Origin of the sequence: Desulfosoma sp. (assembly GCA_037481875.1) — a bacterium.
Taxonomy (GTDB): domain Bacteria; phylum Desulfobacterota; class Syntrophobacteria; order Syntrophobacterales; family DSM-9756; genus Desulfosoma.
The window spans coordinates 594,806-652,476 of sequence record JBBFKY010000001.1 but is presented as its reverse complement, the minus strand read 5'-3'; the positions used below and the strand labels follow the sequence as shown (position 1 = coordinate 652,476).

Sequence of the window (57,671 nt, the reverse complement as noted above, 5' to 3'; positions counted from 1 at the left end):
AAGCATGTGGCTCGTCGCAAGGCGCAGTATTTGAGATTCGCTGATGAGAAGGAGGCGGTGCGGATTGCGAGATTGCTGGTGGAGGCTAAGCTGAGAAATGCGGCGCGTTTTCTATCGCGACGGGCGGGAGAATACGGTTCCGAAAGGCTCAGGGATACGGCCGCGCAGATTCAAGGTTTGGCCCGCATGGCGGCCATGGAGGAGGATATGGACATGGTGCGGGGGCTGGAAGGCCGTGGCGCCAATTTGTATTTCGGGGTTTTTGGGGAGCTGATCCGTGTGCCGGGCTTTTCCTTTTCGGGGCGGACCAAAAGACCTCCGCTCGACCCCATCAACGCCTTACTCTCTTTTACGTACACTCTGCTCACCAACGAGGTGCTCACGGCTGTGAAGATAGTCGGACTGGATCCATATTTAGGGACGCTGCACACGGAAGAATATGGGCGACCGTCCTTGGCATGTGATCTTGTGGAAGAATGGCGCGTGCATTTGGGGGATCGTTTGGTTTTGGCCCTGACTAACCGTCGCGTCATTGGGCCTGATGATTTTGTGCAAAAAGAGGTGTCTTCGACCGATGGTGTTGATGAAGAGGATCTTCGTGATCATCGGCCTGTAGAGATGAAGCCTCGTATGGCGCGTGCTTTTGTCGACGCTTATGAACGATGGATGAACACGCCGATACGGTGTCCTTTTGAGGGGACCATGACCACGTATCGGGGTGTGGTGCGGGATCAAGCACGTCGTTTCCTGCGTTTTCTTATGGGGGAAACGCTGGTCTATGAACCTTTTCCGTGGACCCGATTTTAAGGGATAGAAGCTTTTTTGACGGGGCTTTGGACTCTGACTCAAACCAGGGAAGCCTGCCATGTCCATGTTCTACGTGGTGTGTTTTGACGTTTCGGATGATCGCACAAGGTATCGGGTTGTTAAGGTGTTAAAGGGCTATGGGTACCGGGTGCAGAAATCCGTCTTTGAGTGCCCGGCGCTTACGGAAAAAAAGCTGCTGACGCTCATGGATCGTTTGAGTCGTCTCATCGACCACACGACAGACACGGTGAGGTTTTATCGACAGTGCGAACGGTGTCTTGGATCTTTTGAGCATGTGGGAACAGGCATGGCACCGGAGAGGGTAAGTCACGGCATTATCTAACCGTAGCAGACGCACTTCCATCGGCCTACTGTTGTACTCCTCGATTTTGGGTTGTTGACGAACCATCTACGGGGCACATTCCGGAGCGGGGTTGAAAGGTTTAACACATCAAGTTTCCATGAAAAACTGAGATTTTTGCAAGAGATGCGGAGGATGTTAGGGCATATTGGGCATTGGTGACTAAGGTATTGAATTTTCGAGAGGGGTGCCTGGGAGGTGCTCCGCAAAAGTATAACAGTGTAGAGTCAAACGCTTACGAGGTTTTAAACGAAAGTGAAGGCTCGTTTTTGCGTTAAGCTGGGGAACCTTGGCGCGGGATGCTCCGAAACAGGCTTGGAAAGCTTGACAGTAAGCGCCCAGACAAGCTAAGAGTCCGAAGGCAGGCCCCGATTTGAGGGGATTGAGACTCGGTGAGACCGGTTGCAACGTGCACCGGCACCTCTGTCCGAAGGCAGGCCCCGATTTGAGGGGATTGAGACGTCTGGCCTCCTTACTCGGTGACTTCGGTGGTGTGTCCGAAGGCAGGCCCCGATTTGAGGGGATTGAGACGTCTGGCCTCCTTACTCGGTGACTTCGGTGGTGTGTCCGAAGGCAGGCCCCGATTTGAGGGGATTGAGACCTGGGTAAGCCTCGGCCCACTTGGCGATCACCTCATCGTCCGAAGGCAGGCCCCGATTTGAGGGGATTGAGACCAAGCCTCTGCCCTAGAGATCTCCTGATTGACATCAAGTCCGAAGGCAGGCCCCGATTTGAGGGGATTGAGACCTACCCACTGGCTTCCCGGAAGCAGGGTTAAAATGTCCGAAGGCAGGCCCCGATTTGAGGGGATTGAGACAAAACCCCGTGGGGGTTGCCCACGGGGCTGGCGTTCAGGTCCGAAGGCAGGCCCCGATTTGAGGGGATTGAGACGCTTTGTTGGCGGGACCCACTAGCGGTTTGTTGATCGTCCGAAGGCAGGCCCCGATTTGAGGGGATTGAGACAGTTCGCGCTGGGATACCCCGCGCCATTGAAGCGTGGGTCCGAAGGCAGGCCCCGATTTGAGGGGATTGAGACCATTATCGGTGCTAACCAGAGCTGCGGGACCCATGAGTCCGAAGGCAGGCCCCGATTTGAGGGGATTGAGACCCCTTCGATGGAGGGAACGGCCTCGGCCCATGAAGTGTCCGAAGGCAGGCCCCGATTTGAGGGGATTGAGACATACGGTCGAAGACTGACCCTAGGCCAAAGGCCTCAAGTCCGAAGGCAGGCCCCGATTTGAGGGGATTGAGACTAGCATGGTGCTTAGCAGAGCGGCCGCATCGCGTGTGTCCGAAGGCAGGCCCCGATTTGAGGGGATTGAGACAGGGACTTGTCCCCTGTGGCCTTGAGTAGTGCGTTAGTCCGAAGGCAGGCCCCGATTTGAGGGGATTGAGACAGGGCCTCTTTGCGAATCGATATGACCCATTTGCTGGGTCCGAAGGCAGGCCCCGATTTGAGGGGATTGAGACAGTGCGGCCCCACGCCCCGATAGCGCCACACAGTAAGTCCGAAGGCAGGCCCCGATTTGAGGGGATTGAGACCGTGCGGTTCCTGAGAGTGACCCTCACGAGGCCATTGTCCGAAGGCAGGCCCCGATTTGAGGGGATTGAGACAGCTTATCAAGGTGCTGTTTTGTTTCGCAAAGCGAATGTCCGAAGGCAGGCCCCGATTTGAGGGGATTGAGACACTAGGGGGCCAGTAAGGGGAAGGGGAACACCATGAGTCCGAAGGCAGGCCCCGATTTGAGGGGATTGAGACTTCCACTCTGGATGAAAATCCGCACTCGTCCAAGAGTCCGAAGGCAGGCCCCGATTTGAGGGGATTGAGACCAGGAGGTCAGCGAGCCCGTGAAGCCCGAGGGCTGCAGTCCGAAGGCAGGCCCCGATTTGAGGGGATTGAGACCGTTGGGGTACCATATCAGATTAGCCACACTCATGTGTCCGAAGGCAGGCCCCGATTTGAGGGGATTGAGACGATTGTTGTTTCACTCTTTGTATCCACTCAGCCAACGTCCGAAGGCAGGCCCCGATTTGAGGGGATTGAGACATGCATTGCCGCCATTTCGTAATCCCTTGCTTCCAGAGTCCGAAGGCAGGCCCCGATTTGAGGGGATTGAGACTTTTCCCGTATGATCCACTCCAACCGCGGGGCGTAGTGTCCGAAGGCAGGCCCCGATTTGAGGGGATTGAGACTTCCGCCATGAAACCAGTTCCCCGTTGACAACGGGTCCGAAGGCAGGCCCCGATTTGAGGGGATTGAGACTGGGTAGAGAGAGTTCTCTGGTCTTCGGTAAATTGCGTCCGAAGGCAGGCCCCGATTTGAGGGGATTGAGACTTGTTTTGGTGCACTAGCACATAGACGCTCGTATGAGTCCGAAGGCAGGCCCCGATTTGAGGGGATTGAGACGTGCGGGGGCTGTGCTCCCCGCCAAGGCCTTCCTGAGTCCGAAGGCAGGCCCCGATTTGAGGGGATTGAGACTTGGCCTTGGCCACTTTCCCTTGGGGCGGCGGCTTTGGTCCGAAGGCAGGCCCCGATTTGAGGGGATTGAGACCTCCATGCCCGCCCGTGGCCTTGGCCGATTCCCTTGGTCCGAAGGCAGGCCCCGATTTGAGGGGATTGAGACTTGAGTGGCCTTGGCCACGGGGCAGGCTTTTTGGTTTGTCCGAAGGCAGGCCCCGATTTGAGGGGATTGAGACAGGCGGCTGTTCGATTAACCTGAAAATTTCCTTGTGAGTCCGAAGGCAGGCCCCGATTTGAGGGGATTGAGACAGGGAACCTTTGACCCATATTACGCGCTGTTCATCCGGTCCGAAGGCAGGCCCCGATTTGAGGGGATTGAGACATGGCCGTAGGCGTTCGTTCTTAGCACACGTTCAAGGTCCGAAGGCAGGCCCCGATTTGAGGGGATTGAGACGTTGTGGCCTTGGCCACGGGGCAGGCTTTTTGGTTTGTCCGAAGGCAGGCCCCGATTTGAGGGGATTGAGACTAGTGCCAAGCGGAGCTTGGCACGGGCACCGATAGCGTCCGAAGGCAGGCCCCGATTTGAGGGGATTGAGACCGGTCCGGTCCAGCTTCTCATTGCCGTACGCATATGGGTCCGAAGGCAGGCCCCGATTTGAGGGGATTGAGACTGAGGCTGCCTCACGGCTCAGTCAACGAGCTTGTCAAGTCCGAAGGCAGGCCCCGATTTGAGGGGATTGAGACAAGGAAGACCTCAGGCCATTCCCGGCCAGGAATGGGTCCGAAGGCAGGCCCCGATTTGAGGGGATTGAGACCACACGCCCTCAATAAGGCCATTAATTAGGAAGATTGGTCCGAAGGCAGGCCCCGATTTGAGGGGATTGAGACTTGGTAGCGGTCCCCTCGGAAGAGGACGACGCGCAGGTCCGAAGGCAGGCCCCGATTTGAGGGGATTGAGACCTTGGCCACGGGGCAGGCTTTTTGGTTTCCTTCATGGTCCGAAGGCAGGCCCCGATTTGAGGGGATTGAGACACCTCTGAAAGATGCATTCTTGTTCGACCATGGTTCGTCCGAAGGCAGGCCCCGATTTGAGGGGATTGAGACGGTCGGGTGGCCGATAAGATCAGCCGCCCGCCGTCAGAGTCCGAAGGCAGGCCCCGATTTGAGGGGATTGAGACCGATAAATTCTTCGTCGCCCTCAGTCCTTGCCCTAATGTCCGAAGGCAGGCCCCGATTTGAGGGGATTGAGACTGACACGAGCGTATTGCAATTCTTTTCATGGTCTAGTCCGAAGGCAGGCCCCGATTTGAGGGGATTGAGACCAGCCCTCGCTCTGGTCGGCGCGGCTGGAGAAAGTGTCCGAAGGCAGGCCCCGATTTGAGGGGATTGAGACTTGGCCGTGTTGCCCTCTTGGGGGCGGCGGCTTTGTGTCCGAAGGCAGGCCCCGATTTGAGGGGATTGAGACAATGTGTTCTTCGTCCTTTTCCGTCTTTGCACGTGCGTCCGAAGGCAGGCCCCGATTTGAGGGGATTGAGACAACAAAAAGGCCAAGGCGTTGCACCTTGGCCTTGTGTGTCCGAAGGCAGGCCCCGATTTGAGGGGATTGAGACGCATTGGCCTGAGACGAGCCCAGAAGAAATCATGGGGTCCGAAGGCAGGCCCCGATTTGAGGGGATTGAGACCATCTTTTCACTTGCCCACCCTTTGGCCTCATGAAGTCCGAAGGCAGGCCCCGATTTGAGGGGATTGAGACAAGCCGGATTTCCTTGCGGATCCGGCCTTCGGCATGTCCGAAGGCAGGCCCCGATTTGAGGGGATTGAGACAGCCTGCATAGTCGGTCATCAAGCCTACCGACTTGTCCGAAGGCAGGCCCCGATTTGAGGGGATTGAGACGGGCCTCCTGCCCCTCTTGGGCCTCCTCGGGCTGGGTCCGAAGGCAGGCCCCGATTTGAGGGGATTGAGACTCTCGCTCAGAAATGCTTCGATGAGGTTCTTCATGGTCCGAAGGCAGGCCCCGATTTGAGGGGATTGAGACACAACCGATGTCTGGTAGTTGATTCGCAGGTCTTTGGGTCCGAAGGCAGGCCCCGATTTGAGGGGATTGAGACTTGGCTGTCATGCCTTCATCCCGCACCTTTTCGAGTCCGAAGGCAGGCCCCGATTTGAGGGGATTGAGACATGGATCTCTCCTCTTTGTTTATGTAACCGTACTATGTCCGAAGGCAGGCCCCGATTTGAGGGGATTGAGACGGCCGTGTTGCCCTCTTGGGGGCGGCGGCTTTGAGTGGTCCGAAGGCAGGCCCCGATTTGAGGGGATTGAGACGTCTCGCGCTTCATAGTTCTTTCTCCTATTACTTGGGTCCGAAGGCAGGCCCCGATTTGAGGGGATTGAGACACATCTCTTTACTAGAACGTCTTCCTTCATATGTTCGTCCGAAGGCAGGCCCCGATTTGAGGGGATTGAGACACATCTCTTTACTAGAACGTCTTCCTTCATATGTTCGTCCGAAGGCAGGCCCCGATTTGAGGGGATTGAGACACGCCTTCTCTCTTGCGCAAAAACAACGCCACGTCGTCCGAAGGCAGGCCCCGATTTGAGGGGATTGAGACGCATCGAGGCCTACGCCCCCGTCAAGGCGCACGTAAGTCCGAAGGCAGGCCCCGATTTGAGGGGATTGAGACCAACCGCCCGACAGCCGTGCCGGCCTTGTCGTATCCCGTCCGAAGGCAGGCCCCGATTTGAGGGGATTGAGACTCCTGGTTGTCCTTTACTTCAATTCTCGTCCGATAGTCCGAAGGCAGGCCCCGATTTGAGGGGATTGAGACCGTGGCCCACAAGGCCGTGAAGCCATCGGTGCTTAGGTCCGAAGGCAGGCCCCGATTTGAGGGGATTGAGACACGGCTTGCTAAGCCATTCGCGCACGGTATCTTCTGAGTCCGAAGGCAGGCCCCGATTTGAGGGGATTGAGACCCATGATTCCCTGCGGAGGAATTTCGCTAGGCATATTGGTCCGAAGGCAGGCCCCGATTTGAGGGGATTGAGACCCCGCATAAACACGTCTCAGCACTCCTACCATGATGTCCGAAGGCAGGCCCCGATTTGAGGGGATTGAGACTCGTCTCGGGCTTGGCTTCCTCTTCATAGTAGAAGAAGTCCGAAGGCAGGCCCCGATTTGAGGGGATTGAGACAACACATACGTCCTTGTCTGAATCACTGCCACAACGGTCCGAAGGCAGGCCCCGATTTGAGGGGATTGAGACCGCTTCGGCTCCATCGAAGCACTAGCGTGTCAATGAGTCCGAAGGCAGGCCCCGATTTGAGGGGATTGAGACCAACCCAAACTTTGCCTGTCCATGTGTAATGCCATGGTCCGAAGGCAGGCCCCGATTTGAGGGGATTGAGACATGCCCAGCGTGGATCTCCTCGCGCCATTCAAATGGGTCCGAAGGCAGGCCCCGATTTGAGGGGATTGAGACGCGGGCTTGCTGTGGCCGTAGCGGTCACAGTGTGAGTCCGAAGGCAGGCCCCGATTTGAGGGGATTGAGACTCGTGCCGTCATCGCTGTAAACATGGTAGGGAATGAGTCCGAAGGCAGGCCCCGATTTGAGGGGATTGAGACTTGCGGGCTTGCTGTGGCCGTAGCGGTCACACTGTGTCCGAAGGCAGGCCCCGATTTGAGGGGATTGAGACCGCGCGATTAGCTTTGCAACCTGCTTTGGAGAGAGGTCCGAAGGCAGGCCCCGATTTGAGGGGATTGAGACAAAACAGGTAGTCCGAGAAACTATAGCCACGGCGCGTCCGAAGGCAGGCCCCGATTTGAGGGGATTGAGACGCGCAATGTCAGCGCCTCACGTGCGGTCGTGGATGGGTCCGAAGGCAGGCCCCGATTTGAGGGGATTGAGACAACTTGAGCGTTTTATGCTCCTTGAGGATGTCATAGGTCCGAAGGCAGGCCCCGATTTGAGGGGATTGAGACTTGGGGTCGTGGAGGTCCCGAACCTCCACCCTCGTGTCCGAAGGCAGGCCCCGATTTGAGGGGATTGAGACCAGGATGTTTTTTGGCCGTTTATGAGCGGGACAATCTGTCCGAAGGCAGGCCCCGATTTGAGGGGATTGAGACCTTGGCCTTGGGCGGGCTTTTTGTGTTCCCTGTATGTCCGAAGGCAGGCCCCGATTTGAGGGGATTGAGACTCATGGACATTCGGCACAATTGTTGTGGTTCCTTTTGTCCGAAGGCAGGCCCCGATTTGAGGGGATTGAGACGCAATAGAACATATCATGGACATTCGGCACAATTGTGTCCGAAGGCAGGCCCCGATTTGAGGGGATTGAGACGCGGCGTGTAGTCCAGCGGCGGAGGAGCCGGCGAGGTCCGAAGGCAGGCCCCGATTTGAGGGGATTGAGACCCTGAGGCCGTGGTTGCCCTCGAGACGGCGGCTTGAGTCCGAAGGCAGGCCCCGATTTGAGGGGATTGAGACGTTATGATCGTTCTTAGTTTTCTCGTGTCGTTTAGTCCGAAGGCAGGCCCCGATTTGAGGGGATTGAGACTCGGATCTTTTCGTCAGAGTGATAACCATGGTTCCGTCCGAAGGCAGGCCCCGATTTGAGGGGATTGAGACGACTCGCCGAATTCGATGAGCTTTCCTGGATTCATGTCCGAAGGCAGGCCCCGATTTGAGGGGATTGAGACTTTCGCACGTCTTAATAAGAGTGTCTTCCTTCATGTCCGAAGGCAGGCCCCGATTTGAGGGGATTGAGACTTGACGCCAAGAATCTTTTCGCACGTCTTAATAAGGTCCGAAGGCAGGCCCCGATTTGAGGGGATTGAGACTCTTTGTGGTTTGGACACGTCAGAATTGGCGGTATGGTCCGAAGGCAGGCCCCGATTTGAGGGGATTGAGACCGTGAGGCTCGTCACATTGCTCGGCAAACTAAAAGTCCGAAGGCAGGCCCCGATTTGAGGGGATTGAGACCCCCGTCGCCACAGCTTCCAAGGGAGCTGCCCGTGTCCGAAGGCAGGCCCCGATTTGAGGGGATTGAGACTCCGTTTGCAAGGGACTAAAAGAGAAGGCCCCGAGTCCGAAGGCAGGCCCCGATTTGAGGGGATTGAGACCCATGCCTTCACGGCATAGCAGTCACGCGCACAATGTCCGAAGGCAGGCCCCGATTTGAGGGGATTGAGACACGTCTGATCGTAGGTCACGTTGTGGCCCACCATCTGTCCGAAGGCAGGCCCCGATTTGAGGGGATTGAGACTCCACTCTTGTGGCCCATAGGGCCGAAATGCCGTGTCCGAAGGCAGGCCCCGATTTGAGGGGATTGAGACCAGTTGGGTTTTCGGCCTCGAGCGGGATTTCGAGTCCGAAGGCAGGCCCCGATTTGAGGGGATTGAGACCTTCGGACACGAAGGGAGGCCCCACGCCCCGATAGCGGTCCGAAGGCAGGCCCCGATTTGAGGGGATTGAGACGGGCTTGAGCCGCCCGCCCGCCCGTGGTCCGGGTTTGTCCGAAGGCAGGCCCCGATTTGAGGGGATTGAGACTTGAAAGATGCATTCTTGTTCTACCATGGTTCCTCGTCCGAAGGCAGGCCCCGATTTGAGGGGATTGAGACCTGCGGGTCCTCAAGGACCCAAAGGGCTGCTGTGGCGTCCGAAGGCAGGCCCCGATTTGAGGGGATTGAGACCTCGCTACCGCTCCACCGCCACAGCAAAGGCACATGTCCGAAGGCAGGCCCCGATTTGAGGGGATTGAGACGGATTCTTTGTGTTTCTGCACTAGACGCAACAACAGTCCGAAGGCAGGCCCCGATTTGAGGGGATTGAGACTCGTCCCCATGAGGAATCAGGGCAGGCAAGAGGTGTCCGAAGGCAGGCCCCGATTTGAGGGGATTGAGACGTGAGCAACTCTGGCCTCATTCCACGGCCTCGCTACGTCCGAAGGCAGGCCCCGATTTGAGGGGATTGAGACTGTACAAAACCCAACGGGACTCGATCCACTCAAAGTCCGAAGGCAGGCCCCGATTTGAGGGGATTGAGACCTGAAGGCCTTGGGCGGGCTTTTGTGTTCCCTCGATGTCCGAAGGCAGGCCCCGATTTGAGGGGATTGAGACCTCGAGGCGGCGGCTTTGAGAGGCCTGAAGGCCTTGGTCCGAAGGCAGGCCCCGATTTGAGGGGATTGAGACGTGGAGGTCCCGAACCTCCACCCTCGAGGCAAAGTGTCCGAAGGCAGGCCCCGATTTGAGGGGATTGAGACCTAGCCACACGCTGTAATATGGCCATTCAACCGTCAGTCCGAAGGCAGGCCCCGATTTGAGGGGATTGAGACCCCGTTGTAGCGCCAGCATGCCAGGTTGTAGGGGGTCCGAAGGCAGGCCCCGATTTGAGGGGATTGAGACAAGGCCTCCGACAAGAACCTGGCGGCCTCTTTGGGTCCGAAGGCAGGCCCCGATTTGAGGGGATTGAGACTCCACAAGAGGGACACTTCAATTCGCTCATAGATGGTCCGAAGGCAGGCCCCGATTTGAGGGGATTGAGACAACACGCCCCAACAAGTGCGCATAGGACGCACAAAAGTCCGAAGGCAGGCCCCGATTTGAGGGGATTGAGACGAGAACAAAGGCCCGAAGGGCATCCAGCGAGTAGTAGGTCCGAAGGCAGGCCCCGATTTGAGGGGATTGAGACTCAGAGTGGTTTGGACACGTCAGAATTGGTGGTATGTCCGAAGGCAGGCCCCGATTTGAGGGGATTGAGACACTTGTCTTGGCTTAGAAGTTTGTTTTGATGAATGTCCGAAGGCAGGCCCCGATTTGAGGGGATTGAGACAAACTCTTCGTCTTTCCATCGGCGCACATCGAATAAGGTCCGAAGGCAGGCCCCGATTTGAGGGGATTGAGACCATGCTTCGTCTGCCTCAATCCGCCGATGCTCAATGTCCGAAGGCAGGCCCCGATTTGAGGGGATTGAGACTTTCCGTGTGAAATATTGTATGCTCGAATCCGCTTGTCCGAAGGCAGGCCCCGATTTGAGGGGATTGAGACGTAACAGCAACCTCGTTAAAGTCTGACTTTGCATAGTCCGAAGGCAGGCCCCGATTTGAGGGGATTGAGACGGCTTGATCCAGGCAGACATTCCAAACCAAATCCTGTCCGAAGGCAGGCCCCGATTTGAGGGGATTGAGACCGGGCTTCCTCTGCCGGGAGTGTCTTCCATCCTTTGTCCGAAGGCAGGCCCCGATTTGAGGGGATTGAGACTGCTTGACCCGTTGCGCAACACGCCCCAACAAGTGCGTCCGAAGGCAGGCCCCGATTTGAGGGGATTGAGACCGCCCGTGATCGCCATGCCTTTACGGCATAGCAATGTCCGAAGGCAGGCCCCGATTTGAGGGGATTGAGACGGTAGGTTCCAGGGTCACCTGGATACCACGCGATGAGTCCGAAGGCAGGCCCCGATTTGAGGGGATTGAGACATATTGCCGGTCTGAGGCCTTCTTCCCGCACGCATATGTCCGAAGGCAGGCCCCGATTTGAGGGGATTGAGACCCAGCAAAGCTTGCAGACGGCACCACAAGCGCCGTGTCCGAAGGCAGGCCCCGATTTGAGGGGATTGAGACATAATTCTTCTCCTTTGCAAAGTTGTCACCTAGTGCTGGGTCCGAAGGCAGGCCCCGATTTGAGGGGATTGAGACTTGGAAATTCTACCGCTAGCATAGTCTCGTCAACGTCCGAAGGCAGGCCCCGATTTGAGGGGATTGAGACGGAGCTTCTTTTTTGGAAATTCTACCGCTAGCATAGGTCCGAAGGCAGGCCCCGATTTGAGGGGATTGAGACGATCCCGTGAACGCTTGGGACGAACTCGGTTCGTGTCCGAAGGCAGGCCCCGATTTGAGGGGATTGAGACAGTTTTCGCTTGATTTTTGGATCATTAGCTTCATAGTCCGAAGGCAGGCCCCGATTTGAGGGGATTGAGACATTCGGACCGTGTCCAGTTGTCTATATCGAGCATGTGTCCGAAGGCAGGCCCCGATTTGAGGGGATTGAGACTCAAAGCAAGCTCGGGGCGGCAGTCGGTAAAGTGCGTCCGAAGGCAGGCCCCGATTTGAGGGGATTGAGACTTGGCCTTGGCTACGTCGACACATGGTCCGTTGTCGTCCGAAGGCAGGCCCCGATTTGAGGGGATTGAGACGTTCGTGGTTCAGGATTCCTTTGCTGGTTATTTGAAGTCCGAAGGCAGGCCCCGATTTGAGGGGATTGAGACGTGCGCAAGATGCGCACCAAGCCATACCGCGGATGGTCCGAAGGCAGGCCCCGATTTGAGGGGATTGAGACATCCTCATAGTGCCATTTCCTTAGCTTGAACATTGTGTCCGAAGGCAGGCCCCGATTTGAGGGGATTGAGACTGTTGCGCCATTGGAGCCAGCGGTCCACGGCCTCGAGTCCGAAGGCAGGCCCCGATTTGAGGGGATTGAGACCAGCGGACTCTTCTCCTGACTGTTCACAAATCTTCCGTCCGAAGGCAGGCCCCGATTTGAGGGGATTGAGACTGGAACCAGACAACCTTACCACGGAACCACAATCTGTCCGAAGGCAGGCCCCGATTTGAGGGGATTGAGACTGCGGGACCCCAAGGCGGTTAGTCTACAGGCTTGTGTCCGAAGGCAGGCCCCGATTTGAGGGGATTGAGACTGATCCAGAACCAGTCTTTTTCTTTTCTTTCCATAGGTCCGAAGGCAGGCCCCGATTTGAGGGGATTGAGACGTTGGCGCAAGCCAACATCAGAGCTGAACGGTTGAGTCCGAAGGCAGGCCCCGATTTGAGGGGATTGAGACTGCGGGACCCCAAGGCGGTTAGTCTACAGGCTTGTGTCCGAAGGCAGGCCCCGATTTGAGGGGATTGAGACTGATCCAGAACCAGTCTTTTTCTTTTCTTTCCATAGGTCCGAAGGCAGGCCCCGATTTGAGGGGATTGAGACGTTGGCGCAAGCCAACATCAGAGCTGAACGGTTGAGTCCGAAGGCAGGCCCCGATTTGAGGGGATTGAGACTTAGCCGGATCTCGATATCGCCGTGATTAACAAAGTCCGAAGGCAGGCCCCGATTTGAGGGGATTGAGACTGTTGCACCACAGCCTTCTAGCAACTTACTTTGTTGGTCCGAAGGCAGGCCCCGATTTGAGGGGATTGAGACGAACCTGGCGGCCTCTTTAGTCGTGAGAAGCTGGTGTCCGAAGGCAGGCCCCGATTTGAGGGGATTGAGACAAATTCCCCAAGCACCCGCACCCTGAAAACATGTCTCAAGTCCGAAGGCAGGCCCCGATTTGAGGGGATTGAGACATTGGATGGACAAGGCGCCTTATGGCTGCCTTGAGTCCGAAGGCAGGCCCCGATTTGAGGGGATTGAGACCCGCAGGCCACTTGAGCCTGTCAGGCACCTCTATCGTCCGAAGGCAGGCCCCGATTTGAGGGGATTGAGACTTGGCTTGCGCCAACACTAGGGCTGATCTTTGGAAGTCCGAAGGCAGGCCCCGATTTGAGGGGATTGAGACCCGACAGGCCGGAATAGAGGCCGGGAGGCCTGCAAGTCCGAAGGCAGGCCCCGATTTGAGGGGATTGAGACAGGCGCACCAAAAGAAAAGCCCCTGGGAGACATAGTGTCCGAAGGCAGGCCCCGATTTGAGGGGATTGAGACGTAGGCATTCTTGCCCTATTGTGTTGGCATAGACTGTCCGAAGGCAGGCCCCGATTTGAGGGGATTGAGACTCCTCGACGGTTTCGGGATAGAGCAAGGCAGCCATAGTCCGAAGGCAGGCCCCGATTTGAGGGGATTGAGACTCATCGGGAGCTCTTGCCTGTCGGCAAGAGCTCTGAGCTCGTCGGTCCGAAGGCAGGCCCCGATTTGAGGGGATTGAGACATGGTTAACTCCTCTCTAATGTGGTGTTAGGTGTGTCCGAAGGCAGGCCCCGATTTGAGGGGATTGAGACAGTGCGCGTTATCCGCACGAGTCCGTAAGCTGCATGGTCCGAAGGCAGGCCCCGATTTGAGGGGATTGAGACAGAACTAACGTGTCGATAATTTCGCCTCTCATGGTGTCCGAAGGCAGGCCCCGATTTGAGGGGATTGAGACGGTGAGTATCCTGTGGTCTTGGTGACGATAGATGCGTCCGAAGGCAGGCCCCGATTTGAGGGGATTGAGACCGTTCCTTCTTTCTCTTAGGCTCCGAGGTCGCCCTGTCCGAAGGCAGGCCCCGATTTGAGGGGATTGAGACCTCCAGCTTCGGGCACAGGTGGGCCACGATCCGCTGTCCGAAGGCAGGCCCCGATTTGAGGGGATTGAGACCAAATCTTCGTCGAACTCGATAGACTTGTAGGTGAAGTCCGAAGGCAGGCCCCGATTTGAGGGGATTGAGACCTTGGTCAGGATTACGTTACCTGATAGATCCGAGTGTCCGAAGGCAGGCCCCGATTTGAGGGGATTGAGACGCGAGTTTGCCAGGCAAGCTGATCTGGCCCGAGATGTCCGAAGGCAGGCCCCGATTTGAGGGGATTGAGACGATCCCCTGCGGAGGAATTTCAGTCGGCACGTGGTCGTCCGAAGGCAGGCCCCGATTTGAGGGGATTGAGACCGAGCGGCCATCCGAAGCTTCGCTTGCGCCTTGTTGGGTCCGAAGGCAGGCCCCGATTTGAGGGGATTGAGACCTTGGGCAGGTTAGTTGCTTGGCGTGCAGTACGCGTTGTCCGAAGGCAGGCCCCGATTTGAGGGGATTGAGACCTGACAAGCACCGCGGGACCCGCAGGGTCCTCAAGGGGTCCGAAGGCAGGCCCCGATTTGAGGGGATTGAGACGGATCCCTGAATGATGAGCTTCTTTTTTGGATATTCTAGTCCGAAGGCAGGCCCCGATTTGAGGGGATTGAGACCCTCGGAGCAGGTCGGGAGGTTGGGAAGGAGCCTCGGGTCCGAAGGCAGGCCCCGATTTGAGGGGATTGAGACAAGCGGCTTTTGAAGCCACTCGCGCACGGTATTTTCGTCCGAAGGCAGGCCCCGATTTGAGGGGATTGAGACGTCCGATACGGACCGAAAAGTCTGTCGTCTTTCATGGTCCGAAGGCAGGCCCCGATTTGAGGGGATTGAGACATGCACAAGGTGGCTTCAGGCCACTTTGTGGCTAGGTCCGAAGGCAGGCCCCGATTTGAGGGGATTGAGACCTGTGCGGTGTTGGCGCTGGTCTTTTTCTTCATAGTCCGAAGGCAGGCCCCGATTTGAGGGGATTGAGACTACAGTGAAACATCCCTCCTGTCCGCCCACGAAAAGTCCGAAGGCAGGCCCCGATTTGAGGGGATTGAGACAAAGGCCAAGGCGCTAAGGCCTTGGCCTTGAGATATTAGGTCCGAAGGCAGGCCCCGATTTGAGGGGATTGAGACAACCACCATTCCTCTTGAAAGACAGAACATAACATGTCCGAAGGCAGGCCCCGATTTGAGGGGATTGAGACTCCTTGAACTTTGCCCAGCCGAGGTCCTGGACGTGGGGTCCGAAGGCAGGCCCCGATTTGAGGGGATTGAGACTCCCCTGGTAAGTACCAGGGACGTTGCCGGTCAGTTCGGGTCCGAAGGCAGGCCCCGATTTGAGGGGATTGAGACCTTTACGAGGGACTAAAAGAGGAAAGCCCCAAGGGGTCCGAAGGCAGGCCCCGATTTGAGGGGATTGAGACCAATGTCAAGCATAGTGCCCTCCTTTCCTGATTTGTCCGAAGGCAGGCCCCGATTTGAGGGGATTGAGACTTTTCTGCCTTGGTGCCGATTGCCCAAATTACGTGTGTCCGAAGGCAGGCCCCGATTTGAGGGGATTGAGACTCGTAGGTGTCGTGGAAGCGGGCATTTGCCGCTTTGCGTCCGAAGGCAGGCCCCGATTTGAGGGGATTGAGACTTCAGCAACCGTTTTCATACTCCAAGGTCCCTTTGTGTCCGAAGGCAGGCCCCGATTTGAGGGGATTGAGACTTCTCGGGCCGGAACATGTCCCCGTCGCCGCAATGTCCGAAGGCAGGCCCCGATTTGAGGGGATTGAGACAGGCCGACCCCTCCGTCAAGGCGCACGTAGGCGTGCGTCCGAAGGCAGGCCCCGATTTGAGGGGATTGAGACAGCGGCGCCAACCCTCTCCACGGCGCCAATGTTGTGGTCCGAAGGCAGGCCCCGATTTGAGGGGATTGAGACCCTGCTGAGTAGAGAACCTCTTCTGCATCGTCCTTGGTCCGAAGGCAGGCCCCGATTTGAGGGGATTGAGACGTACTTGTTTCCCGCTCCCTGCTTGGGCTTTTTGTGGGTCCGAAGGCAGGCCCCGATTTGAGGGGATTGAGACTGTGCAACGCCGCCGTGGGTTAGGGTTAATATTTCAGTCCGAAGGCAGGCCCCGATTTGAGGGGATTGAGACGCAGGGTATTAGAGGCGAGGTGGTCGCAAAGCGACGTCCGAAGGCAGGCCCCGATTTGAGGGGATTGAGACAAAGATCAAAGCCCCTGGGGTTACCCGGGGGCTTGTGTCCGAAGGCAGGCCCCGATTTGAGGGGATTGAGACGGTGGTCGCAAAGCGCCCAGAGGGCGCCAGGAAGGGTCCGAAGGCAGGCCCCGATTTGAGGGGATTGAGACCTTCGCGGGTGGCCCACAAGGCCGTGATCCCATCAGGTCCGAAGGCAGGCCCCGATTTGAGGGGATTGAGACCTTCGCGGGTGGCCCACAAGGCCGTGATCCCATCAGGTCCGAAGGCAGGCCCCGATTTGAGGGGATTGAGACACCAGCGCCTTCCTGGTTTCTTGGGCCTTCCTTTCGTCCGAAGGCAGGCCCCGATTTGAGGGGATTGAGACGGCGGCGGCTTGGAGTGGCCTCGGGCGGGCTTTGTTGTCCGAAGGCAGGCCCCGATTTGAGGGGATTGAGACGCCGGAAGTTCTGAGCTTTGTGCCTGTACGCGGGTGGGTCCGAAGGCAGGCCCCGATTTGAGGGGATTGAGACTTATTAATTGGCTTGCTTGTTGTGGAGAGACGTAGCGTCCGAAGGCAGGCCCCGATTTGAGGGGATTGAGACTTGCTATTCTCTGCATAGTCGGAACCTCCATTCTTGGTCCGAAGGCAGGCCCCGATTTGAGGGGATTGAGACAGTCCGGAAGATCCGGACCACGCCGTGTTGAGGATGAGTCCGAAGGCAGGCCCCGATTTGAGGGGATTGAGACCCTTGGCCTGGGGTTGACTTTACGGCAGCGGAAATTTCGTCCGAAGGCAGGCCCCGATTTGAGGGGATTGAGACCCTCTAATCTTGGTGAGTTTTGCTATTCTCTGCATAGTCCGAAGGCAGGCCCCGATTTGAGGGGATTGAGACGCCTAGGTGGAGTTTCAAGTTTCTTTCGCATGAAGAGTCCGAAGGCAGGCCCCGATTTGAGGGGATTGAGACTTTTCCACTCCAGGCGAGGGGGTCCCTCGCCTAGGTGGTCCGAAGGCAGGCCCCGATTTGAGGGGATTGAGACTCGTAGGTGTCGTGGAAGCGGGCATTTGCCGCTTTGCGTCCGAAGGCAGGCCCCGATTTGAGGGGATTGAGACTTGGCCTCGGGGCGGGCTTGTGGTTGGGTTCCCTTGGTCCGAAGGCAGGCCCCGATTTGAGGGGATTGAGACCAGGTCAATGGCCAAGCGCTGCTTGTGCAGGCTTTGTCCGAAGGCAGGCCCCGATTTGAGGGGATTGAGACATGGTTTCGCATATCTGAAGTAATTTGCTTTCTTTGTCCGAAGGCAGGCCCCGATTTGAGGGGATTGAGACTCGCGGAGGGTAAGTTTTACGTCGGGCCACTCATTAGGTCCGAAGGCAGGCCCCGATTTGAGGGGATTGAGACCGGACCAAATCCGCACCTCCCGGGCAAGCTTTTCGTGTCCGAAGGCAGGCCCCGATTTGAGGGGATTGAGACTGAGAAAGCCCAAGAACTCTTTCACAAAACTTGACGTCCGAAGGCAGGCCCCGATTTGAGGGGATTGAGACCCATTCGCGCACGGTATTTTCTGAAACTTGGTCTCGTCCGAAGGCAGGCCCCGATTTGAGGGGATTGAGACCATAACCAGTCTCCATATGTAGCTGGTACGTCTTTTGGTCCGAAGGCAGGCCCCGATTTGAGGGGATTGAGACTCATAAGATCGATTAGGAGGGTCTTTACAACGTTGGTCCGAAGGCAGGCCCCGATTTGAGGGGATTGAGACAAGCACTATGTGCTTGTGCCATTGTGCATTTAGAAGGTCCGAAGGCAGGCCCCGATTTGAGGGGATTGAGACTTGCAGGCAACTTGACAAAGCCATTGTCAAGTCTTGTCCGAAGGTAGGCCCCGATTTGAGGGGATTGAGACTTGTGGTGGCCTCGGGCGGGCTGTTGGGTTCCCTCGTCCGAAGGCAGGCCCCGATTTGAGGGGATTGAGACTTCCCCAGCGGCGTTAGTGCGGAAGACTCTAACCAGGTCCGAAGGCAGGCCCCGATTTGAGGGGATTGAGACCAGATGACGCAGCCCGAGCGCACAAAGGCGCAATAGGTCCGAAGGCAGGCCCCGATTTGAGGGGATTGAGACTTGGTATGGCTCGGAACTCCCCCATTTTTTCAATACGTCCGAAGGCAGGCCCCGATTTGAGGGGATTGAGACCTTCATGCCAAAGCCCCGAGCCCGAGCATTTGATAGGTCCGAAGGCAGGCCCCGATTTGAGGGGATTGAGACACCCTTGCCTTCTTTTTACGAATGTGATCTTCATAGGTCCGAAGGCAGGCCCCGATTTGAGGGGATTGAGACTTGTGGTGGCCTCGGGCGGGCTGTTGGGTTCCCTCGTCCGAAGGCAGGCCCCGATTTGAGGGGATTGAGACTCATCGGCCCTGGGGGACCTGCTCGGATATGTCCCTGTCCGAAGGCAGGCCCCGATTTGAGGGGATTGAGACAGACGTTGTCGCCGAACGCTACAGAGATGTTTGTGTCCGAAGGCAGGCCCCGATTTGAGGGGATTGAGACCAAAGCCCCCGGGGGTTGCCCGGGGGCTTTGTGGTGTCCGAAGGCAGGCCCCGATTTGAGGGGATTGAGACCCGCGGCGGCGGTAGTGCATAAGGCCCCCGTGGGTAGTCCGAAGGCAGGCCCCGATTTGAGGGGATTGAGACCTGCTGCTTGGCCGAATTCATGGTCTAGAAGTCTTGGTCCGAAGGCAGGCCCCGATTTGAGGGGATTGAGACTTGCGAGCTTGTAACAGGCTCGACGATGAGCCTGTTGTCCGAAGGCAGGCCCCGATTTGAGGGGATTGAGACTCAACCCCAGCTTTTTTCATGGCTTGAGCATATTTAGTCCGAAGGCAGGCCCCGATTTGAGGGGATTGAGACGCAAGTGTCTTTGACCTCAGCTTGGACCGAGTGGTAAGTCCGAAAGCTGGCCCCGATTTGAGGGGATTAAGACATAGACTGTTCGGACATGGACCCGCAAGAGCCGAGCTACGTCCGAAAGCTGGCCCCGATTTGAGGGGATTGAGACCGTTCGATGGCGGGTCTAGGGAGCGGGTCCGCTCGATTCGGGCTCTAAGATAAACCCAACAGCGGGGCCGCCCCGTGCGGCCCCAACAAAGGAACAAAGGAGGGAAACCATGAAGCGCTTTACAGGCCTAATCCTCGGACTGATGCTTTCATTCGTTGTTGTTTTCGACGAGCGAGGGAACCCGCACTTTTTCTACGTGCCCCAAGGCCAAAGGAACCCGTTCATCATGCATGACCTTGAGCGAGGGAACACCTACTTTGGATATCGAGGCTCAAAGAACAACTTGGTGATCATGCCTCTTTTCGAGGACGACAATAAAGGTCTCAAGGACAGGAGGAAGTGGAATGCCTGGTAACAGTGCCTCGCTTCGAGTCCATCAGAGCATCTTTGCCCGAATGGTGGCCAGCCTCATTGACAAGGCCATAGAGCTTGGCTACGAAGTCACTCTGGGCGACGCCTAAAGAGATCCCAGGTGCCCTTATGGGTACCCCCAAGCCTGCACAGGCACCGCCTGGCCATCGATCTAAACCTGTTGCGAGGTGGCCAATACCTGACCCGCACCGAGGACTACAAGCCGTTAGGGTCCGAAGGCAGGCCCCGATTTGAGGGGATTGAGACTTAACCGTTATTTCGGCCGGCTCCGCAAACCAACAATCCCCGTCCAACGTTATCGAGAAAGCATGGCAGACCGTGTCGCTGGAGGAATCGTTCAAAACATCACGCGATACTAAAAGGCTCTCGCCACATGTGACAACCTTGCCGCCTCATCCCTTGGGCATGGACGGCTTTTCTAGTATCTGGTATGAACAACCTCACGTTTATAACCAAGACTACTACCCTCAAAAGTGACATGACTTCGATGAACCACGTTCTCGTCACAACACTTGGAAAAAACTGGGAAATTGTTCCAGAAATTCTGGGATGGACCAACCCCGATTTGGTCGACCTCTATAAACACCACCCTAACCGAAAGGAACTCGAGTCTCTTCGCGTCCAATACGATATTAAGCCCATCCAAAGTCTTTGGATTATCACCACAGATGGACCGGAAATCATCAATGCCCTTGACATCTTGAAAAACTGGCTCAACATCACGGCATCCAACCGGCTTCGATGCCGTGTGGTAAGGGTTCACGGCCTTCAGGACCTCTCATCCTTGACCGAATGCCGTCAAATGAGTGAAGCCATTCATCAGGTGGTCCTATGTGGTACTAAGGAGGCAGGCCCCAATGGTTCTCTGCTCTTGTCGCTCACGGGAGGCCGAAAGACCATGAGCAGCGACATGCAAACGGCAGCCGCCTTTTTCGGGTGCCGAGCCCTGGTTCACGTGGTCGGCCGTGACGATAAGCTGCCTCTCTTCAAGAAACTGCAGATCCACGACTTCTGTAAACCTCTTCCCGCCCCTATTGCCGATGCAGTAACACCTGTAGTGGTGGCCCGACACACTCCTAACCCTCTCATGGACTACCAGGAAACCTGGCAAAGGCCGCTGGAAGACTTTATCCACACGAACCTGCTGAAGGCGCTGGAATCCTTTGTTTTTTGGCAGGATTACTGCTTACCTATAAAAGAAACCCCACTCCTTGATGCTCTGGAAAAGCGTATCCAGGCGGCCTCAAACCTCGCGGCTAACCACGCCAGCCACATCATCCAAGCAGAAACCTCGGCCAATTTTCTCGCCCTCTACAGCCTCCCGCCCCGAACTATTCAGAAGCTCAAGCAGACCCTCGTCGGCCTCAATAGAGAGCCCCACCAAGTTGAAGCAGAAATTTCACTTCTTCGCCGTCTCCCCAAAGCGGAACTGCACTGCCATTTAGGCGGAGCTTTAACGGTCAAGGAAATGATCGAAGTGGCCTCATCCGTTGGGGAAAACATCCAAAAATACCGGCACCAACTGGACCCTTGGCTTAATGCTTGGAGATCGCGTCTCAATACGATGGATCCCATCCATCTGAGCAAAGGGTTGAACTGGAAAACGCTACGGCAAGCCGTCCCTGGCGTTCCGGAACCGCTTCCTGTAGCCGCTTTTATTCTCCTTTTTGAATCGAGCCCTCATGTTCTGGAGGAAATGATTTACGGAACCTACCTCGAGGAAAAAAATTTTGTCGGCATAGGCTACGAAGCTTACGAGGCCTTAGGCGATCTTCAGGGATCCGCCCTCCTACAGAGCGAAGAAACCCTAAGAGCAACGTGCCGAATCTTGGGCCGTAAAGCACGAGAACACAACGTGCTACACCTGGAAGTGCGCTGTTCACCGAAGAATTACTCGCGGGGAGGACTAAATGCCCTCCAGGTGCTTCAGATCATTGCTGAAGAACTGACTCGAGAGGGCTCTCAATCCACAGTTCTAATTCTTATCGGTAGCCGCCATCGGGATTTGTCGGCTCTGCAGAAAAATGTGGCTTTAGCGAAAAAAGTTTTAGAGCGTGAAGATCTGCTCTCCCAAATGCTGGCTGGCTTCGATTTGGCCGGAAATGAAAGAGTTCTGGCACCAGCTAAGGTACGCGAGGCTTTTTTGCCTCTCATGGAAAAGTGTTTGCACGCCACCATTCACGCGGGCGAAACTGCCGACGCTTCCAGTGTCTGGCAGGCAGTGTACCATCTCAACGCCGAACGCATTGGTCACGGTCTGACTCTTCATGAGAATCCAAACCTTCTAGAACGCCTCCGGGATCGGCGCATCGCACTGGAGATGTGCCCCTCTAGCAACTGCCAAATCGTAGGCTTTCGAGACACCCACATGCCCAATACGGCATCCCTCCCCCATTACCCTCTCTTGAACTACCTAAAACAGGGTTTACGGGTGACCGTCAACACGGACAACCCTGGCATCTCACGAACCGACTTTTCAACCGAATACCACCGCGCAGGGCGGCTTACCGCTAACGGTTTGAGCCTTTGGGACATTCTGCTGCTCATCCGAAATGCCTTCAAAGCTGCTTTCACCACCGCCCCCACGCGGCACAAACTTCTACGAGAGGCTGAAAATAAGATCCTTCAGCTGCTCGACATAGGATTGCTCCCATGAGTTTACAAGAACATGTCTTGTGTGTACCCCGGCACGCTCTTCCTAAGCCCTGGCTCCAAAGGCGAACCGCTCTTTCTCTGCGCTATGAGCAATGCCTTGAGGTGATCGCGGCCGCAGGCTACGGCTACAAACCCAGAGAGAAAGTAGAACAGGACCAGCAGTACAAGCAGATCATCCCTTACGTGGTCATGTTGGACATCCATGGCCGGGTGGGTTGTTACCGGCGAAAAGGCTCGGAAAAAAGGCTCCACGGCCGGGACTCAGTGGGTTTGGGAGGCCATGTGATTCGTGAAGATGCCGAGGCAGGAAGGGGGGAATTAGCTTCCCAACTGGAGCGAGGTCTGTACCGCGAGCTTTCCGAAGAGTTTACGACCCTGCCCGAACATTGCCAACTCACCTTTAAGGGAATCATTAATGAGGAAGAATCCTCAGTGGGTCTCGTTCACCTTGGACTCGTCTTTCGCATGCAGGTTTTGACGCCCAAGGCCCTTCGGCCAGGTACCGAACTGCACGAGTTTCAATGGATCCCTCTTAGACAGGTGCACCACCGTCCCCTGGAGCTTTGGTCCCGCCTCGCACTGCAACTCATCTAACCTGATTTTCTTATCGCTCGCCTCAAACTCAACCCATGTGCCAAGTGCTGTCCAGGCTAGCATGCCTAGTGGTTTCTCTCTTGATTTGTCTTCTTTCATGGTCTAACCAATATCGTGGTGGAGAGATAGGATGGCTGGATAGACAAGGAGCTTGTACCTTCATTAGGGTGGGTTCCGACATGCGCCAAGCCGAACAGGAAAACCCTCCTGTGAAAAAGCCACCCTCACTATGGGAGGTCCTGGGCGCAGCCCTACGACGGCTGTCGCCTATGTATTGGGAAGAGCGCATGCTTTTCGGTGGGGCCTCCGATCGAGAACTTCTCAAACAGACGTTCTTTTTCCCGGAACGTCAACGACATCCTTTCGGCACACACCCTATATTTGTCCTCAGGATCACGCATCCCATGGCCGTCGAGGTCTGCCCCTGCTCCACCAAAGGCCGAATGGCCGCTCGCTTCATCCGCCAGGGCTGTACCTTGGAAATCACGGGCAAGGTCATGGATCGCCGAAGCTACCTCATTGAAGCTTTTCGATTTCCGCTTCCATCGGATCCCGCCTTTTGGAAACCACTGAGCTTTTGGGGTAAAGTGCCTGAAACGTGTCTTGAGCCGGTACAAGGTCCATGAACTGGAAGGATTGGCTCTCATCCCCGCAATGCCACCCCGTCCTGGAACGGGCCGCATGCATCGTACTCAACCAGGTCAGAAGAAAAGCCATCCCGCATAGTCTGCTTCCGGATTCCAACGGCATTCCCCATCAGGACTATCCACAGCGAGGCACCTCATCCATTCAGGCCATGGTGAACACCCTGTGGCTCTACGCCAATCAGCAAGCGGATGCCTGGGAGGAGCGATACGCCTTCGCATCGCTTTACGATCAAGGAGCCCATCGCCTTGCCGCTTTTGTGGCGCATCGTTACACGCGCCATTTGCTGGACCTTTCCAGAACCCAACAGATAAGTCCGGGCAAGGCCTTGTATCGACGACTTCGCCAATGCCTTCATAACCATGACAAGGTGCAATATGACATAAAGGGCGGCCATGCCTCTTATGCGTGTTCTCAGGAGCCCTTGAAAGAAGCCTTGCAAGACGATCCGGCCGTCCTGCATTCAGAAAATTATCACCTGTGGCCGCCTCCTGAAGCCTCTTTGCGTTTGAACCCCGAAGGTTTGACCAAAGAAAAGGTGGTTCATGTAGCCTGCTCTTTTTGGCACGAAGCCGTTCGACGTCTCGGAAAACCATGTTGGGTTCCCGTGCGCGAACTGACTCGGTACCTCATGGCGCACCTGCCCATGCCTCCGTCGGAGCGGGAAGTGCTGTTTTCCGACTTGAGTTCCGAAAACGAAAATGACTCATCTCCTCTCGACTTTGAGGTTTCCGTCGAAGGGTCGCAAGAAAAGGAACTTTTGCGCCAAGACTTGCCACGTCTCGCTCAGAAACTGATCGCCGACTGGGATGATCGAGAGCGCTTCGTTTTCTACGCCTACTACGCCATGCGCTGGACATTAGCGGACATCGCCCGAGAAACAGGCTATCGAGGAGCTGCCGGCGCCAGGTATCTTCTCACGCAACTTATTCTTCGCATCAAGGATTTTTGCCTGCTCTGGTCGGGTTTGTCTTCCTGGGACGAAGATCATGATCTGGCTGCGGAGTTTCTCGAAGAAATCCTGAAAGCTTGTAAATCGGCCTGGCAGTGCCGTAGTTCATGGATGAAAGGTTCTACGGATTCAGATGCATCTCTCTAAAGGTATAGTGCCTATGCCCCAAAGCTCGCACAGTGCCGCCGTTCTGCGCTTGGCTTGGGAGGAAGCCCTAAGAGCTCGGGGTTGTCCACCCGAAGCCGTTCTTCTTGCCGACCCCATACCCGAGGCTCTTCAGCGCCACCTGAGCGCGTGTCCCTGGTGTGACCAAGAGCGCGATGCCCTCCTTCGAAACCGTGCACACAAAAGCGAAGGCAAGGCTCTCTGTGGAACTCCAAGCCACCGGATCGCTCAGGACGCAGGCGAAGCGCCCGCCTTCTCAGGAAAAGATCCGCGCTGCGATGGGGTCTCAGGAATTTGCCTCAACATTTTCGATCCGGATCGCACAAAGGACTTCAAACCGGCCGCCGTAAACGCGTCAAAATCCCCAGGGCCTGGAGACGTGGTTCGCCTTCAACCCGATTTGGCCGGCTGGGGCCCTAGATCCCGATTCTACAACGCTCCTTTGGTGCTGGTCCTCGAGTCCGTAGAAGAGACGGCATCGGCTTTTCGAGTCGCTCTTGTCCATGACTTTCCCGATCTCGCCGGTCCCGGCGATGTAGAGGTTCTGCCCGGAATTTTTGTCGAACCGTGGAACACCTTCGCCTGCTTGAAAGAGCATGTGAGCGATCCCATCTTCACGGTGTCCAACGCCCTTTTGAACGTCATTCACCAAAAAGCCCAAAACCTATCCCAGGCTGTCCTCTGCGATGAAATCTCGACGCAATCCCCTTTCGCATCGTTCCTCTCGGCGTTTCAGCGTCTCGAGGTAGAGGTGGCTTCTTTTTTCGCTCAACGCACTCTGGAAACTTTAATGGCTTTTCAAGAAAACCCGACGGCCTGGACCTTGGACTCCTTTTTTCGGGATAGGAAAACCTTTCGAAAAACCTTCAGTCCATGGCTTCAGCTGGATCCAGACAGCCAACCTACTGTGAAAACACTGCTCACGGCGCCGTGGGTCGAAGAAGTCCTGCCTCTGGCGGCCGCCCCGGCCCGTGAAACCGTCCCAGTCAGACTCCTTCGCCTCAGTGACGAATCTGCACCCGTTCTGAAACCTGCGGGCGCCGAAATCACCGTCCTTCAATCCAGTGCGAAAGGGGTTCTCGTGGGAGGAAGGATTCTTGAACCCCTTTCAGATGTAGCTTCCATCTACGGTTTATGGATTGTTTCGGATGGTGAACTCGAGCCCCTGGAATCGGCTCTGGATGGATCCACGGGCTATTTTCGATTGCTCTTTCCTGTCTCGAAAAAATATCAGCCGTTACTTCAGGATCTTCGACTCTTGGTTGTAGACCGATGAATGTTTCTCCCTCCTGGTCGTTGGAAGAAATGCGTGTGTGGCATGAATGGGGCTGCCTTGAAGAACGAAAGTTTCAGTGGACAAATCCATGGCATTTTCGTTGGCCTGAAAAGCCGCAAAAAGCCGAATATATTTTAAAAATCTTGCACACAGGTCTGGATCCAGCTTGGTCTCGTTTTCTTCTGACCGCCTTTTTCGCCGCCGCCTTGGGACGACGAGAAGAAAAAGGAGCCCATAGTTTTTTACAGGTCTTGCAGCGGCTCATGACACCGCATGACGTGGGCCTTTGCCTGGACTGGGCCTACGTGCTGCAAGCTCAATGGGCTTTGGTGGCTCTCCCGACGGTTCAGGGAAAGAAAGCGCACGTGTTTTGGGCTCTTTTAGGAGCCCTTCCCTCTAGCACGCAATTTCATAGCCCCTCCTGGATCATGGACCGACTGGATGCCGCTGCACAAGGTGCTCTGGTAAGGGCTCATGAGCTCTTTAGGCACAGAACGGGGAAAGCCATGGTTTTTATTCCTTTGCTTCCTCCGTCTGAACCGAGCCCATGCATTGAGGGACCATCCTGGGCTTTGCCGGCTTATCTGGGAGCCTGGGAAGCTCACTTGGGCGCTATGGGTGGTCGAAGAGGCCTTCATGTGGCTGCAAGTGGGGATGTGGACGAACAGGGGTGTGTGCTCCCTGTGGGTTTTGTCAGGGAAAAAGCGAAGGCCTTGGCGGCCTTAGGCTTTCAGACCTTGATATGCCCTTTGGAATTGGCGGAAACGCAGGCGTCGGCACAAGGATTGCGGGTTGAGCAAGTGAGGAATATCCAGGCTGCAGAATGCCTGTGGGAACTTAAAGGGGATGTGACGGGAAAAGGGTTTGCCAAAGATTTCGAAAAGCTTGGGTCGCCCCAAGAGCTGGCCCTGGGACTTCGTTCCCTGGATCCGCGCCTTCGAGGGTGGAGCGGTTTTTCCGGATTGTACGCTCATGCGGTGAAAGAAATTTTACAAAACCCTCGAGATGCAGAAAGTTTTACGGATTCCCTGGAAAGGCTTTTCTCCGATGCCTCTGAAGACCTCGGCTGGGTCGAAACTTTGCTGAATCCTATAAGTTTTGAGGACGTCCAAGATCTGGCCCGTCAATCCTTTCTTACGTCCTTTCGGCTGGCTCATCTTCTCTGGGCCGTGGCAGGGCAACGCGGGAATACCGAAGAAGCGCTGTGTTGGGCTAAGTTTTGCCGCGACACTTTTTCCCAACAACTTCCCCTTTATCTCGAAGGGATTCATCGTTTGGCTGATTTTTGGAATCGGCTTTTTGTTACCTTATACCATGGCCGTTATCATTTTGACGCGAAGCTTCCTGAATGGCTTACGGACATTCAAGACCATCTGGAATCCATTCGGGAAAGCCATGCCGTCAAAGGCCTCAAACCCGCAATGCCCAGTTTGGGGAAAATTTATGGAACCATCGCGCAAAACTTCGGCTTTTGCGGTCCCCTTTACCTTCGGGACTCTATTCAGTCGGTATCCAAGGCGTGGAATGCCTTTGGTGAATGGCGGCTCCAGGAATTCAAAAAGGATTGTCTTCGACAATACCACTACCTCGTCTATGCCTATCTAGACGCCAATCAGGTTGGCAAAGCTCAAGAGGCCCTCGAAAACTACATTGAATCTCCTCTCGATAAAGTGAACCCCGCAAGGCTTCAGCGTTACCAACATGCAGCTTTGGCACGCTTTCTCGCCGAGACGGATTTTCGACTGCCTGTTTACGAAAAGTGGTGCCGCGAACAGCTCTACCGTTCCCCGGCAGAACACCCTTGGCAACTGTGGCTTTGGAATGTGGGACGATGGCTTCATGCACGTCAAGAAAAGAAAATCGCCTGGGAACAGGGGCTTCGATTTTGCACAAAATTGGGTTCCACGGCACAACCTATGGCTCTCTTGCACGCGGCCTGGCTGTATCGAGAGGGACTTGCTTTAACGTCGTGGCTGGAGGAAGGGGTTTTTAAGGTCCTTGAAGAAGTGGCCAAAGGTCGTCTTCACACGCCCCATTTTGCCGAGCTTCTTTCCAAAACCTCTTGGCAGGAGGTGGTGGAAGCCGTCGCCGATCAACCCGCCAGATGGTTTCCGTTCACCTATCGATAAGCTTAAACATGGATGATGTCAGCTTTGCTGCGTTGAAGGGGCGAGGCAGCGTCCCGCCCCCCGCCATGGTATTAAGGATCTCGTTATTATGAGTTCATTGATAAGCTTATACACCAGGAGTTTTTCGGGAAGGCAGCCCGTCTTTTACACGAACTCATAACGTCGAAACCGAATGTGTCGAAAAATGCGCTTTTGAAGCACACTACCGTCTGGTTGAATCGTTTCCTCAAGGACTCGGTTTGTGGTGGCATACACCGGCACGAGCCCTCTGGACAAAGCCCATGATGCGGTGAGACAGGTGGCTCCATAGTCCCCTTGCACGATGACGAGATCGCCGGAAACCGCTTCCTGTGCCAACCATTCCAAAACAGGCTGAATCCATTCTCGAACCGAAGCCGCTTCAGGGGGCACTTCTTGCCACAGCTTTTGTAATTCTTCGGGCATGACACGCACCTGAGAGGCTTGCCACGTTTGTGTCAAGTCGTTTTCCTGATCTGGAGTGAGCCGGTGTGAGAGCAGAACAAACGCTTGTCGCATCATTGCCCTTTTCCATGACCACGAGAAAGTGGAGGAACCGCTGCCTCAAAGGCTTCCCAAGCGGTACGAAGGGATTCCAGTCCTCCGTTCTGAAGGAATTGAAGAAGGCTCGGAGCAGATTTTGCATCGGTTTTCCAGCCTGCATGCATCAGATCATTTCTGCGATCCCTTAAAGCTTCAAACTTTTTGGCAAGCGTCTTCAGCGCTTCACCTCCAGTCCTAAGAACATGCAGGGCTTCGTCCCGCTTTTGGGCAAGCAGACCTTCCCAATCCTTTTCGGGTTTGCCTGTGGCCACGACATGTAAAAGGGCGCTCCAGAAATTTTCCCGCATTTTCTCGTTCATAGGGTCCTGACCTGCCCACCGACAAAGAGCGCTCAGAATGGTTTCTCGAAGCAGAACGTACGCCTGGGGAATCAGCTCATGTTCCAAGCACCAGGCCGCCGCTTCAAAGCCTTTGGTCGTTTCGTTCTGAACCTTGAATCTTTGCACTTTGCGGCGAAGGATCTCCAAAAGGGGCGTCAGCGGGGGAATCAGCCTCTGGTTTTCGACCGCGTCCAGTTGTTCGTCGAAAGATTGAGCTTTGAGCACATGAGGACCTCGAGCGGCGGACAGATTAAGGCACAGGTTTTCTAGCTGATTGCCTAGGGTGGACATAGAGCACGCCAGTTTCTTTTGATCCTGCTCTTGTCGCTTATTGAACACAGCACCAAGATTGCGTCCTATAAGGCGCTTGATTTCCTGAGGACGACCGGCTTTCTGAAAAATATCAACCGCTCTCGCCCAGTCCAGGAGAGCGTCGTAGGGGGTGAGGTCAAACACGGGGGCGATTCGCTGTTCTACGGGTCTCTGCTCGACTTCCTTCAGTGTTCCCATGGTTTCAAAGGCACCGTACACAATGCGTTCCACGCGGATGTCCTTGAGCACTTTGGCATAGTTGAGGATTACTGTTTGGAGTAGAGGAAGAGATCGAAAGGAATGGGTGACGTCCAGGTAAACCTGGTCCTGAGGCTTAAGAGCTTCCATAAGGATCATGAAAATATCCATGATTTCCGTTTCGTTTTTGCCGTCGGGAATAGGCAGCATCTGGCGTTGAGCGGGAAGATTCAGCTCTTCGATGCGCGTCCGCAAACCCTTTTCAAAGTTGCCACCATTCAGCCAATTTCTTTCCTCGGCTTCTCTTGTACACAAGATGAGTATTCGATCCTCAGCGGTCCATGAAACACACCAGTGGGCCAAAAGAGCTTCTTGAATAAAATTAACCGGCCGTGCCGACCTTCGACCGTCAATTTCGTAGTAACACGGTAGATACTTGTTGGTACCCAAAGGGCTGATAAAAACTCTCGCCATTGGAGCCTCCTCAATGCCCGACACCTGTTCTGGTTTCCACTTCCGCCCTTTTATGCGGAAGAAGCTTGAACTTCAAAACCCTACCCACCCAACCCGTTCTAACGATCAATACGGCATTCGGGTTGGACTTTACAAAAAATCAGACCGTCCATTGATCTTTTTCGCAGGAGATGCTGACAGCACGGCGGACCATTCGCTTGAGAGTTCCTGTTGTCAGGAGTGTCTTGTCAACGTAGCAGGCGGATGCTAAGGTTTCCGAAAAACGCGCTGAAAGAAGGAGCCTTCCTCATGTCCGAATCCGCTCATTTGGCCAGTGAGAGCGAAATCAAACAATGGATCACACAGATCGCGGAGCAGATCCTTCGAGAAAAGGCGGAGGAGATCCTGGCTGAAAAGATCGCCGTTTTTGTTAAGGAAAACGAACAGCGAGCTCGGGAATTCTCTTTGATGGAAAGGGTAATTCGCGTTGAGGAAGAGCTCAAAGCCCTCAAGGAAATTCAGATCGCTCACTTCAATGCTTCGGAGAAACGTTTCGAGGCGCTGCAGCGTGAAATGACAGCCAGGTTCGAGGCCGTGGACAAGCGGTTTGTGCTGGTTCAATGGACGATGGGGCTGGGCTTTTCTCTGATGATAGCCTTCATGGGTGCGCTGAAACTTTGGCCCTAACAATCCACGCGCCCTTTCGCCTCTCGGATCTGATGGATGACCTATCTTGATCCGCGGAAGCCACGCCACATTTCTCACAGCTTAAGGGCCATACTTTTCAAGAAAAAACCGCACCTGCCCGCCACTTTTGGACACCTTCCTAACACTTGACACACAAAACAGCAGGGGCTAGGCCCTAAGACCTAGCCCCTTGATTTCTGGAGCTGGCGATGGGATTCGAACCCGCAACCTGCTGATTACAAATCAGCTGCTCTACCGTTGAGCTACGCCAGCCTAGTTTAACGTCGGCTTATTAGCACAATCTTTAGGGCGGCGTCAACGCGGCGTTGTAAAGGCGGTGATTTTCGCTTAGGGTAGCGACTCTTCACAGAGTCTTTTGGGGTGTCTTATGGATGATGAAAAAAAGCCTGCATTGTGGATGCTGTGGGGCGTCGTTTCCGCCGGTATTTTGGCCATCTCCAGTGCCTCTATACTGATTCGGCTGGCCGAAGCACCTTCCCTGGCCATCGCCAGTTATCGAGTCACACTCGCCGCAGCATGCGTAGCGCCCTGGGCCCTTCATGCCTTCTTTCGAACGGGCCTCGTCATGCCGCCGCGATGGAAAGCCGTCCTGCTTTCCGGCTTTTTTCTGGCACTGCATTTTGCCTTTTGGATCGAGTCCCTGAAAAGGACCTCTGTGGCCAGTTCCGTCACCTTGGTAAGTACCAGCCCGGTCTTTACGGCTGTCTTGTCTTCCTTTCTCTTGAGGGAACGTCTTCGGCCGCTCATGGCCGTGGCCATTGGAGCCTGTCTTGTAGGAACCGCTGTCGTGGCCGGCATGGATTTTCACCTGGGAACCAATTCTCTTATCGGGGACCTCTTGGCTTTAGCCGGAGGTTTGATGGCATCCGGGTATTTTCTTGCCGGCCGATATGCTCGAACCACCCTACCCCTTTCCACTTACATCTTTTGGACTTATGGCCTTGCCAGTGTGGTTCTCGGACTCTTTTGCCTCATGAGCCGAACCCCTGTTTTCGGTTTTCCCCCTAAAACTTATGCCGTGCTCATTCTCCTTGCCGCCATTCCTCAGATGATCGGCCACACCAGCTTCAACTGGGCCCTCAAACACCTGAACGCCACGGCGGTAGCCGTTCTGACCTTAGGGGAACCTTTAGGAGCCACCCTGCTTGCCTATCTTCTTTTTCATGAAACAGTGTCTCTGCCTACAGCCGTAGGACTGTGCCTGCTGGCGGCTGGTATTGTCACCTGCGGATTTGCGGCCTCTGAACGACCCCAGAAGGCCGGGAGGCCGGCCGACGGGTAGAGCCCGTTGGAGGTGTGCGGCGCAAGGGACACTAAATTCACGCCGTGCCCTTGGAAGCATGGATGAGAAGGCCTATTTCCCTTGGGAGCGCGGGAGTTCCACGTCGGCATCAGAAGCCGGCCTGAGAGCATGGCCCTTGATGCCACTGAATCGCCCTGAATCCTGTAAGGGCAAATCGGCTTGTGCGCCCCGAAAATATTCCCCCGGCGCGGGTTTTGGGGCAGTCCCATGGGTCCGCCCCTACGGGGGGTTGGGAATGGCCCATGGCCGATGAGGCCGGTCCTATGGCCGGGGTCGGTACCGTGAGCGAACACATGGGGCCACCCTTACAGGACCAAGGAGCAACAACCCTGCGGAGCACTCGATAGTGGGGTGTGCTCAGGAGAGGCTCAAGGGTGTCTTTTGTGTGCTGGAACCTTGCTTGGGGTTTCTTCGTTGACACTGGAGCGGAAAACGGCTAGTTTTCGCGCGTCAGAAACGCTTAAAAAGCCACAAAGCTCCATTTCTTACTTCTAACTTAAGCGGAGATGCCCATGTTTGTCCTGAGCAATCTTCTTATGGCCGTCGCCGAGGTTCTCAATATCGTCTTGACCATTTACATGTGGATCATTGTCGCCCGGGCGATTCTTTCTTGGGTGAACCCAGATCCCTACAACCCGATTGTCCGCTTTCTCCATAGTGTGACGGAACCGGTTCTTTACGCCGTTCGAAAACGTATTCCCGCTTTCTTCGGAGGGATCGACTTTTCTCCAATGATCGTCATTTTGGCCGTTCTATTCCTTCAGAGATTCCTTGTTTCTTCACTCAGGGAATTGGCTTTGGTTCTAAGAGCCTAAGAGGTTTCTAAAAGGCAAAGGCATCAAGTCGCTTCCATCGGTGAAAAGACAGTGATTGGTCATGGAATGGACATTGCTTGAAAAAAACAACAGAAGATTTCGTCTGGCTTGGAGAGGTTACAGTCCAAAGGAAGTGGACCTTTTTGTCGACCAGACCCTGTCCGAGCTGGACAAACTGAAAGCCGACAACGCCGCGCTGCAACGACAACTTCAAGAACTGACCAAGGAAGTCTCAGAACATCGAGATCGGGAAAAAACCATTCGTAACGTTCTTGCAAACGTGCAAAAAGCTTCCGAAATCATGAAAGCTAACGCGGAAAAGGAAGCCAAACTCCTTATCGCGGATGCGGAACTGCGTGCGGAAAAAATCCTTCAAGCAGCCCATCAACGTCTGGCCCAACTCCATCAAGACATCAACGAGCTCAAACGTCAGCGTATTCAGTTGGAAGCCAAACTTCGATCGACCATTGAAACCTACAGGCAGCTACTGGAGGCCCATCAAGAGACAGTGCGTGAAGAGGACGGGATCGAGAGCAAGGTGACGCTTTTGAGTCGATGAAGGGGGTAAGGGGTATGAGCATCAGCCAAGAACTCCTCGAAATTCTCGTCTGCCCTCAATGTAAGGGTGACCTTCGCCTAACGGATTCTCAAGACGGCCTAGTCTGCGAGCGCTGCCGGCTCCTTTACGAAATTCGAGACGGCATTCCCATCATGCTTCCGGAAGAAGCCAAACCAGCGCCGTGATCGAGGTCCTTTCAGAATCCATGGCCGCCGCCATCCTCACCCAAAACCAGCACCACCTTCTCCAAGGGCTGGATCGTTTTGCCCAAGCCACGGTGCTCGTCGTCGGGGATCTCATGCTGGATGTTTTCCTCTGGGGCGATGTGCGCCGAATCTCTCCGGAAGCTCCAGTCCCCGTAGTGGAAGTACGCCGAGAAACCCACAGGTTGGGTGGCGCCGCCAACGTTGTTCATAACATCGTGGCCATGGGCGGAAAGGCTCGGGTTGTGGGTGTCATCGGAAATGACTCCTTTGGTTTGGAGATAAGAAACCTTCTGGAACAAGTTCAGGTTTCCTGCCAAGGTTTGGTCACGGTCCATCATCGTCCCACAACCGTCAAGACCCGAGTGATCGCCCATCATCAACAGGTCGTGCGCGTGGATCGAGAGGAAACCGGCCCTTATGACGTTCAAAGCCTGCGGGCCTTAGAGCAGGCTTTGGAAACCGAAATCCGCGGTGTGGATGTCGTGGTGGTTTCCGACTACGCCAAGGGGGTTGTATCCTACAACCTTATGGAGACTCTTCGGGCTCTGGTGCAAGATGGTGAGATTCCTATCTTCGTGGACCCCAAAGTGCCTCATGCGTCCTATTACCATCACGTCACTCTAGTGACCCCTAACACTCAGGAAGCTTCGGCCATGGCCGGCAAAACGGTGACGGATGAAACCTCCCTGGAAGCCGTCGGCCGTCACCTCTTGGAAAAGCTTCAATGCCGCCATGTGCTCATCACTCGAGGTCCCGAAGGCATGAGCCTTTTCGGGGCTGGAGCCCCCACGTTTCACATTCCTACGGTTGCCAAAAAGGTCTTCGACGTTACCGGGGCGGGAGATACCGTTATCGCCGCTATGGCTCTGGCCGTAGCGGCAGGCCTGGATATGCGCAAGGCCGCTGTGTTGGCGAATATCGCGGCAGGTATTGTGGTTGGAGAAGTGGGCACAGCCGTCGTGGAACATGATCGTCTTCGAGCCGCCCTGCAAGACGGTGAAGGCTGTGAGCCATGAGTGTTCCCAAAGCTCCCAAACCTTGCAAACTGGTTTTTGGGCTTCTTTTTCGTCGAAACGACGAGAAAGTGCACGTGCTATCCGAACTGACCGATATGTTTGGACCTTTGGACGCCGTGACAAAATCGCAAGAATTCACTTACACCCGTTACTATGAAAAAGAGATGGGATCAGGAATTCTAAGGCTTTTCGGCAGCTTTGTGGAGCCTGTGGATCCCGAACGCCTTGCTGAAATCAAGGGTCGCACCAATCTTTTGGAGCAGGAATGGGCTCGAGATGGACGCCGGACCGTCAATGTGGATCCCGGCCTTTTGAGCGAAGACAGCCTGATTCTGGCCACGGGAAAAAAAGCAGGGCATCGTATTTATCTTCGGGACGGCATTTACGCGGACCTGCATCTTCTTTATCAAGACGGCGCCTATCGCCCTCTTCCCTGGACTTACCCTGACTACGCTCAGGAAGACACAAGAAGGTTTTTCGGACTTCTGCGAGGTACCCTTATGGCACATCGACTCGGTCGCCTGCCCCGTTCCTTCCCGACTCTTAAGGAGATCAGCCTGTGATTCGAAGCATGACAGGATACGCGCGTGCCGCCTCGAACAACGGAATCTACGAAGCCGTTGTGGAAATGCGCAGTGTCAACGGAAAGCACCTAGACCTTTTTATTCGCCTTCCTAAAGAACGTTTGGATTTGGAGGAAGTGGTTCGAGACGTCCTGCGTCGAAAGCTGCAACGGGGTCGTGTGGACTGTTATGTTTCCATCGAACCCCTGGTATCAGGGCTGAGAGCGGCCCGACTTCATTTTCAGACGGCACGGGCTTATTGGGATACTCTCTATCAGCTCCATCTCAAACTGCCGGGCTCCAACCCCCCGCAACTGGAACATCTTTTGAAACTCCCCGGTGTTTGGGAAACAGACAGCACTTTACCGCAAGCCGAAGAGCTACGCGATCTGGTGGCTCAAGCCACCGAGGAGGCTCTGGACCGACTCGTGGAAGCCCGCACCCTGGAAGGGCAAGCTCTGGCAAGGGATATTTTGGATCGGCTTCACGAGCTTCAGCAGGACAGAGCTTTGGTGGAAGAGCGCTCTCAAGTGGTTTCGGCGGAGCTCCTGGGAAAACTTCGAACCAAAATTCAAGATATTTTAAACGCTCTTCAGGGCACCGTGGACGAAAACCGTCTGCTTCAGGAACTGGCCTACCAGATGGATCGTACGGCCATCAACGAAGAGCTGGTCCGGCTTAAAAGTCACTTGGACCAAATGATCGGCTGGATTGAGGCGGAAGAACCCGTCGAAGGACGTCGTCTGGATTTTATGGCTCAAGAACTGCTTCGAGAAGTGAACACCATCGGGTCGAAAACCACTGACCTGATTGTGACGCAAGCCGTGGTTCGAATGAAAAATGCCATTGGAAAGATCAAGGAACAGATTCAAAACATTGAATGAGGCCAACGATGGACATTAAACTGCTTAACATCGGGTTCGGCAACACCGTGGTGGCCAACCGTATCGTGGCCATCGTATCCCCAAGTTCGGCGCCCATGAAACGCCTCAAAGAAGATGCCAAGCAAGCCAACAAGCTCATTGACGCCACCATGGGGCGACGCACACGGGCTATTATCATCACGGATAGTGATCATGTGATTCTGTCCGGCGTGCAGGCGGAAACCATCGCTCAAAGACTTTTGCACGATCAGGGACAAAAGGACGGCGCCTCGTCCAAGAGCGGAAAGTGACAGAATGCCGAAAGTTCCCGGTCACGTGTTTGTTCTCTCCGCTCCGTCCGGTGTGGGTAAGAGCACCATTGTGCGGGCCGTTTTGGATCGAGACCCCCATGTACGCTTTTCGGTCTCCTGCACGACCCGATCTCCTCGAGTCGGCGAAACCCACGGAGTGGATTATTATTTTTTGACTCGGGAAGCTTTTGAAAACGGCATCGCCGAAGGTCGCTTTCTTGAATGGGCTGAGGTTTACGGAAACTACTACGGCACCGACCGACGCCTTGTGGAAAGCTGGCTGGCTCAAGGTCTGGATGTGCTTCTGGAAATTGACGTTCAGGGGGCAAGAAAAATCCGCGCAACGGACCTTGATGTCACCACGCTCTTTATTCTGCCCCCTGACATGGACACTTTGGAACAGAGGCTGCGACGTCGCGGTACCGAGTCCGAAGAAGTGATTCGACGGCGCCTGGAGACGGCTCAGGCGGAAATTCGGGAAGCTCCTTGGTACGACTATCTGATTGTCAACAATGCCCTAGAAGAAGCGGTCGCCGACGTCATGGCGGTGCTGCGTGCGACACGCTGCAGCCGCCTTCGAGCCTACGGGGCTTTGGCACCTTTCCTTCCCTTCCTCTAACCTTTTTTGAAATGCAGCAGCCGTGGCAAAAGATCGTTCCAAAGAAAGCCGCGTCACAGTCAAATCCTTTCGAGAGACTAAACAAGAGGAACTCTGGGTTTACGGCGTGCATCCCGTGCGGGAATGTGTGCAATCTCAGCCGGAAAATGTTTGTGAAATTGTCTGTTCTCGTGACGATACACGGGTTCAAGAAATCCTGGAATCGGCCCGGAACAAGGGGATTCCGGTTTCCAAGGTGGAGCGCCGTCTTTTGTCCGATCGTCTCGGTCATGAGCACCATCAGGGTATCGCAGCTCGTCTGAAAGCTTTTCAGTACCACAGTCTGGAAACGGTCCTCACACGGCCAGATCCCGGACAACCTCCCGTTCTTCTGCTGGATTGCCTTCAAGACCCCCACAATCTTGGAGCGATCCTTCGCAGTGCCTGTTTTTTGGGGGCTCGAGCCGTTATTTTCGCCAAAGACCGTTCCGTTCCTGTCACAGGAACCGTGTATAAAGCTTCGGCGGGAGCTTTGGTGCATCTTCCCGTGATTCAGGTGACTAATCTGGTTCGTGCCATGGAAGAACTCAAGAAAGTGGGTTATTGGATCGTGGGTTTGGATTTGGAAGGACCGTCTACCATTTATGAGATGCAGTATACCATGCCTGTGGCTATGGTTGTGGGCAGCGAAGGCACAGGGCTTCGACCTTTGGTGAAAAAAACCTGCGACTTTCTGGTCAAAATACCCGGAACGGGTCCCGTGCAATCCCTAAATGCGTCGGTGGCCGCCGCCGTGGCTCTAGCGGAAATACGGCGTCAGCAAACCTGCACAGCACTCCTTTCGTCGGATCGTCAACCGTAAAGTTTTTGTGATAACCACGTTGCGCCCATCTCAATGAGGTCACCACAAGCTCATGGGGACAAGCTTGCACTCGGTTTTGACGGCCTAGGTCCAAATAATGCCGTACCTACACGTATCAAGGTCGCTCCCTCTTCGACGGCCACATGAAAATCGTGGCTCATGCCCATGGAGAGCTCCGTCAGACGCTCGGGATGCAGAGCCTGTTGTCGTAGCCTTTCCAACCACTGCCGAAGGCTTCTAAAAAAGGGCCGCACCGCCTCGGGATCTTCAAAGTAAGGGGGCACGGCCATAAGACCCCGAACATCAAGCCATTCCATGATTTGCACGGATTTGAACAAGGATTCCAGATCGTCGGGAGCCACACCTCCCTTGGTTTCCTCGTCACCCAGATGCACCTGTAATAGAACAGGAACCCTTTTGCCTAGCGCTCCTCCGCGTTTATCCAGTTCACGGGCCAAAGACAAGCGATCGACGGTTTGAATCCAGTCAAATTTTTGAAGTGCCGCTTTCACCTTGTTGGTCTGAAGATGCCCGATGAAATGCCATTCCAACGAAAGATCGTTTAAAGCCTCGATCTTTCGGGATCCTTCCTGAACATAGTTTTCCCCGAAAAGACGAAGTCCTACCGCTGCAGCTTCTCGAATCTTTTCCACAGGAACCTGTTTGGTCACGGCGATAAGCCGGATACTGTGGACGTCCCGCCCGCTACGACGGCACGCCTCTTCCAGGCTGCGATGAATTTGAGCCAGATTGGCTTTCAGGACACTCATCCCTCGCCCCATGCGGTTTTAAGGTTTTCCCCAACCCCCGAAGGAATGATAATCCCGTTTTTCTGGAGCATTCCAAGGGTTTCTGCAAGGGGAAGCCCCACAACGTTGCTGTATGAGCCGTACACGGCCTTGACAAAGGCCCCGGCCAACCCTTGAATGCCGTAGGCGCCGGCTTTATCCATAGGTTCACCGGTGCCCACATAGGCGATGATTTCAGCTTCCGTCATTTCACGAAATTCCACGCGAGTCTTTACGATTTCTACCCGGCAAAACCCTTTATCCGCTCGCGTCAGACACACGGCGGTATACACATCGTGGCTTCTGCCGGAAAGAGATCGTAACATGGTGTAGGCTTCTTGCGGCGTCGACGGCTTTCCAAAAACATGGCCTCCCAAAACCACAATGGTGTCCGCCGCCAGAACCCACGAGGTCGTTTCCATCTGCGCTACCGTGCGTGCCTTAAACAAGGCGGATCGACGCACTCCTTCATCCGGCCGTAAACCGATGGCGGGCTCTTCGTCAGGGCTTGGAATCACACGAAACTCCAGGCCCATCTGCGCCAGAAGTTCCTTTCTTCTTGGAGATGCGGAAGCCAATACCAACGGCTCACGAACAACATAGAGAGCCACTTTTGCGCCTTTCCTCAAAGCCTTGACAGCCTAGATGTTTGCCTGAAAACGATTCCAAAACATTCCGTCGGTAACTGTTTTCAAGGCGATACACATCGGTACGCTCTTAAAGGACCTACTGCATGGATTCATTCAAAAAACGTTTCAAACGCAGCGGGCAAAACCGAAAACCCTTTCCGCATTGCGACTGGTCGCCTCGGCTACCACCTCGAAGGAACACCTCCTCAATTCCGCTATCTTTTCCGCCGTGTAGCGCACAAAGGCGGGTTCATTGGGTTTTCCTCGAAAGGGAACCGGGGTGAGATACGGAGCATCGGTTTCCAGCAAAAGACGGTCCAAAGGAGCTTTTTGCACCACAAGCTGCTGCTCTTGGGCGTTTTTGTATGTGACTGTTCCTGGAATGGAGAGATAAAACCCCATATCCAGACAACGAACGGCGATTTTCCAATCTCCGGAAAAACAATGAAGCACGCTGGGTCGAAGACGGTCCACATAGGGGGCCACAATCTTGAGAAAGTCTTCGTGGGCTTGCCGAATGTGAAAAACTGCGGGTTTTCGGCATTGTACGGCCAGTTCCAATTGCTGTTGCAAACACACCTTTTGGCTAGGCCGCGGTTGTCTGTCCCGGTAATAATCCAGCCCCATTTCTCCAATGGCCACCACTTTGGGATCAGAGGCCAAATCGGCCAGCTTTTGCAGTTCCTCATCCGAGAGTTTGTGAGCACCGTGAGGGTGCTGCCCCACCGTGGCGTAGACGTGCGGGTAGCGTCGACTGAGTTCAACAGCGGCCCGGCTTGTTTTTTCATCAATTCCGATACTGATGATCACGGCGACCCCAGCCGCGCGACACCGTTCAAACACCCCCTCCAAGTCAGTTGAAAGTTCTGGAAAATCCAAATGCGCGTGGGTATCCACAAGCCAAGCATTAGAGGATTCTGTCACGTGAGACATTCGATCACCGTTCCTTCGAAGGACCAAAAGAAAACCTGTTCCGGACTACAACGTGGACAACATACCTTTAGTAGCGCCAAGGCGCAATGATCTTGCCGTCGGCGAAAGAAACCGGGACACCCAGGGGCCAAGCGTCCAGGGCTTCTGCAAAAGAAAAAAAACTTCTTGAGGCGATCCCTATTTTTTCCATGGAATCTAAGTGTTTACCCGTGACTTTTTGGAGTCAATGGGTTCTTCTTTTTTTGCCATTGCACCGATCCCCGTATACAATGTGATGCCCCTTATCCATAAGGAGCCCACATCTCTGGTACAGCATTTTGTCTTTTGCGAATTGCCTAAGGGAGTTACGAAGTCATGACGGATGAACGCTTGGTAGACGCCGCCCTCAACGAAAAGGCCAAGGACGTGTCGCGAAACTCGGTTCCGACCGGAGAGTCGACCATGAAACGCGCCAAACGCTCTGCCCTTCGAAGCTCGATACCTTTGACCCCCAATGCCCTAGTTGTTTTAAAGAAACGCTACCTGAAAAAGGACGAAAAGGGCGAGGCTGTAGAAACTCCGGAAGAACTTTTTTGGCGGGTGGCTCGAGCCGTCGCTGAAGCGGACGCTCTCTACGGAGCGACGGAAAAAGAAACGGCGGAGACGGCGCAGCGTTTCTATGCCCTCATGACTTCCTTGGACTTCTTGCCCAATTCCCCCACACTCATGAACGCCGGAACCGACCTGGGCCAGTTGTCGGCGTGTTTTGTGCTTCCCGTAGGTGATTCGCTGGAAGAAATTTTTGAAGCCGTCAAGCATGCCGCCAAGATTCATCAAAGCGGCGGCGGCACAGGCTTTTCCTTTTCGCGGCTTCGTCCTGAAGGTGATGTGGTCAAGAGCACCAACGGTGTTGCCAGTGGACCTGTGAGTTTTATGACCGTTTTTGATTCGGCCACGGACACCATCAAGCAGGGAGGACGACGACGCGGTGCCAACATGGGCATTCTGCGGGTGGATCATCCGGACATCGAAAAGTTCATTACCTGCAAGCACGACAATGATCGGCTCACCAATTTCAACATCTCGGTCGCTATCACGGATGCCTTTATGCGTGCCGTGGAAAATAATGAGGACTACGACCTGATTAATCCGCGAACCGGCGCCCGCACCAAGACCCTGTCGGCACGCAAGGTTTTCGATCAAATCGTTCAGTCGGCATGGAAAAACGGGGAGCCCGGCGTCATTTTCATTGACGCCATCAACCGCCATAACCCTACCCCTCACGTGGGGATAATCGAAAGCACAAACCCTTGCGGTGAACAGCCGCTACTGCCTTACGAATCGTGCAATCTTGGATCCATCAACCTGTTCCATATGGTTCAGGAAGGCAGCATCAACTACGAACGCCTTAAGGATGTCGTCTGGGAAGCGGTTCATTTCCTCGATAATGTCATCGACGTCAACAAATACCCTTTGGCCAAAATTCGAGAAATGACGTTAGCCAACCGCAAGATCGGACTTGGCGTCATGGGCTTTGCGGATATGCTCATGGCCCTTGGTATTCCTTACAACTCCGACGAAGCCGTTGCGGTAGCTGAAGAAGTGATGGCTTTTATTCAAAAGGAATCTAAAGAGGCGTCGGCCCATCTGGCCACCAAAAGAGGGAACTTTCCTAATTTCAAAGGATCCGTCTATGATCCCGAAGCTGGCGGCAGCTATCCGTTCATGAGGAATGCGACCACGACGACCATAGCCCCTACGGGAACTATCAGCATTTTGGCGGGGTGTTCCAGTGGCGTAGAGCCTGTGTTTGCCATCACCTTTATTCGAAAGGTGCTGGATGGTGAAGAACTCCTGGAGGTGCATCCCCTTTTTCAAAAAGTGGCTCAGGAGAAAAGATTCTATTCCGAAGGCCTCATGAAAAAAATTGCGGCTCGAGGAAGCCTGCAAGCTTTTTCTGAAATTCCGGAAGATGTGCGCCGCGTCTTCGTCACAGCTCACGATATTGGTCCCGAATGGCACATACGTATTCAGGCGGCCTTTCAAAAATACACCGACAATGCCGTCAGCAAGACCATCAACTTTCCGAACAGCGCGACGCCTGAAGACATTTACAACGCCTACTTTCAGGCTTTTAAGGCCGGATGCAAGGGCCTGACCGTCTACCGGGACGGCAGTCGAGATGTGCAGGTGCTTAACATTCAGAAAAAACCCGAATTTCGTCAGGTGGAGCCCAGGCCGCGCCCTGATAAGACCATCGGGGCTACCGAACGCATCAATACGGGCTGTGGAAAACTTTATGTCACCATCAATCGGGATGAATACGGCTTTTGTGAAGTGTTCGCTCAGATGGGCAAAGCCGGCGGTTGCGCCTATTCCCAGATTGAAGCCACAGCACGGCTTATTTCTCTAGCTTTGCGTTCTGGAGTGCGTATCGAGGCCATCATTCGCCAGCTCATGGGGATTCGATGCCCGTCGCCCATCTGGCAAAACGGAGAGCAGATCCTTTCCTGCACGGACGCCATTGCCAAGGTCCTGAACCGGCATGCTCAAGCCAATGTGGCTTCTGCAACGCAGGAGATGGGAGCCTGCCCCGATTGCGGAGCTTCCGTGGAATACGACGGAGGATGTATCGTGTGTCGAGCCTGCGGCTTTTCAAGGTGCGCGTAACACAGCACCGCACCTGGCGTTTGGACCAATGGCTCTTTTTCAGGATAGGACAGTCGGCAGCAAGGGTGAGCGAGGAAACTGCCACACACTGAGCCGAGACAAAGGTTCTCCATAGAGGTCCCGTGGATCGGTTATCACCGAAAGAAGCTCGTGCCCTTCAGGAAAAGCTTGCGGGCAGGGTGTGCCTGCGTCACTTGCCGGTTTCCTTTTCCGTTCTGGGTGCGGCTGACCTCTCTTACATCAAGGAAACCAACCAACTTATCGCCGTTATCATGACGTTTTCCTGGCCCGACCTTAAGCTTTTGGAAACGGTGCACGTGCAAGCGGATATTCGCTTTCCGTACGTGCCCGGGCTTTTGAGTTTTCGGGAGATACCGGCTGTTTTGAAAGCCTACGAGCTTCTTCGACGCCCTCCGGACGTGTTTTTGTGCGACGGCCAAGGGCTAGCGCACCCACGGCGCTTCGGTCTAGCATGTCACCTGGGAGTTCTTTTGGAAAAACCAACTGTTGGCTGCGCCAAGACACGACTTTGCGGTGACCATGAGCCGTTGGGGCTGGAACGTGGACAAAGACGGCCTTTGTGGCTCGAAGGTATGCAGGTCGGCTACGTGTACCGATCCAAAACGGGAGTCAAACCCCTTTATGTTTCCCCAGGTCATTTGGCTGACTGTGATTCGGCTCTTCAGCTTGTGGAAAAGTGTATCGGTCGTTATCGTCTTCCGGAACCTCTGCGAGCCGCCCATCATGCCGCCACGATGTTGAAACACAGGAAGCTTCGTGGAATTGGACCATCCACACCGCGGGGCGCATGAAATGCGCCAATCAAAACAATCCAAATGTTACGGTTTTACCGAATATTTCAACCCCCACCGTAGGGCGCATGAAATGCGCCGATGATACGCGACTTTCGGACCATTGTATGACGCTCCGGTAAAAGCCCACACCGTAGGGCGCATGAAATGCGCCGATGAAACCGTCGGCCGTAAGCAATGCACCCATGCATTCCGGGAGATGGCGCATTTCGGCTTCGCCTCCATGCGCCCTACAGACTACAATGTATCGGTCGTTATCGTCTTCCCGAACCTCTCCGCGCCGCCCATCATGCCGCCATGATGTTGAAACACAGGAAGCTTCGTGGAATTGGGGCATCCACACCGTAGGGCGCATGAAATGCGCCGATGAAACCGTCGGCCGTAAGCAATGCACCCATGCATTCCGGGAGATGGCGCATTTCGGCTTCGCCTCCATGCGCCCTACAGACTACAATGTATCGGTCGTTATCGGCTTCCCGAATCTGTGCGCGCCGTTCACCATGCCGCCACGATGTTGAAACAATTGAAGGTTCGTGGAATTGAAGCGTCCGCACCGTAGGGCGCATGAAATGCGCCAATCAAACCAATCCAAATCTCACGGCTTGACCGAATACTTCAACCCGCACCGTAGGGCGCATGAAATGCGCCGATGAAACCGGGATGCTGCGGAAGCGTCCCACAATGTGGTGTTGCTGTTCTATATCTTCGCACCGCCCGTTTCCGACCTTTTCCGTTTTGTGTGAAAAATTGGTGCACCGTTGACGTGTGACAATCGACACGGAGGGAATGGTCAGAAACCGTCGTTGAAAACGGGACGGACACATCGGTCCGCCTCTACCGGGCGCAGACAAGAAGGACACCGAGGTTCCTCTGTTGAGGAGGAAGGTATTTCATGAGAACGCTCGAAAATGTGCGGAACAATGCCGGGCGAGCCTTGAGAGGACTTGCCGAACCGAAGGCTGCATGTTTTAGTGAGTTTAATTTTTGATACGAGCCGATAAGGGGGAATGTCTTCCATGATTACAGCGACGATACCAAAACAAGACCTTCCCCGGCTCTTCGATGCTCTGCATGACGCCTTTACAATTATTGGTCCTAAGGTGAAGGCCGGTGTCGTGGTCCTCGAGGAACTGGATACTTTCCAGGACATGCCCCTGTCCTTTGAAGATCGGCAGGCTCCAGGGTTTTATCGACTCGACCCCGGCGACGGAAGCCTTCTTTTCTCCTTCTCCCTTGGCCCTGATTCTTTTAAACGTTTTCTTCATCCTGCCGTGCGCGAAGAATACATTGCTAAAAGATCCAGGGGGCGACTTCAGATGCTGCCGACATCAGGAGCGCCTGCACTGAAACCTTTGGCGTTTTTCGCCATGCGAGCCTGCGATTTGGCAGCCCTTCACATTCTCGATAAGGTTTTCCTTAAAGGGCCTGTTAAGGACCGCCGCTACGAGGCGGTTAGAAACAATATCTTTATTGTAGCTGTGAACTGCGTTCGCCCCGGCGAACAGTGCTTTTGCCACTCCGTGGGCACAGGTCCTGAAGCCCGCTGTGGTTATGACATCGCGCTCACGGAACTTGAAAATGCCTTCCTTGTGGAAATCTCTTCACAGAAAGCCAAAGATCTCCTTCGAGGCATCCAACTCACCCATGCCGACGAAAAGCACCAAACCGAAAAGTTTCAAAGAATGGAATACTGCATCAAGCATATACCCAAGATGATTCAGGTGAAGGATCTGCCTCGCATCATCTTCAACCACCTGGAGCACCCCCGATGGGCCGAAACGGCCATTCGATGCCTTGGCTGCGGGAATTGCACACAGGTGTGTCCCACATGTTTTTGCTCAACAACTCATGACAAGGTTCCTTTGGCGTGGGTTTCCAAGACATCAAGCGTTGTGTCCTCCACAAGAATCCGAACCTGGGATTCCTGCTTTTCGGTCAATTTCGCCAGGGTGCATGGAGGCAACTTTCGGCCGTCGCGAAGAGCCCGCTTTCGACATTGGGTGTCTCACAAGCTGGCTTACTGGGTCGATCAATTCGGGACCTTGGGATGCGTCGGCTGCGGACGCTGTATCACCTGGTGTCCGGTGGGTATCGACATCACAGAAGAATGCAAAGCCCTTGCATCGGCAAGGAGCACGCCATGACCTATGACGCCATGCTTCCTTTTGAAACGACCATTCGCTGGATCAAAAAGGAAACCCGGGATACCTTTAGCTGTGCCCTCAAGATTACCAGCCGGGACATCGCCAAAAGCTATACGTTTCAACCGGGCCAGTTCAATATGCTGTCCCTTCCCGGCATCGGGGAAGCTCCCATATCCATCAGTTCCGCTCCCAAGGATAGGGAAATCCTGCACACCATTCGAATTGCAGGCGATGTGACCACCCATCTTTCTAAGCTCAACGTTGGAGATGGAATCGGCATGAGAGGCCCCTTTGGAAACCACTGGCCTCTCGATGAGGTCGAAGACCGCGACCTGATGATCATCGCAGGAGGATTGGGCATTGCCCCGCTGAGATCCGTCATTCGCCATATTGTCCTCGAAAGTTCCCGTGGTGCCTTCTCCACATGTCCTAGTCTGCCCGGTAAAAAGATTCTTCTCTACGGTGCCAAAACCCCCAAGGATATTATCTTTCGGGACGAGTTCCCTCGATACAAGGACATTTTTCAGGTGTATCTGACCGTGGACAAGGCGGACCCCGAAGAATACTGGAAAGGGGAAGTGGGGTTGATTCCGGTTCTTTTCAAGAAATTTTCCCTGGATCCATTGCGAAGCGTCGTTTTCATGTGCGGGCCGGAAGTGATGATGACCTCTCTGGCCAGGGATCTCACCGCCAAGGGCGTTCCTTCGGAAAAAATTTTTGTGTCCACGGAAAGAAACATGAACTGCGGTACCGGGTTCTGCGGCCACTGTCTGCTCGGGCCGAAGTTCGTATGCAAAGACGGCCCTATCTTTCGCCTGAGCGATATCGAAATGTTTTGGGACGTTCGTGAAATTTGATCTGCGTTTTCACACTCACGGGTTCGAATGTGACAAAAGGCCAAAAAGCCATGAAAAAACCTCGGCTCGGTATTTTTAAATTGACTTCCTGCGACGGTTGCCAGCTCACCGTCCTCAATCTGGAAGACGACCTGGTGCGGCTCGTGGACCTGTTCGAAATGGCCTATTTCCCTGAAGCGATGGACAAGCCCCTGCGGGGAACGCTGGACTTGGCTTTGGTGGAAGGATCTGTCTCTGTGCCGCGACAAAGAAACACGATTGTGGAAATCCGGGAAAGATCTCGACACCTGATTGCCATGGGCTCCTGCGCCACTTCCGGCGGCCTGCAGGCCTTAAGAAACTGGGCGAACCTAGCGTCTTATAAAGCCTCAACCTATCCATCACCTCAAGCTGTTCAGGCTTTGTCCACATCCACACCCATCAGCGAACATGTCCACGTGGACTATGAGCTCTACGGATGTCCCATCACCACTCAGGCCCTTTCCGAAACCTTGGTGGCCTTCCTGCTGGGAAGACGCCCCATGCTTCGCGGATACAGTGTGTGCATGGAGTGCAAAAGGCATGGCATTCCCTGCCTTTTGGTGTCTCAGGGGCAGCCTTGCCTTGGGCCCGTGACTCGGGCCGGCTGTGAGGCTTTATGCCCTTCCCTGGAAAGACCCTGCTACGGCTGCTTTGGTCCCAAAGAAGATGCCAACGTGGATGGGCTTCTCGCGTGGTTTGAAAAGATGGGGCTTAACGCCAGGGAATGTCAGGCTCTTCTGGACAAAATGAACACCTATACTTTCAGGAAGGCACGCCTTGAAAGCCGATCGTAAGATCATCCACGTTCCATCACTGGCTCGAGTGGAAGGTGAAGGGGGAATCTTTATCGAGATTCGTCACGGAGCTCCCACTCAGGTCCACGTCACTATTCATGAGGCACCTCGGTTTTTCGAAGCCTTTCTGATCGGTCGCCCTCATGAAGATGTTCCGGATTTTACGGCGAGAATTTGCGGCATTTGTCCGGTGGCTTACCAGATGTCGTCGGTGCATGCCTTGGAAAAAATCTTCGGCATCCAGGTGGAAAAACCTCTTCGAGACCTGAGGCGTCTTCTTTATTGCGCCGAATGGATCGAAAGCCATGCCCTGCACATGTATCTGCTGAATGGTCCCGACTTTTACGGCCTCAACAGTGCTTGGGAATCCAAAAACGAGCAATCCATCTTGGCGCGAGGCGTTCGCTTCAAAAAATTGGGCAATGAACTTCTGGCCGTTCTCGGCGGACGATCCGTGCATCCTGTGTCCGTCCGTGTTGGTGGCTTTACGCGCACACCGTCAAAGAAAGCCTTGCTATCCCTGGCACCGAAACTGGAGACCGCCTATGAAGAGTCACTGAAGGAAATTTCTTGGGCGGCTTCCCTTCCTTTTCCGGAAACGGCATGGGACACGGTGTGGGTGTCTCTTGTCCACGATGAAGAATACCCCATGAACGAAGGGACCATGGGCTTTTCCACCGGTGAGACATTTTCCATGGACGCCTTTCTTGAGACCGTCATCGAATTTCAGGTTTCCCATTCCACGGCGCTTCATGCCGGTAGGATCCGCGACGGGTCTCAGACCCCTTACATGGTAGGACCTCTTTCCCGCCTTAACCTCAATCACGCCAAACTTCCAACGGCCATTCAAAGCGCTCTGAAAGATGCCGGCATTTCGGTTCCCATAAGAAACACGCGCATGGCCATTGTGGCTCGAGCCGTGGAATTGGCTTATGCGTTTTATGAGGCCCTAAGAATTATTGCCGACTATGAAGAACCTGATCGGGCCTTTGTCCCCTACGAACCTGTGGAAGGGGAAGCGGTCTGGATCACCGAGGCCCCTCGAGGCAGTCTCATGCATCGTTACCGAGTCGGCAGCACGGGACGGATCGAAAGCTGCACCATTATCCCACCCACATCGCAAAATCTGGCCCATATGGAAATGGATCTGCGCCTGTTTCTCGAAAGCTTCGCGAGTGAGCCGACTGATGTTCTGCGCAGGGAAGCCGAAAAGATCATTCGCTGCTATGATCCCTGCATTTCCTGCGCTGTGCATGTAATTTCCCTGATCTGAAACAATATTCTAATTGCGACCTGAAGCCGGAAAGCCGTCCAAGAACGCAAAAGGACCACCGTGAGAATGCCTTTACGGTCGGCGCACGGTACATCGTGCCCCGACGAATCTGATACGTCCCATTTTACGGAAACGTAGACCTCTGGCCCGCTGATCATGCGGTCGGAACGCCTCGTGAAAATAGTGAACCAAAGGCTCGCGTTCCCAGATGAAAAATTCGTTCTCAAATAGCCTTGTTTGTTTTTGATCTGTGGAAACACAGCATGGGTGCCGTTTTCTTGGAAACTGAGCCTGTGTGTCAAGGCTCGATGCCTCTGGCATGAAGGACGATTCGGGCACAGGCTTCTGCATCGGAGGCGGCGTCGTGGTGCCTTAGGTCGATGCCCAGATGACGGCAGACATCGGGTAGCTTGGTGGGATAAAGACGCCAGCAACGCCGAGCCAGTTGGACGGTGCAAACAAAAGGTATGGAAGGCATGGGTAGATTGTAGGTGGCACAGCATGCCTGCAGCACAGATCGATCAAAGGAAGCGTTGTGGGCTGCAAAAAAGAAGGCCCCTTGAGTCAGCTCTTCCAGTTCCGGCCAAATTTCTTTAAAAGTGGGCTCATGCCGTACGTCCTTCCACGTGATGCCGTGAATATAGGTAAAGACAAAGTTGGGCGTCGGAGGCCGAATCAATCGAAAGGCTCGACGAACGATTTGATGATCCTGCACCTTGACGATGGCGACGGCGCAGGCGCTGTTCCGATCCGGGTTCGCCGTTTCAAAGTCGATGGCCACAAAGTCCTGCTCAATCAAAGGGTCAAGAGACAACTCCTACTCCTCACCGAATAGAAATGTGTTTCAGCCTTTTACCTTTCCATGAGCTTGGAAAACAACCAAGAGGCCGTCAGCTCCGTCGCCTTGGCTCGAACTTGGGCATCGGTCAACCGGTGATCGGCATCTTCCAAAAGAATCAGCCGTTTTTCCTCCGAGGCCGCTCGATACAAGACCGTGGCATGGTGCCACGGAACCAACTCATCCTTTGTGCCGTGTAGAACGAGCACATTGGAAACAGAAGGCAGGGCATCTATGGAGTTCGGGGTTCCCAGAGGAAGCTTGGACGGCCAAGCGGGTTCCAGTTCCAAAGGTCTACGATTTGAACCGGCACCGATGTCATGCAATCGAGCCGGAGCCGCCCACACAGCTGTAGCCTTTATCCTTTCAGGAAAACGCCCAGAAAAAACATAACTCAGAAACCCTCCAAGGCTTGACCCGAAAAGACCCACTACGGGTCGATCTCCCCAAGGACGATTCGGCCCGCAAACCCAATCCACCACACTCTGAAGATCATCCAACCGGGTCTCCAACAGGCTTCTTTTAAAGCTGCATGTATTTTCACCGCAGCCCGTAAAGTCAAAACGAAGAACCCAGAGCCCCTCCTCGGCCAATCTTTCGCCCATTTGCACAAATTTCGGGCTGTCTTTCGCGCTCAAGAGCCCATGACAACAGATCACGACCCCAGGGCTGCCATGACCGAACGCTGCAGACCTTGTCGGGGAATGCACCACCGCAGGCACGCACCCTCGCTTCGAAGGAACGCACTCTTTAAAAACGAAACCCGGCTGCTTCACCCTTGAATCCATACCCATGCCTTTTTATCCATTGTTCAGGATCGCATCGTTTCACCACGGCGTCGAATAGCGTAAAGCGCTACACCGGAAATCTCGTCATGGCCTTCAAATGGAATGATCTTTTCCTTGTAGGCGAATCGAGTGACCAGCTCGGCAAAGAAACCCGGAGCTTGAAGTTGGGTGTTTTTGGCAAGAAAGATGGTGCCGCCAGGAACCAGAGCCTGGTCCAGGAATCGTACCAGAGCCGGATACGTGGCGCGGTCATAAACCACTTCCGAACCCACGATGACATGATACGGTTCTCCGACAAAGGTGTCGTTCCAGTCTATCCGCTGCACATCTGCGACACGTTCGCAGCCGTTCAAAAGCACGTTGGCCTTGGCAAACAGCAAAGCATCTTCATTGATGTCGGACAAGGTGACCCGATGGCCCTTGGAGGCCATAAAAACCCCAAGAACACCGATCCCTGTGCCGATTTCCAGGATGCGACGGCCTGGAACGACAGGCTGATGCGCCCAGTAGCTCGCCATGACAAAGGAAGCTTCCCAAACCTTGGCCCACAAAGGCAGGTCTTCTAAAGTGAGATAATCCCTTTGGGCCAATTCCCCGACGTAGTCTTCAAAATCGGCCATTTGCAGAATACGTAGAGTGTCCGAACCGATTTTGACTTCAACTGTTTCTGTTCGGTACTTGGCCCCAAGGGCGGCCAAAATGCGATTGAGTTCTCCGTTGTGCACGTTTTCCTCCATCGTCGTGAAATCGTGAAATCGTGAAACGTCAATCGTGAGGTCGTAACCTCGTGAAAGCACGGGCTGGTGGCGTGGTGAAGCGGGCCTTGTGTCCCTTGGAAAAAGGCGAACGGTCTGTTGAAAAAGGGCCGCGCAAGAACCTGTCTCAGAAAAGCAAAAGGCGATGGTTTTGCTGGAAGCGAGGGCCTTCAGCCGGCCATTGGTGCGGGCGGGACGCCTTCTCTTCCAAGAAAAATGCCTTCTTGAAAAAGATCGTCGAAGACTGAGAGACGTCGAGTCCAATTCCGAAGGCCGCAGTCGTGAAAGCGTGGGTGGGAAAGATGGTTTCATGGGTTGGAAACGGTCCTGATTTCGTGATGCAGAGGATGGTGACAACACTGCTTGCCTTGAGCCAAGGGCTGTTTTAAGTTGACTTCGACATGAACCTCTAGGGGAGACCCCATGCGACCGCCCACAATACTGACCCCGACCACCGAGCCGGCCCCATTGGCCATGGGCCACTCCCAAACTCCGTAGGGGCGGACCGGTATGTCCGCGCCAAAACATCCGGCAGGGGGACGTTTTCGGGCGCTCGCATCGGTACGCCCAGACAAGGAGACGTTGGTAGGGGCATGGTCCATGATTTTGCGCAAAGAATGCGGCAATGCCGATTCTCGTTTCGGTCCATCCGCCTTCACCTGTACGGGCGGTCCCATGGGTCCGCCCCCCAATTCCAATGAGTCAGGAGCCGACCATGGCAGTTTCGATTCCTTTTCGAGAAGGCACCTATCTTATTGAAGACTCTTACCTGGTCACGCCTCTCAATCGTTCCGTGAGACTTACCGAGGGCATCCTGGAGGTTTACAACGACGCAGTGGGGCAAAAGCACCTGCGCGGTCGAGCTTTTGTGCACAACGTTCTCTTGGTCGCCCTTTTGGAAGATGAGGAATCCTTGGACCTGATTTTGGACCTGGGGCATGGTTTTCGATACCGCTTGCCGCAACCTGTTCTTCAAGCGGGAAAGATCTTTGAACCCCGAACTAGTTCCCTCGTGCATTTCGCCCCTTCCGTCGACCTGCTACCCCTCACTGACACCGATTACGACACGCTGCTTTCCAGTTTAAAAGTGCTTCAGCCTGAGGACGGCTTACGCCTTCCCGCAGCTTAAGGACCTGGCCGCAAGGCATCCTTGCTCCGAGAGCCCGGGCCGCCCTTGCGTCCAAGGAGCGGGCCAAAGGCCCGCGCTCCCAACAATAGCAAGGGTGGTAGGGGTACGGCGCGCCGTGTGCTCAGAGTGCAGCCTGGAACAATGCATTCCAAATTATCGGAGAGACCCTAGAGGAATGCGGACATGCATCGGTCCCTATGGATCATAAAGATTGCAGCGTCTTTTGAAAAAGATTTAGATCCTCCTGAGACCACAAGCAAAAAACCACCCGTTCCAGGCTTGTGTCCTCTTCGGCCAAGAAACGCAGCACGGTTTCCAGCATGATCTTGGCGCACAAATCTTTAGGAAATCCAAAAATACCCGTGCTGATGGCCGGAAACGCCATGGACCGCAGCCCTTTTTCCGTCGCCCGGCGCAAACTGTTCATGGTGGCCTGCCTGAGTTTTTCTTCTTCGTTGCCTTCGCCCCATCGAGGGCCCACGGCGTGAATGACGTAGCGGGCTTTGAGGCGCCCACCGGTGGTGACCACAGCACCGCCCACGTGAGTGCCCCCGATGCGGTTACATTCCTCCTGGATTTCCGGCCCTCCTTTAGTCCGTATGGCCCCAGCCACACCACCTCCTAGAATCAAATCGGCGTTGGCGGCATTCACAATAGCCTCAGTGTCCATTTCAGTGATGTCGCCTTGAACGAGGACCACAACCTTATCGCCCACCTTCCTTTCCATGGAGACACCTCCCTTATCCTGACACCAAGACTCCACAAGGCGCTCAACGGCTCGATCCAAAGGAAGCCAGCCGTCATCAAAAGGAAACACCACAAAGGAGCCACCGTGTTCCCAACGACGTAGCTGCGCTCTTTCCTGAAGAAGATCCCGCACCCTGTCCCGACACGACGGTGGAACCTGCTCAAGAGCCTGCGCTAACTGCGCTTCCAGGATCTTTCGTTCCCGATGCTCCAACCACTTTTCCATTTCCCCCTGCACGGCTCGCTCCTTAAGATTGCACCCCCTTTTAGGCTTTTCCCGCATAACGTTCCAGGGTTCGTAAGAACACGCGAACAGCCGCTTCCAATTCTTCCCGAGCGTCGGTATCTAACCGGTCCGCCCAGGATTCCAGGCGGCGTCGTGCGGCGGCAACTCGGGCTTCTACCGTCGCTAGGACTTTGTCCCAGTGAGGATGCACGACCGCAGGGGCTATCGTCGGCTGTACAGCTTCTTCAAAGAGTAGGATCTGGCCTATAGAAGGAACAATGGTTTCAAACTTCAACCGCTCACGAACCGTTTGGGCAAAAACAGCGGCGATGTCTTTTTCACCGTGGATCACCACCACCTGGAGTTTCGGGTTGGTGAAATGGGAAAGCCATTGAAGAAGCTCCTCTTGGTCGGCATGGGCCGAAAAGCCGCCGATGGTAAAGACTTTGGCACGCACCATGATGTCTTCCCCAAAAATCCTGACGGTTTTCGCCCCTTCGATGAGGCGTCGTCCTAAGGATCCTTCGGCCTGATACCCGACAATGACCAAAGAACAACCGCGACGCCATAGATTATGTTTCAGATGGTGCAAGATGCGGCCCGCCGTGCACATGCCGTTTCCGGCGATGATAATCGCCGGGCCTTTGAGTTCGTTCAAGGCCTGGGAATCCTGAGCCGTTCGAGAAAAGACCAGTTCCGGAAAATCAAAGGGATCTTGGCCTTGATTGATGATCTCTTGGGTTTCCTCGTCAAACTCATGTGCCATTTGCCGAAAAATTTCCGTGGCGGCGATGGCCAAGGGACTGTCCAGATATACGGGAAGACGAGGGATGGTGCCTTCACGAAAGAGCTGCCCCAGAACATAAAGCACTTCCTGAGTCCGTTCCACGGCAAAGGCCGGAATCAAAACCTTTTGGCCATGTTCATAGCTGTAACGTACGGCCTCGGCCAGTTCCGCCACACTCTCTTTAAAACCCCGATGGCGCCGATTGCCGTAGGTGGATTCAATAAATAGGACGTCGGCTTCAAAAATCGGATCCGGATCCTTGACAATCAACTGATCCTTTCGGCCGATATCCCCGGAGAAAACGATCTTTAAGGCCTGGTTCGAACCCTCTTTCCAGAGTTCCAAGATGGAAGATCCTAGAATATGGCCTGCATTTCGAAACCTGACACGAACCGCGTCGGATAAGCTCAGAAACTCATTCTGAGAGACCGGATGAAAAAGGCTGACGGTCTTTTCGGCATCCTCCGTGGTGTACAAGGGCGAAACCGCCTCTCGGCCTTTTCTCAAGTTCTTTCGAGTCTTCCATTCGGCTTCCATTTCCTGAATATGAGCGGAATCCAAAAGAAGAATACGACTCAGGGCCGCCGTAGGGGCCGTGGTGTAAATGGGACCTCGAAAACCATCCTTGACCAGTTTCGGCAAACGACCACTGTGGTCGATATGCGCATGGGTGAGCAGCACCGCCTGAAGATCGGCCGGATCGAAGGGCCAAGGTTGTCGATTCAATGCATCCATGGCCTGACCGCCTTGAAACAGGCCGCAGTCCACAAGAAACCGCTGGTCGGTTTCTACGAGAAAACAGGAACCGGTGACACATCCGGCCGCACCATAGGCAGTGACTTTCAAGAAAGCCTCCTTGTCAGGAAAAATCATTAAGAAAAGGCACTCTTCGAAAGAGGTGGGTGTCTGCAGCGCATGGAAGCAAAGGCCATGAACCCAAAGGCGGCTTTTCACGACTGCCCACAACCAGAAACCCTCCTTCCGCAAGAGAAGCCACGATGACCTCGAACGCTTTGTGTTGCACGGCACCTTCATAATACGTCAAAAGATTGTTTCGAAGAAACACAAGATCAAAGTCGTGAGCCGGAGGGTTTTCCGTCACCAAGTCGTGACATTGCCAGTGAATATCCTGCTTGAGTTCATCGGCAACAGCGAAAAGGTCCCCCTGTAGGGGGCGAAACCACGCCGCTTGACGCTGCGCGGAAACCTCCTTGAGGCTGCTTCGGTGATAAACGCCATGTTTGGCCGGCTCCAACATTCCTTCGTGGAAATCCGTAGCCCACAGTTCCAACCTCGGAACAAGGGCAGCATGGTGCGCCCATTCGTGCCAAAGAATTTTCAGGCTGTAGACTTCTTCTCCGCGAGCGCATCCTGCACACCACACGCGAAGCGTCTCCCCGCTCCAGGTGCAAACACCGGGAAGCACCTGCGTTTCCAAAACAAGCCAAAGCCTTTGATCTCGAAAGAATCGGCTGATGGGAACCGCCAGAGCGCGTCGCACCTCTTCCCGAAGACGCCCATCTTCGGAGCACCGATCCAGAAGGTCCGTCACGGTAAATAGTCCCCGCGCTGTCATCAAGGCGGTCAAACGTCTTTTCGCCCCTTTGCGCACCTTGCGGTATCCGCTCCAGAGCAATCCAAAGGCCTTTAAAACGTTGAGAAAATCAGCGTCATTCATGGGGGTCGACCCGATTTTACCGTTTATTGAAAGGCAAGCTTGTGGGTTTCTGCCTGTACCCTATGCGTGGTGCACCGGTACGTCCGTTCCAAAGGATTCTCGTGCCTCAATGCCTTAGGGACGGACATATCGGTCCGCTCCCCAAGGGGGGCCGAGTCTTTATTCCTGAACGCAGGGGCTTCCCGCGCCCATCATGAGCGTGACTGGAATCGAGCTTCCGGGTAAGCCGAGGTCTTTTTTCATTTTGGGACAAGCTTGCAGGTTTTTGCCGGTGTCCCATCTGTAGGGGCAGACATATCAGCCCGCTCGACATGGAAAGGGCAACCGACAATATATCCCTGGAAACACGGGCATTCCATCCGCATAAACGGCAGGTGGAGGTCACGAGCTCCCAGGAAAGCAAAGATCTTGGAGCGTAGGAGCCAAGCGGTGCATCGCCTCTTCGTCGTGGCCTGCAACGGCTCATTTTAACTAAACTCAAGGACAAGCTTCCAGCGCCATCAGCAAAGGTCAATCTCGCTCAACGTCTTCGAGCGCCACAGGTTTTCCAAAGTGGATTTGCGCACATCTTTTCTTTCGCCTTGCACGCGTTATACTCAGTCGAGTCTAACTGGCGGGAAAACTTTTAGCACAAAGCGGCGCTTTCCATGGAAACCCTTATAAAACTTCAAGAACAGGTCCTGGCCAATTGCCTTATCGCCGAAGCCAACTATGCCGGCACCTTTTCCCTATGCGGCCTGGTTCTTCGGCTTCGAGATTTGTTCAAATGGGAAAAGGGCCTTTTGCCTTGGGCGGAGCCCGAACCTTCGGTGCTTTTGGAATGGATCGAACACAGGGAATCTTCGTGGGATCCCTGGATGGAAAAGAATTTTCAGCCTTTGGTTGTGAATGGGATGACTGTGGATCCCTTTGATGTGGAGGCCGTCAACGACCTCCTGGCGGGCACGGGAATGGTTTATGGAGCGGGGTTCGTGGAAGGGTTGAGGCCCAGTTTTTTTCTTGGAACCATTGAAGAAACCTGGGAAATAGACGGCGCCGTTGTGTTTGTCGTTGCGGAGGAGCTGGTCCGGGACGTGTTTGCGGCACCCGCCATGAGGCAAGGACCTCGCATTTACATACGCCGCCAACCCATGCTCGCCTTTCTGTGGGATCAAATCTTTGAAATGAGGCCTTCCGCCCGATCGGCCCTTGCTTTCGCCTTTGCTGTCTACGACCTCAATGTGGCCGATGTGGCTCGAAACCCCGCGCGATACGCCGACCAACTCAAAACCATCGCTCGAAACCAGCTCCACACGTGGATCTACCATGAACTGGGCGAGTTTCACGAAGAAGCCTTTCGCGGCCATATGTGGCACGATATTGTCGCTTCCTACTCAAACACTCCTATTGAAATTTATGCCAGGGTGCTCAAAGACCTGTGTGCCGACACCGACGACAAGGGGCTTCTCACACACATTATTGAAGACAAGAACCGCGCCGCCCTCGCCTTTTACGTGGCATTTCTCAGGCCTTTCACGCGATTGATGTTTCCTGAAATTCTTAAGGCCTTTCAAAAATTTAAGAAGTTCCAAAATTGGGAACTCATTGAAGCGGCCCGCCAGCAAGGCAAACAAAAGTTTCATGAAATGGCCGCCATGCTGGTTGCCTTGCACCAGGAACATCAACACATCGGAATCGACCGTGCCAGAGATAAAATTCTCGAACGTTGCATTGCCCCACTAGGTCTCCTGAAAAAAGCAACCCGGCCGGATGCCGTCTAGGAATTTGTCCAAAAAGTCTCAATACATCGTCGTTCATGCCGTCTCAAGGTAGGGGCGTGGCTCGCCTCATCCTAACAGACCAGAACATGGATAAATTTGTAAATTAGCCAGGAAACGCTAGTGTAGGCAAATGAGAAGCGGGGCTTCTTGACGACGGCACATCTTCCCTTTTAGGATTGAGAACACGTGGAGGAAAGATAAAGGTGACGGGAGGCGTAGGGTATGGAGATAAAAGAAGCCATTCGCGCGGCCCTACAGGAGCTGATTGTGCCCGAGCTGGATCACATCCGACGGGAACAGTCACAGATGAGAACACACTTGGAAGCCGTGCACAAACGCCTTGACGATCTCAACGCCCATCTGGTGGATCAGAGCAGACGTATTGACGGCATCCGAGAGGAACTGACGCAACGCATCGATCGCGTTCGTGAGGAGTTGACCCAGTCCATTCACGGTGTTC

The 57,671-nt window shown here is 54.7% G+C and carries 39 protein-coding genes, 1 tRNA gene and 1 CRISPR repeat array (1 of these 41 cut by a window edge); of the genes, 28 read left to right on the top strand and 12 right to left on the bottom strand.

Going from position 1 to position 57,671, the window contains the following annotated elements:
* The 8 genes from cas1 to WHS46_02795 form a co-directional block, all read left to right on the top strand.
* Nucleotides 1-807 carry the 3' portion of a CRISPR-associated endonuclease Cas1 gene (gene cas1 / locus WHS46_02830; GenBank protein ID MEJ5347610.1) on the top strand. It extends 240 nt beyond the left edge of the window, so the window shows 807 of its 1,047 coding nt (coding positions 241-1,047); its start codon lies off the left edge, out of view; its stop codon occupies nucleotides 805-807.
* Between the two features lie 58 nt (nucleotides 808-865).
* Nucleotides 866-1,150: a CRISPR-associated endonuclease Cas2 gene (gene cas2 / locus WHS46_02825; GenBank protein MEJ5347609.1), complete on the top strand. Its 285-nt coding sequence runs from the start codon at nucleotides 866-868 to the stop codon at nucleotides 1,148-1,150.
* A gap of 371 nt (nucleotides 1,151-1,521) precedes the next feature.
* Nucleotides 1,522-19,146: a CRISPR direct-repeat array (repeat unit 36 nt; unit sequence GTCCGAAGGCAGGCCCCGATTTGAGGGGATTGAGAC).
* Nucleotides 19,147-20,005: 859 nt separating this feature from the next.
* The gene (locus tag WHS46_02820; GenBank protein ID MEJ5347608.1) at nucleotides 20,006-22,174 is read left to right on the top strand and encodes a CRISPR-associated ring nuclease; all 2,169 of its coding nucleotides are present in this window, start codon (nucleotides 20,006-20,008) and stop codon (nucleotides 22,172-22,174) included.
* Complete coding sequence (locus tag WHS46_02815) at nucleotides 22,171-22,767, top strand: hypothetical protein (GenBank protein MEJ5347607.1); 597 nt, start codon at nucleotides 22,171-22,173, stop codon at nucleotides 22,765-22,767. Before WHS46_02820 ends, WHS46_02815 begins: the two co-directional genes overlap by 4 nt.
* Before the next feature lie 179 nt (nucleotides 22,768-22,946).
* Entirely contained in the window at nucleotides 22,947-23,393 is a 447-nt protein-coding gene (locus WHS46_02810) for a hypothetical protein (protein MEJ5347606.1), read from the top strand.
* Nucleotides 23,390-24,511 carry a hypothetical protein gene (locus WHS46_02805; GenBank protein MEJ5347605.1) on the top strand — a complete coding sequence of 374 codons (1,122 nt, stop codon included), beginning with the start codon at nucleotides 23,390-23,392 and terminating at the stop codon, nucleotides 24,509-24,511. The genes WHS46_02810 and WHS46_02805 overlap by 4 nt, the downstream gene beginning before the upstream one ends.
* 13 nt (nucleotides 24,512-24,524) lie before the next feature.
* Nucleotides 24,525-25,805 (top strand): hypothetical protein, encoded by a 1,281-nt coding sequence (locus WHS46_02800; GenBank protein MEJ5347604.1) that lies wholly within the window; start codon nucleotides 24,525-24,527, stop codon nucleotides 25,803-25,805.
* Nucleotides 25,806-25,840: 35 nt separating this feature from the next.
* On the top strand, nucleotides 25,841-27,934 hold the full coding sequence (locus WHS46_02795) for a hypothetical protein (protein MEJ5347603.1): 2,094 nt from the start codon (nucleotides 25,841-25,843) through the stop codon (nucleotides 27,932-27,934).
* Nucleotides 27,935-28,078: 144 nt separating this feature from the next.
* On the opposite strand, the gene csx20 is transcribed toward WHS46_02795, so the two are convergent.
* Both csx20 and csx2 read right to left on the bottom strand, forming a co-directional pair.
* Nucleotides 28,079-28,474, bottom strand: a complete 396-nt coding sequence (gene csx20, locus WHS46_02790; protein ID MEJ5347602.1) for a CRISPR-associated protein Csx20 — start codon at nucleotides 28,472-28,474, stop codon at nucleotides 28,079-28,081.
* A complete protein-coding gene (csx2, locus tag WHS46_02785) occupies nucleotides 28,471-29,820 on the bottom strand; it encodes a TIGR02221 family CRISPR-associated protein (protein MEJ5347601.1) in 1,350 nt (449 codons plus the stop codon). The genes csx20 and csx2 overlap by 4 nt, the downstream gene beginning before the upstream one ends.
* Nucleotides 29,821-30,108: 288 nt before the next feature.
* Here csx2 and WHS46_02780 point away from each other — a divergent pair, with 288 nt between their 5' ends.
* Entirely contained in the window at nucleotides 30,109-30,486 is a 378-nt protein-coding gene (locus WHS46_02780) for a hypothetical protein (GenBank protein ID MEJ5347600.1), read from the top strand.
* 198 nt (nucleotides 30,487-30,684) lie between these two features.
* Here the strand turns inward: WHS46_02780 and WHS46_02775 are convergent.
* Nucleotides 30,685-30,759 (bottom strand) — tRNA-Thr (locus tag WHS46_02775).
* Between the two features lie 115 nt (nucleotides 30,760-30,874).
* Between WHS46_02775 and WHS46_02770 the strand changes: the two genes are divergently transcribed.
* From WHS46_02770 to rlmB, 10 genes are all read left to right on the top strand, one after another.
* Entirely contained in the window at nucleotides 30,875-31,789 is a 915-nt protein-coding gene (locus WHS46_02770; protein ID MEJ5347599.1) for a DMT family transporter, read from the top strand.
* Between the two features lie 533 nt (nucleotides 31,790-32,322).
* Nucleotides 32,323-32,625, top strand: coding sequence for a YggT family protein (locus WHS46_02765; GenBank protein ID MEJ5347598.1), 303 nt, complete (start codon nucleotides 32,323-32,325; stop codon nucleotides 32,623-32,625).
* A 61-nt stretch (nucleotides 32,626-32,686) separates the two neighbouring features.
* On the top strand, nucleotides 32,687-33,184 hold the full coding sequence (locus tag WHS46_02760; protein ID MEJ5347597.1) for a DivIVA domain-containing protein: 498 nt from the start codon (nucleotides 32,687-32,689) through the stop codon (nucleotides 33,182-33,184).
* A 14-nt stretch (nucleotides 33,185-33,198) separates the two neighbouring features.
* Nucleotides 33,199-33,369 (top strand): Trm112 family protein, encoded by a 171-nt coding sequence (locus tag WHS46_02755; protein ID MEJ5347596.1) that lies wholly within the window; start codon nucleotides 33,199-33,201, stop codon nucleotides 33,367-33,369.
* Nucleotides 33,366-34,406 (top strand): D-glycero-beta-D-manno-heptose-7-phosphate kinase, encoded by a 1,041-nt coding sequence (gene rfaE1, locus WHS46_02750; protein ID MEJ5347595.1) that lies wholly within the window; start codon nucleotides 33,366-33,368, stop codon nucleotides 34,404-34,406. Before WHS46_02755 ends, rfaE1 begins: the two co-directional genes overlap by 4 nt.
* Nucleotides 34,403-34,969, top strand: a complete 567-nt coding sequence (locus WHS46_02745) for a DUF4416 family protein (GenBank protein MEJ5347594.1) — start codon at nucleotides 34,403-34,405, stop codon at nucleotides 34,967-34,969. Before rfaE1 ends, WHS46_02745 begins: the two co-directional genes overlap by 4 nt.
* A complete protein-coding gene (locus tag WHS46_02740; GenBank protein ID MEJ5347593.1) occupies nucleotides 34,966-35,853 on the top strand; it encodes a YicC/YloC family endoribonuclease in 888 nt (295 codons plus the stop codon). The genes WHS46_02745 and WHS46_02740 overlap by 4 nt, the downstream gene beginning before the upstream one ends.
* Before the next feature lie 8 nt (nucleotides 35,854-35,861).
* Nucleotides 35,862-36,143, top strand: coding sequence for a DUF370 domain-containing protein (locus WHS46_02735; GenBank protein ID MEJ5347592.1), 282 nt, complete (start codon nucleotides 35,862-35,864; stop codon nucleotides 36,141-36,143).
* A 4-nt stretch (nucleotides 36,144-36,147) separates the two neighbouring features.
* The gene (gmk, locus tag WHS46_02730; GenBank protein MEJ5347591.1) at nucleotides 36,148-36,762 is read left to right on the top strand and encodes a guanylate kinase; all 615 of its coding nucleotides are present in this window, start codon (nucleotides 36,148-36,150) and stop codon (nucleotides 36,760-36,762) included.
* A 22-nt stretch (nucleotides 36,763-36,784) separates the two neighbouring features.
* Nucleotides 36,785-37,603, top strand: coding sequence for a 23S rRNA (guanosine(2251)-2'-O)-methyltransferase RlmB (rlmB, locus tag WHS46_02725; GenBank protein ID MEJ5347590.1), 819 nt, complete (start codon nucleotides 36,785-36,787; stop codon nucleotides 37,601-37,603).
* Between the two features lie 50 nt (nucleotides 37,604-37,653).
* Here the strand turns inward: rlmB and WHS46_02720 are convergent, their stop codons facing one another.
* The 3 genes from WHS46_02720 to WHS46_02710 all read right to left on the bottom strand — a co-directional run bounded on the left by WHS46_02720 (nucleotide 37,654) and on the right by WHS46_02710 (nucleotide 39,953).
* Complete coding sequence (locus WHS46_02720; GenBank protein ID MEJ5347589.1) at nucleotides 37,654-38,373, bottom strand: YggS family pyridoxal phosphate-dependent enzyme; 720 nt, start codon at nucleotides 38,371-38,373, stop codon at nucleotides 37,654-37,656.
* Nucleotides 38,370-39,002 (bottom strand): Maf family protein, encoded by a 633-nt coding sequence (locus WHS46_02715; protein ID MEJ5347588.1) that lies wholly within the window; start codon nucleotides 39,000-39,002, stop codon nucleotides 38,370-38,372. Before WHS46_02715 ends, WHS46_02720 begins: the two co-directional genes overlap by 4 nt.
* Before the next feature lie 144 nt (nucleotides 39,003-39,146).
* A complete protein-coding gene (locus WHS46_02710) occupies nucleotides 39,147-39,953 on the bottom strand; it encodes a TatD family hydrolase (protein ID MEJ5347587.1) in 807 nt (268 codons plus the stop codon).
* A 354-nt stretch (nucleotides 39,954-40,307) separates the two neighbouring features.
* On the opposite strand from WHS46_02710, the gene WHS46_02705 reads away from it, so the two are divergent.
* From WHS46_02705 to WHS46_02680, 6 genes are all read left to right on the top strand, one after another.
* Nucleotides 40,308-42,602 carry a vitamin B12-dependent ribonucleotide reductase gene (locus WHS46_02705; GenBank protein ID MEJ5347586.1) on the top strand — a complete coding sequence of 765 codons (2,295 nt, stop codon included), beginning with the start codon at nucleotides 40,308-40,310 and terminating at the stop codon, nucleotides 42,600-42,602.
* Nucleotides 42,603-42,724: 122 nt separating this feature from the next.
* A complete protein-coding gene (gene nfi / locus WHS46_02700) occupies nucleotides 42,725-43,414 on the top strand; it encodes a deoxyribonuclease V (GenBank protein ID MEJ5347585.1) in 690 nt (229 codons plus the stop codon).
* 1,016 nt (nucleotides 43,415-44,430) lie between these two features.
* Entirely contained in the window at nucleotides 44,431-45,558 is a 1,128-nt protein-coding gene (locus tag WHS46_02695) for a 4Fe-4S dicluster domain-containing protein (protein MEJ5347584.1), read from the top strand.
* Nucleotides 45,555-46,415, top strand: a complete 861-nt coding sequence (locus WHS46_02690) for an FAD/NAD(P)-binding protein (protein ID MEJ5347583.1) — start codon at nucleotides 45,555-45,557, stop codon at nucleotides 46,413-46,415. The genes WHS46_02695 and WHS46_02690 overlap by 4 nt, the downstream gene beginning before the upstream one ends.
* 50 nt (nucleotides 46,416-46,465) lie before the next feature.
* Nucleotides 46,466-47,230 (top strand): hypothetical protein, encoded by a 765-nt coding sequence (locus tag WHS46_02685; protein MEJ5347582.1) that lies wholly within the window; start codon nucleotides 46,466-46,468, stop codon nucleotides 47,228-47,230.
* Entirely contained in the window at nucleotides 47,214-48,503 is a 1,290-nt protein-coding gene (locus WHS46_02680; GenBank protein ID MEJ5347581.1) for a nickel-dependent hydrogenase large subunit, read from the top strand. The genes WHS46_02685 and WHS46_02680 overlap by 17 nt, the downstream gene beginning before the upstream one ends.
* A 298-nt stretch (nucleotides 48,504-48,801) precedes the next feature.
* Here the strand turns inward: WHS46_02680 and WHS46_02675 are convergent, their stop codons facing one another.
* From WHS46_02675 to WHS46_02665, 3 genes are read right to left on the bottom strand one after another with little or no spacing between them, the layout of a single operon-like run.
* Nucleotides 48,802-49,317, bottom strand: a complete 516-nt coding sequence (locus tag WHS46_02675) for a 3'-5' exonuclease (protein ID MEJ5347580.1) — start codon at nucleotides 49,315-49,317, stop codon at nucleotides 48,802-48,804.
* 38 nt (nucleotides 49,318-49,355) lie between these two features.
* Nucleotides 49,356-50,129 (bottom strand): alpha/beta fold hydrolase, encoded by a 774-nt coding sequence (locus WHS46_02670; GenBank protein MEJ5347579.1) that lies wholly within the window; start codon nucleotides 50,127-50,129, stop codon nucleotides 49,356-49,358.
* 23 nt (nucleotides 50,130-50,152) lie between these two features.
* The gene (locus WHS46_02665) at nucleotides 50,153-50,854 is read right to left on the bottom strand and encodes a methyltransferase (GenBank protein MEJ5347578.1); all 702 of its coding nucleotides are present in this window, start codon (nucleotides 50,852-50,854) and stop codon (nucleotides 50,153-50,155) included.
* 745 nt (nucleotides 50,855-51,599) lie between these two features.
* Here WHS46_02665 and WHS46_02660 point away from each other — a divergent pair.
* Nucleotides 51,600-52,013 (top strand): hypothetical protein, encoded by a 414-nt coding sequence (locus WHS46_02660; GenBank protein ID MEJ5347577.1) that lies wholly within the window; start codon nucleotides 51,600-51,602, stop codon nucleotides 52,011-52,013.
* 202 nt (nucleotides 52,014-52,215) lie between these two features.
* Here the strand turns inward: WHS46_02660 and WHS46_02655 are convergent, their stop codons facing one another.
* The 3 genes from WHS46_02655 to WHS46_02645 are packed head-to-tail and all read right to left on the bottom strand — an operon-like array spanning nucleotide 52,216 to nucleotide 55,451.
* Nucleotides 52,216-52,998, bottom strand: coding sequence for a macro domain-containing protein (locus WHS46_02655; GenBank protein MEJ5347576.1), 783 nt, complete (start codon nucleotides 52,996-52,998; stop codon nucleotides 52,216-52,218).
* Between the two features lie 28 nt (nucleotides 52,999-53,026).
* Nucleotides 53,027-54,619: an MBL fold metallo-hydrolase gene (locus tag WHS46_02650; protein MEJ5347575.1), complete on the bottom strand. Its 1,593-nt coding sequence runs from the start codon at nucleotides 54,617-54,619 to the stop codon at nucleotides 53,027-53,029.
* A gap of 13 nt (nucleotides 54,620-54,632) precedes the next feature.
* Nucleotides 54,633-55,451, bottom strand: coding sequence for a CheR family methyltransferase (locus WHS46_02645; GenBank protein ID MEJ5347574.1), 819 nt, complete (start codon nucleotides 55,449-55,451; stop codon nucleotides 54,633-54,635).
* A gap of 647 nt (nucleotides 55,452-56,098) precedes the next feature.
* On the opposite strand from WHS46_02645, the gene WHS46_02640 reads away from it, so the two are divergent.
* A complete protein-coding gene (locus tag WHS46_02640) occupies nucleotides 56,099-57,211 on the top strand; it encodes an Sfum_1244 family protein (GenBank protein MEJ5347573.1) in 1,113 nt (370 codons plus the stop codon).
* 222 nt (nucleotides 57,212-57,433) lie between these two features.
* The coding region (locus tag WHS46_02635) for a hypothetical protein (protein ID MEJ5347572.1) at nucleotides 57,434-57,671 on the top strand (238 nt) is incomplete at its 3' end.

Bases quoted from the DNA above. Each gene is read 5' to 3' on its own strand.
- cas2 (MEJ5347609.1), top strand. From the start codon at position 866: ATGTCCATGTTCTACGTGGTGTGTTTTGACGTTTCGGATGATCGCACA.
- WHS46_02820 (MEJ5347608.1), top strand. From the start codon at position 20,006: ATGAACCACGTTCTCGTCACAACACTTGGAAAAAACTGGGAAATTGTT.
- WHS46_02815 (MEJ5347607.1), top strand. From the start codon at position 22,171: ATGAGTTTACAAGAACATGTCTTGTGTGTACCCCGGCACGCTCTTCCT.
- WHS46_02810 (MEJ5347606.1), top strand. From the start codon at position 22,947: ATGCGCCAAGCCGAACAGGAAAACCCTCCTGTGAAAAAGCCACCCTCA.
- WHS46_02805 (MEJ5347605.1), top strand. From the start codon at position 23,390: ATGAACTGGAAGGATTGGCTCTCATCCCCGCAATGCCACCCCGTCCTG.
- WHS46_02800 (MEJ5347604.1), top strand. From the start codon at position 24,525: ATGCCCCAAAGCTCGCACAGTGCCGCCGTTCTGCGCTTGGCTTGGGAG.
- csx20 (MEJ5347602.1), bottom strand. From the start codon at position 28,474: ATGATGCGACAAGCGTTTGTTCTGCTCTCACACCGGCTCACTCCAGAT.
- csx2 (MEJ5347601.1), bottom strand. From the start codon at position 29,820: ATGGCGAGAGTTTTTATCAGCCCTTTGGGTACCAACAAGTATCTACCG.
- WHS46_02780 (MEJ5347600.1), top strand. From the start codon at position 30,109: ATGTCCGAATCCGCTCATTTGGCCAGTGAGAGCGAAATCAAACAATGG.
- WHS46_02770 (MEJ5347599.1), top strand. From the start codon at position 30,875: ATGGATGATGAAAAAAAGCCTGCATTGTGGATGCTGTGGGGCGTCGTT.
- WHS46_02765 (MEJ5347598.1), top strand. From the start codon at position 32,323: ATGTTTGTCCTGAGCAATCTTCTTATGGCCGTCGCCGAGGTTCTCAAT.
- WHS46_02760 (MEJ5347597.1), top strand. From the start codon at position 32,687: ATGGAATGGACATTGCTTGAAAAAAACAACAGAAGATTTCGTCTGGCT.
- WHS46_02755 (MEJ5347596.1), top strand. From the start codon at position 33,199: ATGAGCATCAGCCAAGAACTCCTCGAAATTCTCGTCTGCCCTCAATGT.
- WHS46_02745 (MEJ5347594.1), top strand. From the start codon at position 34,403: ATGAGTGTTCCCAAAGCTCCCAAACCTTGCAAACTGGTTTTTGGGCTT.
- WHS46_02735 (MEJ5347592.1), top strand. From the start codon at position 35,862: ATGGACATTAAACTGCTTAACATCGGGTTCGGCAACACCGTGGTGGCC.
- gmk (MEJ5347591.1), top strand. From the start codon at position 36,148: ATGCCGAAAGTTCCCGGTCACGTGTTTGTTCTCTCCGCTCCGTCCGGT.
- WHS46_02720 (MEJ5347589.1), bottom strand. From the start codon at position 38,373: ATGAGTGTCCTGAAAGCCAATCTGGCTCAAATTCATCGCAGCCTGGAA.
- WHS46_02710 (MEJ5347587.1), bottom strand. From the start codon at position 39,953: ATGTCTCACGTGACAGAATCCTCTAATGCTTGGCTTGTGGATACCCAC.
- WHS46_02705 (MEJ5347586.1), top strand. From the start codon at position 40,308: ATGACGGATGAACGCTTGGTAGACGCCGCCCTCAACGAAAAGGCCAAG.
- WHS46_02695 (MEJ5347584.1), top strand. From the start codon at position 44,431: ATGATTACAGCGACGATACCAAAACAAGACCTTCCCCGGCTCTTCGAT.
- WHS46_02690 (MEJ5347583.1), top strand. From the start codon at position 45,555: ATGACCTATGACGCCATGCTTCCTTTTGAAACGACCATTCGCTGGATC.
- WHS46_02685 (MEJ5347582.1), top strand. From the start codon at position 46,466: ATGAAAAAACCTCGGCTCGGTATTTTTAAATTGACTTCCTGCGACGGT.
- WHS46_02670 (MEJ5347579.1), bottom strand. From the start codon at position 50,129: ATGGATTCAAGGGTGAAGCAGCCGGGTTTCGTTTTTAAAGAGTGCGTT.
- WHS46_02660 (MEJ5347577.1), top strand. From the start codon at position 51,600: ATGGCAGTTTCGATTCCTTTTCGAGAAGGCACCTATCTTATTGAAGAC.
- WHS46_02645 (MEJ5347574.1), bottom strand. From the start codon at position 55,451: ATGAATGACGCTGATTTTCTCAACGTTTTAAAGGCCTTTGGATTGCTC.
- WHS46_02640 (MEJ5347573.1), top strand. From the start codon at position 56,099: ATGGAAACCCTTATAAAACTTCAAGAACAGGTCCTGGCCAATTGCCTT.